The sequence below is a fragment of the Alishewanella longhuensis genome (assembly GCF_014653435.1).
In the GTDB taxonomy this organism is placed as follows: Bacteria; Pseudomonadota; Gammaproteobacteria; order Enterobacterales; family Alteromonadaceae; genus Alishewanella; species Alishewanella longhuensis.
In genome coordinates this window covers 57153-113837 of the sequence record NZ_BNAO01000010.1, presented here as the reverse complement: position 1 = coordinate 113837, position 56685 = coordinate 57153, and the positions used below count along the sequence as shown (strand labels likewise).

The following is a 56685-nucleotide window of genomic DNA, read 5'->3' as shown; positions in this document are numbered from 1 at the left end:
CTTTTACTATTCTGATGGCCACAATGCCAAGGCCGGTAGCAGCGAGCTGGTTAATGTGCGCTTAAATTATCAAGTACAGCACTGGGAGCTGGCGCTTTGGGTACGTAATGCTCTGGATAAAGACGTCGGAGTACGCGGTTTTTATTTTGGCAATGATCCCCGTGATGAATATGCGCCCCATGTGTATGAGCAATTTGCTGAACCGCGTCGTATTGGCATAACGGCCAGCTATAGCTTTTAAGGAGTCTTTGTATGCAATTATCGGTAGAAATTAGTAAATACCCGCTGGCAAATGATTATAAAGGTCCTATTCAGGCTTTTATTGAGCAGCTGGCGCAGCAACCTGGTTTACACATTATTACCAATACCATGAGTACGCAGATTTTTGGCGACTATGATGAGGTAATGCAGGCCCTGCAACACTGCATGCGGTGGTCGATGCAAACCTACGGTAAGTTGGTGTTTGTTTGTAAATTTATTCCAGGTGATTTGCGGCCATGAATGAGTTACTGAGTAAGCTGATTAATGACTGGCAGCTGATGCATAGCGTAGAGCTGGTGGCAACCTTGTTGGCATTGGCCTATGTAATACTGGCGCTTAAGCAAAGCATCTGGTGCTGGCCAGCAGCCTTACTCAGTACTTTGTTGTTTACTCATGTCATGTGGGATTCCGCCTTACTGTCAGATGCGTTGTTGCATTTATACTACGCAGGAATGGCGCTCTACGGCTGGAGGCGCTGGCAACAATTAAAGTTACAGGCTGCCGGCGGACGAGCTGTGTTTGAATGGGCCTGGCAACGGCATTTGTTGCTGATTAGTTTAACGGCAATGACAGGGCTGGGTTTGGGGTACCTGATGGCCAACTATACCCATGCTGATTTCGCCTGGTTAGATGCCCAAACCACTGCCTTTAGTATCGTTGCTACTTGGCTGGTTGCTAAAAAGTTAGTGTCAAACTGGTTGTATTGGGTGGTAATAGATGCCGTATGTATTTTTGTTTATGCCCAAAAACACCTTTATTTTCTGACAGCCTTGTTTATGCTGTATACCATTATTGCTTTAGTGGGATATTTTGCATGGCGCAGTCATTATCAACTGCAACAAAGCTCGATGCCGGAGCCAGTGCAGTTATAACACGGTTTTGCCAGCATCTGGAGTTTTTTGCCAGCCATCCACCATTGGAGGTTAAACCTCTGGCGTCTGGTGAAAGTAATTTAAATTATTATGTCCGTACTGAGCGGGGGGAGTATGTGCTGCGTCGCTATCCTCTGGATACATTGGGCGTATGTCGACAGCAAGAGTTGCGTTGTCAGCATGCCGCTGCTGCAGTGGGTTTAGCGCCGGCGCCGCTGTGCCTGAATAATCACCAGCAATTACTGATCAGTGAGTATGTAACTGGCGGCAAACCACTTACGTTAACACCAGAGCGGCTATTGCTATTAGCCAGTACTCTGGCAGAGTTGCATGCGCTTAAGGTACAAACGCCTATTATGCAGGTGAGTCAGTATTTACGGCAGCTAATGCATAATAGTCAAATGCCAGCCTTGGAGCCGGCGGCATCCTTATTTAATGCTCTGCAACAAAATGCTCATCAATTTGAAGCGCAGCCGTCCGATTTAGTGCTATGTCATATGGATTTACATCAAGGAAACTTACTGTGGGCGGCAGGAAGAATTTGGTTGCTTGATTTTGAATATACACAACTCACCGACAGTAGCTTTGACTTAGCGGCAATATCGTTACACTTCCAGTTAAGCGAGCAGCAAGAACAGCAAATGTTGACGCATTATCATGCTAAGCGACGTTTCGCTGATAACCAAAGTGCCTTGCGTTATCAACAAAGCTTACACTCACGGTTGAAATTGGCAAAAGTTTTATACAGTGGATTTTGTTGGCTGTGGTACCAAGCCGCTCCTGATTATCAAGATGCGGCACAGCAATGGCGTCATAAGCTGGCGGAGTTATTGCTTTTATAAACCGCCAAGTCGTTCAGCTAAAGTTTTATAACGTGTCACGTCATCAACTGCAAACAACGGCTTGCCTTCGCTGTCTTTATCACTGGCAACCAATAGATGCTCTCTGGCTAAGCGCTCTACCCGGCTTTCTGGTACGCCTAAAAACTCGGCCACTTCAGCTACAGTCATTAAATTCATAATATTTCCTTTGCAATATCGAGGGTATATCAACACACCCTTTAGTATTAGTCAGTTTTTTAAAAACTGGAAGAATATAACGCTATTAATCTTCAGTGTGAAGCTAAAGCTGCTTGCTCTTAGCTAGCAGGCTGCTTTACTCTTACAAGGCGATAACATTGTGTTTTAACTCAATGCAATAAAATACCCTAACAGCAAGCAAAATTAATTAAACAAGAGGTTGTTAAATGTTAAAGACACCCTATCGAATGCTCGTGCTAGCCAGCATGTTACTTCCGGCCATGACTGTAGTAGCTGAGGAAAAGATCTTGCTTACACCAAAAGCGGAAAAAATTGAATTTAAAGTGACCTCACCCAATGGTGACAGAATAGATCCTTACTATTGGCTGCGTGATGACAAGCGGCAAGATCCGAAAGTATTGGGTTATTTAAACGCTGAAAATGCCTACTATCAGCAGTACAGTGCACACTACACTGCGCTGACTGAGCAACTCACTGAGGAGTTAATTGGGCGTATTAAGCAAGATGATAGTTCAGTACCTTATGTTAAGGGCGATTACCGTTATTTCAGCCGTTTTGAAACTGGCAAGGAATACCCTATTTATTTGCGTCAACCGGTAGCTGGTGGTGCTGAACAGGTATTATTGGATGTTAATGAACTGGCAGCAGGTAAAGACTTTTATCAGGCAGCTAATTTACAGGTTAGCCCAAACCAGCGTTTATTAGCTTACATGGAAGATACCACTGGGCGGCGGCAGTACACCCTGAAAATCCGTGATTTACAGACCGGCAAAGATTTACCGGATCAGCTAACCGGATTATCTGCTGCTATTGCCTGGTCAGCGGACAGTAAGCAACTTTTTCTGGTGCAAAACGATCCTGTTACTTTGTTAAGTAATACCGTATTACGGCATAAGCTAGGCCAGGAGCCGGCTAAAGCTAAGGTGGTCTATCAGGAACAAGACAACAGCTTTTACATGTGGGTTAACAATAGCCAGGATGGCCGTTTTGTGATGATAAACCTGAGCAGTACTGTCTCTGATGAGCTGCGGGTGTTGGATGCGGCTAAACCAGAGAGTGATTTTAAGGTCTTTGCGCCACGGCAACGCGAGTTTAAATATGACGCTGAGCATATTGCCGGTCGTTGGATTATTCGTACCGATTGGCAAGCGCCTAACTATCGTTTGATGTCTGTTCCGGATGACAAAATTGGTGATAGAGCGAACTGGCAGCCACTACTGGCGCATGATGACGCTGTATTTATTCAGGATTTTGCCCTATTTAATGATTATCTGGCGATTAGTGAGCGTAGCGATGGCTTAAGAAAAATTCGGGTTATGCCATGGCAGGATCCTGCTAAAGCCTTCTATATCAGCTCTGATGAAGCCGCTTATGTCACAGGCTTTGAAATTAATGCTGAGCAAAATACTCCTTGGTTACGTTATACCTACACCTCTTTGACTACGCCAGCCAGTGTCTATCAGCTTAATATGCAAACGGGCGAAAAGCAGTTGTTAAAGCAGCAAGAGGTATTAGGTGGCTTTGATAAAGATAATTATGTGACAGAGCGGGTTTGGGTGCCGGTAGCCGAGAACGTCAAGGTGCCAGTGTCGCTATTGTACCGTAAAGGCTTTAAACGCGATGGCACAGCCCCTTTATACCAGTATGCCTATGGTTCCTATGGTGCATCAATGGATCCCTCTTTCCGTTCTACGGCCTTATCCTTAGTTGATCGTGGTTTTGTGTATGCTATTGCGCATATTCGTGGCGGCCAGGAAATGGGCCGACAATGGTATGAGGATGGTAAGTTGCTGAATAAAATTAATACCTTTACTGACTATATTGCCGTAACAGACTATTTAGTGGCTGAAAAATATGCTTCTAAGGACAAAGTTATCGGTATGGGCGGTAGTGCCGGTGGCTTACTGATGGGGGCTGTTGCTAATATGGCACCGGAAAAATATCTGGGGTTAGTGGCGCATGTGCCCTTTGTTGATGTGGTCACGACCATGTTAGACGAGAGTATTCCATTGACCACTAACGAGTTTGATGAGTGGGGCAATCCGAAAGAAAAGGTGTATTACGACTACATGTTGTCATATTCACCTTATGATCAGGTAAAGGCTCAGGCTTATCCTGCTCTGCTGGTAACAACAGGCTTGCATGATTCGCAGGTCCAATATTTTGAGCCAGCGAAATGGGTAGCCAGATTGCGCGAGCTGAAAACCGATAATAAGCCGTTACTGTTCCGAACCAACATGGAAGCTGGGCATGGCGGTAAATCAGGTCGATTTGCTCGTCTTGGAGAAACAGCACAAGAGTATGCCTTTATTTTAGACTTATTACAGAAAATGCAATAACGCCTAAGGGATACTCCAAGGTCATGCCGGTTTTTACTGGGGTGACCTTGCTCCTGCTAACTGCTCAGCGCTGTTATTAATAGACTTTTTTAGTAGCAACGAGTATAAATATCGTCAAAACCATAGAAATTGTTACCCGCCTTGTTTTAAATACACTATGTTCAGTTAGCAGCTTTAATATTAAAGGAAGCGACCACCCTATGAATGTGTTGTGGATAGCACTATTACCAATGCTGGGTACTTTGCTGCCGTTATTGATGGCAAAGCGATCCCGCACAGCTTGCGCGTTAGTGACAGCACTGGCTCCCATGCTGGCATTGGCGATTTTATTAAGTCATACCCAAAGCGTATTCGCAGGGCAAATTTGGCAGTTTCAAGCTGACTGGATACCGTTACTAGGGTTAAATGTCCATTTTCGTCTGGATGGGTTAGCTTATTTATTTGCCTTACTGATACTTGCTATTGGCCTTTTGGTCATTCTATATGCGCGTTATTATCTTTCTGAGCAAGATTCAATGCCGCGTTTTTATGCTTACCTGATGCTCTTTATGACAGCAATGCTGGGTATAGTATTATCTGGCAATATTTTGCAAATCTGGTTGTTTTGGGAGCTGACGAGTATCAGTTCTTTTTTGCTTATCAGTTTTTGGTGGCATAAATCTGAAGCTCGCCGCGGTGCCAGAATGGCACTAACCATTACTGGTGCGGGTGGCTTATGTTTGCTTGCTGCCTTTATTTTACTGGGTAATATCGTTGGTAGCTATGAATTGTCGGTGGTTCTAGAACAGACTGATCTTATCCAAAATCACGCCTATTATCCTGTTTTACTGGTGCTGTTTTTGCTGGGTTGTTTTACGAAATCTGCTCAGTTCCCATTCCACTTCTGGCTGCCTAACGCCATGGCGGCACCTACACCAGTAAGTGCCTACTTACACTCTGCTACCATGGTAAAGGCCGGTATTTTCTTATTAGCCCGTTTTTATCCAGCGCTTTCTGGTACTGATATGTGGTTTTTGTTAGTGAGTCTGACGGGGTTAGCAACCCTGTTAGTCGGTGCTTATCTGGCGCTATTTAAACATGATTTAAAAGGTTTACTTGCTTACTCAACCATCAGCCATTTAGGCTTAATTACGCTACTCTTTGGTTTAAATTCGCCGCTTGCTGCCGTAGCGGGGGTTTTTCATATTATCAATCATGCCACCTTTAAAGCGTCATTATTTATGGCCGCCGGTATTATTGACCATGAATCAGGCTGTCGGGATATGCGCCGTTTAAACGGGCTTTGGCAATTTATGCCTATTACTGCGACTTTAATGATGGTAGCCGCTGCGGCCATGGCAGGTGTGCCTTTATTAAATGGTTTCTTATCCAAAGAAATGTTTTTTGCCGAAACCTTAGAGCAGCATTTATTGGGGGCGCTATCCTGGATTATTCCACTTTTGGCTACCGTAGCGGCTATTTTCTCGGTGGCTTATTCTTTAAGGCTGATTCACGATGTGTTCTTTAATGGCCAGCCGAAAGGGTTAACCAAAACACCGCATGAGCCACCGCGTTATATGCGTTTGCCGGTAGAAATTCTGGTGGCGCTTTGTCTGGTTGTGGGTATTGCCCCAGCCTGGGTGGTGGGTGGGTTACTGCAAGCCGCTGCTACTGCTGTTTTGGCGGGCCCGACACCAGAATACAGCTTAGCTATTTGGCATGGTTTTAATCTACCGCTGTTAATGAGCGCGGTAGCGCTGACCGCCGGTGTTTTCATGTATGTTAAACGTAAGCAGTTATTCGATTTTCAGAATGCCTTACCCGGTGTCGATACGCTAAATATTTTTGAACGAAGCATCAAACAGCTTTGCCATCAGGCTGCGCAATGCTATGACTGGTTAGATAACGGCTCTTTACAGCGTTATATGGCGCTGTTGTTAACTGCTTTTGTTGTTTTAGCCGGATTGCCGCTGATCCAGATGGAAACACTAAGTGGCGGCCGTGCAGAGATTCCGGTGGACGCGGTTAATGCGACCGGGGCGGCAATGCTGTTAATCAGCGCCTTTGCGACCGTGGTTTGGCATAGGAAGCGGGTAGTGGCCTTACTGATGATTTCAGTAGTGGGCTTGATGGTCTCTATTGCTTTTACCCGTTTTTCTGCGCCTGATTTAGCGTTAACTCAGCTCAGTGTGGAAGTGGTAACCGTCATTTTATTGATGCTGGCCTTATTCTTTTTACCACATAAAACGCCGAAACAGTCCGAACCATCCAAAGTCGTACGAGATCTCGGTTTAGCCTCTTTAGTGGGCATTATTGTTGGCAGTTTAAGCTATGCCATTATGACGCGGCCTTTTAGTACTATTTCTGACTTCTTTATTGCCAATGCCAAAACTGGTGGTGGTGGTACCAACGTGGTGAACGTAATTTTGGTTGATTTCCGTGGTTTTGATACCTTAGGTGAAATTGCGGTGTTAGGGATTGCAGCCTTGGGTATTTTTAAATTACTGACTCGTATTCCGGTGTTTAAACCCAGTAGTGATGGTGAGGGACGTCCCTGGGCACGTGAGCGCCATCCATTATTGCTGGCTACCGTTGCTCAGAGTATTTTGCCGTTAGCGTTAATGGTGTCGGTGTTTATTTTCTTCCGTGGACATAATTTGCCGGGTGGTGGTTTTATTGCAGGTTTAATTACCGCAGTTGCCATTATCTTACTTTATATTTCCCAGGGGGTAGATTGGGTTAAAGCAAGAATGAATATTGAATATCAACGTGTTGTTGCTGTGGGCTTAATGATTGCACTTCTTACTGGCCTTGCCAGTTGGGCCTTCGAGCGCCCTTTCTTAACGTCTTGGTTTGATTATTTTGAGTTACCGCTATTTGGACAAATTGAGTTGGCCAGTGCTATCGCTTTTGATTTGGGGGTATATATCACTGTGGTGGGAGCAACCTTATTGATCTTATCGAGTTTAGGCAAAATGACCACCTCGCATCGGCCAATCCATAGGGAGCAAATTTAATGGAAACGTTATTTGCCTTATGTATTGGTTTTTTAACCAGTTGCGGAGTTTTTTTAATGCTGCGAGGCCGCACTTTTCCGGTAGTGATGGGTTTAACCATGTTGTCTTATGCGGTTAATCTTTTCATTTTCTCCTCAGGCCGCCTTAATTTAAAAGGGGCCGTAGTGTTAGGCACTTCTGACAGTTACGCCGATCCGTTACCGCAGGCGCTGGTATTAACTGCAATCGTCATCGGTTTTGCCATGACGGCATTTTTGGTGATATTAGCCATACGGGCGCGGGCAGATTTGGGTAATGATCACGTAGATGGCAGCATGCCGGAACCTCGGCACGCTAAGAAGGAGCGTCAGAAATGAATCATCTGATTGTAGTACCTATTCTGCTGCCTTTTCTAACAGCTTTACTGATTATGCTGCCGCCGGTGCATTATTCGCCATGGCGTCGTCGCATCGTTAGCATGCTTTCTACAAGTATCTTGCTAATAGTCTGTGTTTTGTTACTACTGCAAGTACTTGCGGATGGTGTGACGTTTTATGCACTAGGTAATTGGTTGCCGCCTTTTGGCATTATCATGGTTGCCGATTTAGTCAGTGTCATCATGTTATGCCTTACCGCCTTTTTAGCGTTGGGGGCCATTTGTTATGGTAGTGCTGGTGAGGATGAAAAGGGGTCTTTCTTTCATCCGTTATTTCAATTTCAGGTCATGGGCATAAATGGTGCCTTTTTAACTGGCGATCTTTTTAACCTTTTTGTGTTTTTCGAGGTGTTGCTGATTGCCTCTTACGCATTGCTTATTCACGCCGGTGGCAAAAACAAGACAAAGGCGGCAGTGCATTACGTGGTACTAAACCTAACTGGTTCTGCCATTTTCTTATTGGCGCTGGCGGTGTTATATGGCACCTTGGGGACACTAAATATTGCTGATATGGCGTTGAAAGTCGCCGATTTACCACAAGAAAATATCATGTTGGTAAAAGTGGGTGGCTTGATGCTGCTGATCGTGTTTGCCTTAAAAGCAGCGATTTTACCCTTACAGTTTTGGTTGCCTGCGACCTATGCTTCTGCTTCAGCACCGGTTGCTGCCCTATTTGCGGTGATGACCAAAATTGGTGTCTACGCTTTGTTACGTGTTTTTACCACGATATTCGGCGAGCATGCCGGGCCGCTTTCGGGTCTTGCGACAAACTGGTTATGGGTATTTGGATTAGCTACTCTGTTTTTAGGTGCCTTGGGTGTGTTGGCCAGCAAAGATTTCCGTAAGCTGGTAGCTAATTTAGTGCTGGTATCGGTCGGGAGTTTAGTGGCGATGGTGGCTTTTCAAAATACCGCTGCCAATGCCTCGGTGCTGTTTTACACTGTACACTCTACGCTAATTTGTGGAGCTCTGTTTTTATTGGCTGATATGATCGCTGTGCAGCGTGGTAAAGCGGCTGATCGACTGGTCGCGGCTAGACGGGTCAATCAACCCATACTACTAGGTTCTTTGTTTGTACTCGGCGCGATTTCAGTAGCGGGTTTACCGCCATTCTCAGGTTTTATTGGTAAATTAATGTTGTTGCAGGCAGCGTTGGATACAGAGAAACAGTTTTGGCTTTGGGGGGTGTTATTACTCTCTAGCCTAATGGTGTTGGTGGGCTTGTCCAGAGCTGGCAGTACGTTGTTCTGGCGGGTAAGTGGCATGCAAAAAGCGGATGAACGTGCCTTACCGTTACAGGTTTTCGCAGTACTATGGTTACTCAGTGCCAGTCTGTTAATGATGGTGTTTGCCGGCCCTCTTACGGCGTTAAGTTTCGCTGGTGCCAGTCAGCTGGGGGATGTCATCAATACTATCAGAACCATACTGCCTGCTTCCGGAGTTTTACCATGAATATGATACCGCGCTTTCAGTGGCTGCCGACCCCGTATCGTAGCTTATTATTATTTCTTGTCTGGTTGTTACTTAATCAAAGTGCCGCACCTATTCATTTGTTTTTTGGCCTTGTGCTGGCGTTGACAATTCCGTGGTTATGTTATCGCTTGCGGGATCCGCAGCCATTAATTCAACGACCATTTTTAGCCTTACGCTATACGTTACGGGTTTTTGCTGACATTGTTACCGCTAATGCTGAAGTGGCATTTTTAATTTTGGGGCCAGTCAAGAAACTAAGGCCGGCCTTTGTGCGGGTGCCACTTGATTTACAGCATAATTTACCCCTAACGATTTTAGCGGGTACTGTCTCTATGACACCCGGTACCGTGAGTGCTGATATTTATCCCAGTGTTGAAAATCTGGCACCGGATGAGCCCTTACCGCAGCGCTGGTTGCTGATTCATGTGTTAGATTTGGATGATGAGGCGGCACTTATTGCGACGATTAAGAGCCGTTATGAAGCGCCGTTAAAGGAGATTTTTCAATGTTAAATTATGTGATTTTCTCCGTGTTCGGCATGATCAGTTTGGCGCTGTTACTGAACTTATGGCGCTTAATGCGCGGCCCAAGCTTGCCAGACCGTATCCTGGCGTTGGATACGATGTACATTAATAGCATCGCATTAATTATATTGTACGGCCTGCTAATGGGTTCCCCATTATACTTCGAAGCTGCACTATTGATTGCCATGATTGGTTTTATTAGTACCGTGGCGGTGTGTAAATTTTTGTTGCGTGGCGACATAATTGAATAGGTTTTAATATGCAAAACTGGATGGAATGGGCGGTTGCATTTTTTCTGTTGCTAGGCGGCTGCTTTGTGTTGATTGGTTCTATTGGCTTGGTAAGAATGCCCGACTTCTTTATGCGCTTACACGGGCCTACGAAGGCAACCACCTTGGGGATGGGGGGCATTTTACTGGGATCAATTTTTTACTTCAGTATGTCTCCGGAAACCCTTAGTGTGCATGAGATGCTAATCACTATCTTTTTGCTAATTACCGCACCGGTGAGCGCCCATATGCTGATTAAAACAGCCTTACATCATCGCTTAAAGGCTATCGATAAGACCCAGGGCGAGCAGGAGCTAAAACGCGGTCAGGCTTTTGCCAGTAAAGAAGGGAATCGCAGCGAAACGCCAGATGATTAATTGACTCCGGCATTCCGCTGCTAGGCGGACAGATAATTCTAACTGTTTTGATCTTTTTTTTGCTCTTCGCTGCTTCTTAACAGATGGTTTTGCTCATCATAGCGGCCTTTAAGCTCATCTTTTACGGTTTTATGCCACAGAGGAACCCCAATAAAATAGCCCGCTCTACCGATAGTATGGGCGGCGATAGGCGAAGTGAGTGTAGTAAAGGCCATTACGGCAAGTGCTTTTAACGTTACGCTGCTTTCACCGAAGAAAAGCATTACGGCACACATGATTAAACCCGCACCTAGTACCCCGGATTTGGTAGTAGCATGCATCCGTGTTAATAAGTCGGGCATCCGAAATACCCCTAGAGCAGCAACCAGCATAAAAAAACAGCCAGCTAATAGAAAAATAGCCGCGAGTATCTCAGTGATCATCACGATGACCTCCTTTTTCCAAATAACGGGCAAAACCGATTGCCGCTAAAAAAGCCGTTAGGGCCAATACCATAGTGACATCAATATAGGCGTCTTTGCCACTACGGATCGCGTACAAGCCAATAACCCCCACCGTAATAGAGGCGATTAACTCTAATGCAACAACCCGATCGGGTAGGCTTGGCCCTTTTAAAAGCCTTACCATTGCCAATAAGAGTGCGATGCTTAAAATACCGAAGCCGCCGAGCACGGCATAATCTAAAATGCTACTCATCTCATCACCCGTAAAATTTTGGCTTCCATGCGTTTAAGATCGGTCATCACCTGTTGCTCATCATATAAATACATGACATGCACATAGAGTACTTTACGATCACTGGAGACATCTAAGCTCAGTGAGCCAGGAGTCAGCGAGATCGCATTAGCAACCATGGTAATTTCCATATCTGTCTCTGCGCGCAAGGGCATAGAGATCACGCCTGGCTTCATCAAATTGGTTGGAGTTAAGACGTCCCAGGCCACTTTCAAATTCGCCATAATCAATTCTTTGGTGAAAAACACCATAAAATTGAGTAACCGCGGTACTTGTAACCGGTATTTGCGCACTTCTGGCTGGTTCTTAAACACAAAAACGATAACCAAATAGGAGATGATGTATCCCACCAGCAAACCGATACCATTCATGCTGTCGGTAAGCGCGGCCCAAATCATTGCCATCACCAGATTGGCTAATAATGGATTCATGGTTGTCCTCCACCGAGTACCGCTTCAATATAAAGTTGTGGATTAAGTAATTGGTTTGCCGCCATCTCTGCCAAGACATAAATAGGTTGGGCAAACAGACCAATAGCAATCGTCATACTGGCGAGAATGCCGGTGGTCCAATATAGCGCTTTATTGCGTACCGGGGCAGGGATCTCAATAGCAGGCTCAGGTGCTTTTTTCCAGAAAGCCTCGTTCCAAATCTTAATCATAGAGAACAAGGTAAATAAGCCGACAAAGAGTGCGACTGCGACGGCCCACCAAGCACCTGCTTCAACACCGGCTTTAATGAGAATAAATTTAGCAAAAAAGCCAGAGAGCGGTGGTACACCTGCTAGCGAAAAAGCCGGGATCAGGAAGAGTACCGCCAACCCAGGGTGTTTCTTATACAAGCCACCTAGCTCTTTCAGTTCGAAACTGCCACCAAGACGGTACATCATGCCAGCCACAAAGAACAAATTCGCTTTTACAATAATATGATGCATGATGTAAAAGACCCCGCCAATTAACGCCAGTGGTGTGAATAGGGCGAGTGCTAACATCATATAGCCAATTTGGCTAACGATATGGAAGCTTAAGATCCTTCTTACTTCATATTGCGAGGCCGCACCTAACACACCGGTTAACATGGTGAAGACCGCCATCCAAAGTAATATTTGATGGGTAAATTCCACTTCGCCGGTAAACATTAGGCTAAAAACACGATAAAGCGCATACACGCCCACTTTGGTTAATAAACCGGCGAAAATGGCAGAGACGGCGACCTGTGGCGTATGGTAAGAGGCTGGCAGCCAGAAAAACAGCGGGAAGGCAGCAGCCTTAATTGAAAAGGCAATTAAAAACAGCATGGCAACGAGGGTGACCATCTTAGGATCTTCTACCGCCGTCAGCCTTACTGCAATATCGGCCATATTGAGTGAGCCAACCATGCCATACAATAAACCTATAGCGGTCAGAAAAATTGCTGAAGACAGCAAGTTTAGGGTTACATACTTGATGGCACCTTCCATTTGTGCCCGCTCTCCGCCTTGAATTAGTAAAGCAAAAGAGGCGACCAGTAATACCTCAAACCAAACATAGAGATTAAAAATATCACCCGTTAAAAAAGCACCGTTAACACCGGCGAGCAGCAGATGTAACAGCGGATAGTAACCGAAGCGTTCAAAGCGCTTTCTTACTGTTTTTAAGCTATAAATTGCGGTAGCAAACCCGGTGATTGCTGCTAAGAGCACCATAATAGCGCCCAGTAGATCAGATACCAGTACAATACCAAAGGGTGCCGGCCAGGAACCTACTTCTAATACTTTGATCCCATGGATCTGGGTTTGCCAGAGTAATAAAATAGCGGCCGCTAACACAGCAGTAGTACCCAGCATACCGAGTAATCGCTGAGCACCATGGTTATTTAAGACCACCAAAGATAAGGCGCCGAAAATTAACGGTATTATTACGGGGAGCGCAATTAGAACCGACATATCCATCAATCAGTACCTTTCATTTCGTTCATATCATCGGTTTTGATGACTTCATAGGCGCGATGTAGCAGTACCACCGCAAAAGCCAGCACACCAAAGGCGATGACGATAGCCGTTAAAATAAGTGCTTGTGCCAGAGGATCGGCGGTGGGACCTGTTATGGTTTCTGCTCCCTGTGCGATTAACGGGGGCACCCCTCTCTCTAAGCCCGCAACGGTGAAAATCAATAAGTTGGCGGCGTTAGAGAGCAAAATAAGGCCTATTAATAGCTTCACCATAGAGCGTCTTAGCATCATATAAATAGAGGCGGCATATAAGCAGCCTATTAGAATTGCCATTAAGGTGGTCATTAGTGTTCAACCTCCACTAAGGTGAAAATGGCGGTCAATACCGTGCCGATAACACCGAGAAAAACGCCAATATCAAAGAACAATGGTGTGCTAAGTTTTAAAGTGCCAAAAATGGGGATATCGAGGCTCCACCACTGTGCGGTAAAAAAGTTATCGCCAACAAAAAGTGATGGTAAAGAGGAGAGAGCCGCTATGGCTAGACCTACACCAACAATTTGTAATGGATGAACGCGCAACAGACTTTTCGCAGATGGATAATCATCAGCGAAAAGTTTAAGTGCTATGGCTGCTGCGGCAACCAAACCGCCAATAAAGCCTCCGCCAGGTTCGTCATGTCCACGCAATAGTAGGAACAGGGAGAACAGTAATAGCAGTGGCAGAATAATGGTGGTGCCGGTGCTGAGAATTAACGAACGCATATTAAACTGACGACTCATTTTTTGTCTCCTTGCGTTGTATTCATTCTTTTCAGCTCGCTCGCCAGGCGTTTATCGGCATTAGTGACTGGTTTTGAGCCGGTTCTTAAGTGCACCATGGCATAAATACCAATGGCAACTAGGGCCAGGACAAAAATCTCGCCTAAGGTATCCAGTGCTCTGAAATCGACCAAAATAACATTGACGATATTTCTGCCGTAGCCTTCGGGCACACTATTGGCAATAAAGAAGCTAGAAATACCTTCCATGTCGCGTGCATTGGTGACTAACAGCACCAGCAAGGTAATCAGAATGCCGCTACTAATAGCAATGACGGCATCGCGAGCGCGATTCATATTCGATGATAATTTTCTAAACTCGGGCAGACGGTATAACACCAATACCAGCAATAATACGGTAATGGTTTCTACCAGTACCTGCGTGATACCCACATCAATAGCACTGAAAAACACATAAATTAACGCTACTGCGAAGCCCAAGGCTCCTAAAAGCGCTACGGCAGCCAAGAACGACTTCACTAGCACCGCACTTAAGATAGTAACCAGTAGGATCAGAAAAACCGTCGCTTCCTGAATTTTTACATCATGCAGGTCAAATGTGATATTGAAATGCTCTAAACGCAGCATCGCCCAGCCAACCAACAGCAGCATGGTGGCGATAGTTGTTAGTAAGTAATTACGCAAATAACCATTTTGCAGTACTTTGGTTTGCCAGCCTGCAAAGATAACTAAGCCGGCCATCATTTTAGTATAAAGTGCTTCTGGACCAAAGGCACTTAGGCGATCAACGCCTGAGGTGAACTGACGCCAGCGCGGCCATTGGCTATATAAAAGTAACCCAAAGCAAAGGCTGGTTAGACTGAGTAACAGCGGTAGGTTAACACCATGCCACAGCGCAAGATAATCGGTAATCTGGTTACCATAAACGGCACTGGCAGCCGCTTGCAGTAGCCACTTATCGGCAATAAACGGGAATAAACCCAGTACTAAACTCAATGATGCTAAAACCATGGGACCAGACAGCATAGCGATGCCAGGATCATGAGCTTTTTTCGGGGTAGCGATTTCTTCACCAAACCAGGGTTTAATGGCGAGTAAGGCGGCTACTAAAACGACAAAGATATTGGCTAGCACGGTGGCAATAATAAGTGCTATTTGCCAGTGAGAGCCACTGAGGACTGCCTCGAGCAATAGCTCTTTGGCTACAAAGCCGAATAAAGGAATAACACCGGCGAGTGATAGCGCTGCTATTACTGCTACAGCACAGGTTTTGGGCATCTTATGTCGCAGCCCTGAAGCATGCTGGAAGTCTTTAATACCCGCTTCATGGTCCAAAATCCCGGCAATCATAAAAAGTGCACCTTTATACAGCGCATGAGCTAACAAAAAGGTGACGGCTGCCAGCGCGGCTTTTTCAGTACCTAAGCCAAGCAGCATAGTGAGTGTGCCCAAAGCCATAACGGTGGAATAAGCTAAGACTTTCTTAATACCTGTGGCTCTGCTGGCTAAGAAGATACCAGTAAGCATGGTTATGGCGCCTATAGCACTTAGCGTGAGCATCCAGGCGGCACTATCACCCAATGTAGGCTGCAGCCGTGCAAGTAAATAAATACCGGCTTTTACCATAGTGGCTGAATGTAAGTAAGCGCTTACCGGTGTTGGAGCTGCCATGGCGTTCGGTAACCAAAAATGAAACGGGGTTTGCGCAGACTTGGTAAAGGCGCCTAGTAAGATCAGCACTAGCATGGGTAAATACAGTGCGTGCCCGGTTAAGTCTTGCTGCAAGATGTCTGATAGCTCGTAACTGCCGGCGGCAAAGCCTAACATAATAAAGCCGGTCATTAATGCCAGACCACCAATGACAGTAACCATCAGTCCTTGGTGGGCCTTTTGTCGGGATTCGGCATTCTCGTGATTAAAGCCAATCAGCATAAAGGAGCTAACCGTGGTTAATTCCCAAAATACGAAAAGTGTGATCAGGTTGTCGGCTAGCACTAAACCGAGCATTGCCCCCATAAAGGTGAGTAAAAATAAGAAAAAACGTCCTAAAGCAGGATGTCCTTCCAGATAGCGGTTGGCATATAACAAGATAAAGGTGCCAATACCGGTGATCAGTAAGGCAAATAATAACGAGAGGCCATCCAATAAAAAGCTCAGGTGTATATCCATGCCCGGAAACCACAACCAACGCTGACTGAGCACTTCACCTTGGCTTACCAGGGCCAATTGGGCGGCGAAGAAACTAAATAATGTTGCAGGAACCAGGGCTAACAGGCTGCCACTATGACGACCGGTATAGCGATGTAGTAAGGGTGCGAGGCACGCTAGAACAAACAGACTTAATACCACATATAACATGCGCTACTCCTATTTAAATAGCCTGAAATTGCGGAATGTCACTGCATTTTGAGCTTAGTTGGGTATAACAGCAGTTACTCAATTCGAATTAGTTCAAGCTACTAATTTTGAACTAAAAATACCAATATTTGCGCTAACAGTAGCAGATTTGAAGGGGGAAATAAACGAAAACCGGTCTAAAGCGCCGCGAAACCGGGCCTATAGCTCGTCAAAACCGGCGTTAATCAGCTGGGTTACGGCGTCAAGTGCGGTTGCGGCATCAGAGCCTTCTGTGCGAATAGTCAGCGTTTTACCTTTGCTACTGGCAAGCATCAACAAGGCTAATACACTGCCTGCGTCAGCAGTTTTACCATCATCTTGTATTAGCTCTACTTTAGATTGAAATGTGTGGCAAAGCTGCGCCAATTTGGTAGCGGCTCGGGCGTGCAAGCCAAGCTGATTAACGATGGTCACCTTAGCGCTAAAACTATCGGCCATGATGTCTCACCAATTCACGATGACGTATCTGAACATCTTCACGTTGACTGCGATAGCTTTCTGCCAAACTTTCTGCAATATAAACCGAGCGATGCTGGCCGCCGGTACAACCGATAGCAATAGTGAGATAGCTGCGATTATTACGTTCTAAATGCGGTAACCAGCTACTGACAAAGCTATTAATTTGCCAAATATACTTTGCAACAATGGCCTGAGAGGCCAAATAGTCTTTAACGGGCTGGTCTAAACCGGTGAGCGGTTTTAAATCAGGCTCCCAATGCGGGTTAGGGAGAAAACGCGCATCAAAAACATAATCGGCATCTTTAGGAATACCATATTTAAAACCGAAAGATTCGAATAGCATGACTAAACGGCCAGTTTTTTGCCCGAGGATCCGCTCCCGTAACTGTTCTGCCAATTGATGGACATTCATCTCGGTCGTATCAATATAGAGATCGGCAGCGCTGGAAATAGGATCTAGCAGCTGCTGTTCTCGGGAGATGGCTTCATCTAATGACATCGCCTGATGTGATAGTGGGTGTAAGCGCCGTGTTTCACTAAAGCGTTTAATTAGCGTTGAATGATCGGCATCCAGGTAGAGGATCGTCAATTCCAACTTGCGCGGTAGGTAAGCCAGGATCTCTGAAAGTTCGTCGGGATCAGTGGGTAAGTTTCTTACATCAATACTCACTGCAACACGCTCGTACTGACCCATTACCGCATTAGCCAATGTGGGTAATAAGTTTACTGGGATATTATCGACACAATAATATCCTAAGTCCTCCATGACCCTGAGGGCCACTGATTTGCCAGAGCCGGAACGACCGCTGACGACCAGTAATTTCATGCTTCACCCGCTAGCTGACTGTATTCGATCAATAATTGATATAAATGCTCATTAGATTCGGCATGCCGGATCTTCTTTGTTAATTCTTTTTGACTCAACAATTTGGCAATACCCGCCAAAGTTGCAAGGTGAGTCTGGCATTGCTCTTTTGGAATGAGGATGCCGCAAAAAATATCGACGGATTGGTTGTCTATGGCATCAAAAGGGATAGCATCTTTGCTAACAACAAAAATTAAGATTGGTTGTTGCACGCAGTCTAATTTGCCATGTGGAATAGCAATACCGCCGCCGATGCCGGTAGACCCCAGTTTCTCGCGCGTCATTAACGCCTCAAGAATACTGTATTCAGAGATTTCAGGAAGTTGCTGATGGGCCAACTCAGCGATATATTCCAGAATACGTTTTTTACTGTTAAAAAGAACTGCACTCTTGGTGCAGTTCTCCGCTAACATAGCACTTAAATTAATCATGGTTAGTTAGTGTCGCGACAACTTTTCTTTGTGTTTAATTACCTGCCGATCGAGCTTATCAATAAGTTGATCGATCGCAGCATACATATTTTCGTCTTCTGAAATCGCAAAAACTTCGCCACCATTCAGGTGTACTTTCGCCTCGGCAATTTGTTTCAATTTTTCCACGTTTAGGATGACATGTACATTATTAATATTTTCAAAATGGCGTTCCAGCTTCGAGAATTTGCTGTCGACATAATCTTTTAAGGCTTCGGTAATTTCGACATGGCGACCAGTTAAGTTGATTTGCATAGACTCTTCCTTCTTGTTAAGACACTTATAGCAAGGTCTTTCGTTGATTTGAGGGCGGAATAAATAAGGCTTCGCGGTACTTAGCGATAGTACGCCTTGCTACGTTAATACCTTGTTCTGACAAAATCTCAGCCATCTTACTGTCACTTAGTGGTTTTGCCGGATTTTCTGCCGCCACTAATTTTTTTATAAAAGCTCGAATGGCCGTTGAGGAACATTCGCCGCCACTCTCTGTACTAACATGACTGGAAAAGAAGAACTTAAGTTCAAAAATCCCACGTGGTGTATGCATATATTTTTGGGTGGTAACCCGGGAAATGGTTGATTCATGCATTCCTACCATTTCGGCAACATCATTTAATACCATCGGTTTCATGGCTTCTTCACCATGTTCAAAGAACGCTTGTTGTTGCTGTACTATACAGTTTGCTACCTTAAGCAGTGTATCATTGCGGCTTTCCAGGCTTTTCAGAAACCATTTTGCTTCTTGTAAATGTGAGCGAATAAACTGAGTGTCTGCTGTGTTCTTTGCTGTTCTGGACATGGCAGCATATTGCTGATTAATCCGAACTTTTGGCATTGCTTCCGGGTTTAGTTCCACGTGCCAGCGCCCTTTGACTTTAGTCACTGTAACATCGGGTATTACATACTGCTGTTCTTGTTTAATCACGTCGGCACCGGGCCGCGGATTGAGACTATGAATCAGCCGCATGACTTCTTTTAATTCGTCTTCTTTGAGTTTAGTCACACGTAACAGAGAACGGAAGTCTCGATTCGCTAAAAAGTCGGTATAGTTGCTAATTATTTGCTTTGCATCAGCTAAATAGGGTGTATCTGGCGAAAATTGCCGCAATTGTACTAATAGGCATTCTTGAACTGAGCGTGCACCTACGCCAACCGGATCAAAGAGTTGAATACGTTTTATCACGGCTTCAACCTCATCGGCTTCTACATCTGGGATATCCAACGAATCCAGAATATCCTGACAGCTAATCGTCAATAAACCGGACTCATCAATAGCCTCTATAATAATCTCAGCTATGGCGCGGTCGGTGTCGGAAAAGGGGGTGAGTTGCATTTGCCAGCGTAAATAATCTTGTAGCGTTTCAGTTGTTTCGCCTTGATATACCATGTCTTCATCTGGCATGTTGCCGCTACCAACCGGCGCCGCGCTGATTAAATCGTCCCAGTTATTGTCGAGCGGCAAATCTTCCTGAATATTCTGTTCTGTCATTTGCTCGCTGCTATCACGTTCTACCGGCTCGCTATCGTCGTCGCTCTGTTTGCTGGTATCGTCAAGTGATTCGCGTGTAAGATTGGCTAAACTTAGATCTTGCTCTATAGGTGAGCTTTCGAAGTCGTCATCACCTTCCAACAGCGGGTTGGCATCCAGCGCTTCCTGGATCTCCTGCTGTAGCTCAATGGTCGATAACTGCAGTAAGCGGATGGCTTGTTGCAGTTGCGGCGTCATGGTGAGCTGCTGTCCTAAGCGGAGTTGTAAAGAGGGCTTCATGTAAGTGTTATTCTCTCCCGAATACGCTTTTGTGCGGTCTTTGCTTAACTATAGCCTGAATTGCTCACCCAGGTATACATCGCGCACCTGTTGATTAGCAAGTACTTCTTGTGGCGAGCCCGTTGCGATTAACTCGCCATGGCTAACAATATAAGCAATTTCACATACATCAAGCGTTTCCCGCACATTATGGTCGGTAATAAGCACACCGATACCGCGTTGACACAGGTGCTGAATAATTTTTTTGATGTCTAACACAGAGATAGGATCCACACCGGCAAAGGGTTCGTCTAACAGGATAAAAGCAGGATCGGCAGCTAACGCCCGTGCTATTTCTACCCGACGGCGCTCACCACCTGATAACGCCATGCCCAGACTGTTTTTAATATGGCCAATATGGAACTCTTCGAGTAGATCATCGGCAATTTCCAGACGGCGCTGTGCAGTCAAATCTTTGCGGGTTTGTAAAATCGCTAATAAGTTTTCATGCACGGTAAGCTTACGAAAGATAGAGCTTTCTTGCGGTAGATAGCCTATACCCGCACGTGCCCGCTGATGCATTGGGGCAAAGGTGATATCTTGTTCATCTAAGGTAATCTGCCCTTTATCCGACGGCACCAAACCGACAATCATATAAAAAGTCGTGGTTTTACCTGCACCGTTGGGGCCTAACAGACCAACGATTTGCCCGGCATTAACCTCTAGGCTAACATCTTTGACGACTTGGCGTCCTTTGTAGCTTTTGGCCAGATGCGACACCACTAACTTCATGGATTTTCCTTGATTTCTGGGGTGAAAATCGTGGTTACGCGCCGATTTTGTTCACTTTCAGCACTCAGTTGCTGTGTCGCTATATTGTAGCGAATCACCGCGCCTTGCACCAAACTACCGCTTTGGCTCATTTCGGCATTACCGGTAAGTGTTAGGGTGCGACTGGCTAAATCGTAGCGGATCTCATTTGCTTGCGCTGTCACTTTTTTGCCATCTTCCAAGGTTTGGCTATATGTTGCTGGAGAGCCTGAAGCAATTAATACTTCGTTGCCTCGGCCGGCACTGGCATTAGCTTCTAATCGTACCGCTTTAATTAGCATGCTGCCTTGACGTACCTCAACATTTTCACGATAGATAGAAATATTATCTTGAATTGAGGCTTCCCAAAAATCAGAGCGTACGTCAACCGGTTGGGTGTAATCTGCAGGTGCAGCATGCAGTGTGCTGATACTAAGAAGCATACAGCAACACAAAGTTTTAATGTTCATTATGATAAATTGTCTCCAAATGCCGGTTCAGCAATAAGTGTTTGTCAGAGAGACGTGCTTCTAAGCCTATACCTTTGACGTTAAACCCCAGACCTTTTATGACTACTGCTTCGTGGGTTTGAATTTTCTTTTCTGGTAACAGTAATTGCAAAGAGGTGGTATCGATTCGCTCTACCAATTCCCCGGGCAGTAAATTTTGCAACACGACTTGTTGCTCCAGAATAATTTTATCTTCCGGAAACCATACCGCATGTAGGCTACTTATTTCCCACGCTGGCTGATGCTCCGCATTAAATAGAGTGTAACGGGGCAGATTAAACTGGGTAAAGCCAAGTTGTTCAAAGTGCTCCAACGTGCTAGCCCGGACATGGTCGGCAATATAGCCGTCTTTGTCGTAGATACGCAAGGTGACATTCTCAGCGATATAGTCTGGTTGAAACTCGCGGTCAGCTTGTAGTTCTAAATTAGCATCTTGTGGCCTGAACCACAGGTATGCGGCTAATAAAACTAACATAATAACCATTAGCACAAAGCTTTTTCTCATGAGCTGCTACCATCAAACTGCATAAAACGCCCCTGAGCGATCAATAGTAAATCACAAAGCTCTCTTACCGCACCATAGCCACCCGGCAAACTGGTTTTGAGATGGGCGTAATGCTGCAAATAAGGATGGGCATCGTTAACTGCAACGGCTAAACCACAATGTTGCATCACTTCCCAATCCGCTAAATCATCGCCAATATAGGCAATATTTTCTGGGGTAAGTTGCAACTGTTGCTGCAATTGCTGAAATGCTGCCATTTTATTTTCTTGGCCTTGATAGATGTAAGGCACCGTCAGTGACGTCATGCGCTGTTCCACAATGGCTGACTTGCGCCCGGTAATGACCGCGACTTCAATACCGGCTTGTCGCAGCGCTTTAATGCCGTAGCCGTCGCGGGTATGGAAGGCTTTTAGTTCCTCGCCGTGATTACCAAGATAGATACGGCCATCTGAAAATACACCATCGACGTCACAAATAAGCAGTTTTACTGTTGCAGCGCGCGCTGCGACTTCAGGGCCAACTGTTTGATAGAGTTTATGATAAAGCTCCATTTTAAAGCACTCCGGCACGTAACAAATCATGCATATTCATCGCGCCTACCGGTTCTTGCTGCTCGTTCAGAATAATTAAGCCGTTAATTTTCTTTTGTTGCATAATATTCAGTGCCTCAGCGGCCAACATTTCGGCTTTAGCCGTAATGCACTTTACGGTCATCACTTGCTCGATGGCTGTGGTGTGAATATCCAGTCTTTGATCTAAGATCCGGCGTAAATCACCATCGGTGAAAATCCCGGCAAGTTTGCCATCGTCATTGACTACTGTAGTCATACCCAGACCTTTACGAGAGATCTCAAGTAGCGCGTCTTTGATACTGGCACGCCGATGCACTATGGGGACTAAGGTTTCTTTATGCATAATATCGGCAAGCCGCAACAGCAGTTTTCTGCCAAGGCTACCACCGGGATGTGATAATGCAAAATCATCGGCAGAAAAACCTCTTGCGTCTAACACGGCGACAGCGAGTGCATCACCCATAGCCAGGGTTGCAGTAGTGCTGGCGGTAGGGGCTAATCCCAGGGGGCAAGCTTCTTGCGGCACACTGACGCATATGTGCACGTCTGCTAAGCGAGCGAGCGTAGAATCTGCTTTACCGGTCATCGCAATAAGGGTGAGTCCCATACGTTTAATCACTGGCACTATAGTGAGTAATTCTGCTGTTTCACCCGAGTTAGAGATAGCAAGCACAATATCATTTGCAGACAGCATCCCTAAGTCGCCATGACTGGCTTCGCCTGGATGTACAAAAAAAGCGGGCGTCCCTGTTGAGGCGAAGGTAGCGGCAATTTTATTGGCAATATGACCCGACTTGCCAATACCACTGACAATAAGCTTACCGGGATTTTGTAATATCATTTGGCACGCTTGATCAAAATCGTCGTTTAAAAATTGTTCTAACTGTTGTACCGCCTCTGCTTCAATCCTTAGTACTGCCAAAGCTTGTGCGCGAAATGTTCTCATGGTGCGGGCCTATTATTACGAAAGCTGAGTAAATAATATGTATTGATAAGCAATAAAGCCGCAGAGCAGTAAAGCGCCCTCAAGCCGATTAATGCGTTGCTGGCGGCCAATTCTAATCGACATAAGCAGCATGGCAAGCGTTGCCGCGATCATTACGTAGCTGTCTCGGGTACCAGCATTCAGATCCAGAGAACCTGGGCCAATTACCGCGCCCAGGCCTAATACGGCCAAGATATTAAAAATATTAGAGCCAATGATGTTACCAAGCGCAAGATCATCCTCTCCTTTTAATATACCAATAATGCTAGCAGCAAGTTCTGGCAGGCTGGTGCCAATGGCAATAATCGTCAAGCCAATCACCAGATCGCTCAAGCCAGCATAGCGAGCAATAGTGACTGCACCATGAACCAGTAGCTGGGAGCTTGCCAGCAATAATATTAGACCGGCAATAATCCAGAAGGCGGCTTGCAAATTGGACGTTGCTTCGGGGATCTCCGCTTCTAACTCGGCAATCAGCGGATCGTCAGGTGCTGCTGTTTTACCCCAAAACACCAATAAACTGATAAAGCCGACGAAGCCAATCAGTAGCATCACGCCTTCAGCGCGCGTTAAGTTATGATCTGATAATAAATAAAAACCGAATACAGTAAATAAGACTAGCATCGGAAATTCACGCTTGAGCGTGAGTGAAGCCACTGATATTGGTTTAAGTAGGGCGACCAGGCCGATAACCAGCAAGATATTGGTGATATTTGAGCCTAGTGCGTTACCGACGGAGGTATCAAGACGGCCCTGGGCCGCGGCTGTTGCGGAGACCAGCATCTCGGGTGCTGAAGAGCCCATCGCCACAATGGTCAATCCAATGATCATCGGCGACAAGCCACTGTTGCGGGCAACAGAAGAAGCACCATAGATAAAGCGGTCTGCGCTCCAAATGAGTAAGACCAGGCCGACGATAACAAAAATGATGGCTAAGAGCAGAGGTGATATCATAATGTCCGGTAACAGGCTAATTAGTAAAAAGGGTATTTTCCCGCTTCTTGCCGGTAATTGCAAAAAAACCTCTGTTACCCAGATTAATACTGGCGCTGTTCGATTTTACGCATACTTTGTTACGAATTTTTGTAACGACTTACCAGCCTTTTCCGTTTACAATAATACAACGTTAATGCCGACGGCTAATTGCAAACATACATGAATGTATATTATGATGCACGCCCTAACAAGGAACCATTTTATTTGTGGTGTTTTTGGGCGAATAAACTAGGTGGAGCGATAATTTGTCTGACGTGTTAGTTGATATTCAGCACCTGAATTTCTCGCGGGGCGACCGGTCCATATATCGGGATATGAACATGCAGGTTATCCGTGGCAAGGTAACTGCGATTATGGGACCAAGCGGTATTGGTAAAACAACCTTACTGCGGTTGATCGGTGGCCAACTAAAACCTGATAGCGGCAAGATTATTTTCGATGGTCTTAATATTCCAACGCTATCACGTTCTGAATTGTATCAGGCGCGAAAAAAGATGAGTATGTTGTTTCAAAGCGGCGCCTTGTTTACCGAGATGTCGGTGTTTGACAACGTGGCTTTTCCGTTGCGTGAGCACACCCGCTTGCCCGAATCTTTAATCCGGCTTATTGTCCTGATGAAATTAGAATCGGTTGGTTTGCGTGGTGCCAGAGACTTGATGCCAGCAGAATTATCCGGTGGTATGGCAAGGCGTGCTGCGTTAGCCAGAGCAATAGCTTTGGATCCTGAGCTTATCATGTATGACGAGCCTTTTGCCGGGCAAGACCCTATTTCGATGGGCGTGATTGTTCGTCTAATTCGTGAGTTAAATAATGCCCTGGGATTAACCTCCGTTGTAGTGTCGCATGATGTTACAGAGGTAATGAGCATCGCTGATTATGTCTATGTGGTGGCCGATAAGACTGTGATAGGTCAAGGCACACCAGAGCAGTTACGCGCTGATCCCTCGCCGCTGGTGCAGCAATTTTTGCAAGGTGAAGCAGATGGCGCCGTGCCTTTTCATTATAAAGCTGCTGCCTTTGAAGATGAATTAATGGAGCTGGCAAAGTGATCGCAAACAGATTACAAAAAATTGGCCATCAAACACTCAATTCGGTAAGTGGTTTTGGCCGTGCCGGCTTAATGTTGTTCGGTGCTTTGTTGGGTAAGCCCGACTTTCGCAGGGGAATTCCTCTGCTGATTAAACAACTTTATGTCATTGGTGTACTGTCATTGATGATCATTTTGGTATCAGGCTTATTTATTGGCATGGTGCTGGCATTACAAGGTTATACCGTACTGGTTAAATTCGGTGCTGAGGGGATGTTAGGGCCTTTAGTATCGTTAAGCTTACTACGAGAGTTAGGTCCAGTAGTTACAGCGCTGTTATTTGCCGGCCGAGCCGGTAGTGCCCTGACGGCAGAAATTGGTTTGATGAAAGCCACAGAGCAACTCTCTGGTATGGAAATGATGGCGGTCGATCCACTGCGCCGCATAATAGCTCCCCGTTTTTGGGCTGGTGTTATTGCCATGCCGTTACTCGCGCTTATTTTTAACGCCGTGGGTATTTTGGGTGGGCATTTAGTCGGCGTGGAGTGGCTGGGAGTTGATGCAGGTAGCTATTGGTCTGCGATGCAAGCTAACGTTGATTTATACCAAGATGTGTTGAACGGGGTAATTAAAAGTATTGTTTTTGCCTTAATTGTTATTTGGATTGCGTTACACAAAGGCTTTGACGCAGTGCCAACCTCTGAAGGTATTAGCCGGGCTACTACTCAAACTGTAGTAACCGCTTCATTGGCCGTTTTAGGCTTTGATTTCGTATTAACAGCATTAATGTTTGGTGGATAAGAGATGACCGCACGTAAAATTGAAATTTTGGTAGGTGCCTTTATTGTGCTCGCTTGTGCGGCATTTTTAATGTTGGCATTAAAGGTGGCAAATACGGGCTTTGGTGGTTCTTCACAAACCTATACCTTGTATGCACAGTTCGACAATATAGGTGGCTTGAAAGTGCGCTCACCGGTGAAGGTGGGTGGCGTGACTGTCGGTCGTGTCAGCAACATTGAACTGGATCGGGTCTCTTACAGTCCAGTTGTGTCATTAGAAATTAATGCCGACTATAGCAATTTTCCAGAAACCAGTTCCGTTGCCATTTTAACATCAGGCTTACTGGGTGAGCAGTATATAGGCTTATTACCAGGCTTTGTCGATGACACTGTACTGATGCTCGGCAACGGCGACACCATTGAAGACACTCGCTCTGCCATAGTGCTGGAAGAGTTGATTGGTCAGTTTTTATTTAACCGGGGGAATTAATGAAGAATTTTTTGCGTAGTATCAGTGCCGCTTTGGCCTTATCCGTTGCGATAGCTTTACCTGTTTCCGCAACGGAGACTTTTACCGATCCTTATAAAATGATTGAAACCGTTGCTGATAAAACCTTCAATCGGATTAAAACGGATCAGCCTATCATTCAACAAGATTTAGAGCATCTGCGTACTATCGTGATTGAGGAGTTATTGCCTTATGTTGATAGCCGCTACGCCGCTGCTATCGTTGTGGGGCGTACTGTCGATATTCGGGAGAATCAACAAGCCTTTGACGAGTTTGTGACGGCTTTTGAACAGTACATGATTGGCTCCTATGCTGGAGCCCTGACCTATTACAAAGAGCAAAAAGTGATGATTGAACCTGCCAGAGCGGTAGGTACACAAAGCATTATTACCATTCGTACCCGGGTAATGGATCCAGGCAAGCCTGATATCGTTATTGACTTTAAATTACGTCGGCCGCGTAATGCTGAGACTTGGTTAGTAATTGATATGATGGCAGAAGGTATTTCTTTACTTGATAGTAAAAGAGCTGAGCTAAATAACATGATTCGCCAGCAAGGTTTACCAGCGGTAACCGCTTTGTTGAAAGAGCGGGCAAAAGATCCGGTTAAGATACCAGAAAATGACGCTGCTAAAGCATCGGAGTAAAGTGTGTCCTTAACTATCAAACAACAAAACCAGGCATTGCTATTTAGTGGTAAATTGGATCGCGATACATTAATGGTGTATTCACCTTTTACCCTGTTAAATACGCTCTCTGGAAAGGTAATCTTTGATTTTTCTGCCCTAACCAATGTAGACTCAGCCGGGTTAGCCTGGCTGATTCAACAATTAGCGCGAGCCAGAACAATGAATTTGCAAATTGAAATTAAAAACGTTCCGGCGCAGCTCTTGTCATTGGCAAAGGTCAGTGCCGTAACTACGATATTACCCATAATAGATTAAGGTGTAGTTATGGAGATACAACAGATAGAGCAGCTGTTAAAAGAACAGCTGCAGCTGTCAGAGGTTTATGTTAAAGCTGAAGGTTCGCATTACGCTGTCACTGCCGTAGGTGACTGCTTTGACGGCTTAAGCCGGGTCAAGCAGCAGCAGCTGGTGTATAGCCCACTAACTAACGCTATAGCTGATGGCAGTATTCATGCCCTTAGTATTAAGGCCTTTACGCCACAGCAGTGGCGCAGAGAAAAACTTTTAAACCCTCCGCTCTGAGACACGCTATGCAACAGTTTCTAGTTACTGCCAACGGCCCCTTGCAAGGTGAAGTGATTATATCCGGTGCTAAAAATGCCGCACTGCCAATCTTGTTTGCTAGTTTACTGGCTGAACAACCAACAATAATAAGTAATGTTCCTAAGCTCAAAGATATTGAAACAACCTTTAAACTCTTACAGTTATTTGGTGCTGAGGTTGAATGTACTGGCAATACCGTGCGTGTTGATGCCAGTAAGATCAATAATCAATTTGCACCTTATGAACTGGTGAAAACCATGCGGGCTTCCATTTTAGCGCTCGGTCCTTTGCTTAGCCGTTTTGGTCAGGCAGAAGTGTCCTTGCCAGGAGGCTGCGCTATTGGCGCCAGGCCAGTCAATTTGCATATCGATGGTTTACGTAAAATGGGTGCGGAGATCACCGTAGAAAACGGTTATATCAAGGCCAGTGCCAAACGCCTGAAAGGAGCGCATCTGGTAATGGATATGGTGAGTGTAACTGGCACTGAAAACCTAATGATGGCGGCGACCTTAGCAGAAGGTAAAACCGTAATTGAAAATGCAGCTCGCGAACCTGAGATCGTCGATTTGGCCGTCTATCTTAATACGCTAGGCGCGAAAATTAGCGGTGCCGGCACTGATACCTTAGTAATCGAGGGCGTTACAGCTTTACACGGTGGAGAGCATCGGGTGTTGCCGGATCGCATTGAAACCGGTACCTTCTTAGTCGCCGCAGCAGTAACGGGCGGTGATATTACCTGTAAGTTTGCAGCACCCACTGATCTAGAAGCGGTGCTGGAAAAACTGCGGGAAGCTGGCGCTGAGATAAGCACTGGTGAGGATTGGATCCGTCTGAATATGACCGGACGGCAACTAAAATCTGTAGATGTTAAAACCGTACCTCATCCTGGCTTTCCAACTGATATGCAAGCACAGTTTACGGTGCTGAATGTGGTCGCGGAAGGCGTGGGTGTTGTTACCGAAACCATCTTTGAAAACCGTTTTATGCATGTGCCAGAACTACAGCGGATGGGCGCTAAAATCCGTCTGGAAGGTAATACAGCAGTGTGTCAGTATAGTCCTTCGTTAAACGCTGCTCAGGTTATGGCCACTGATTTGCGGGCGTCAGCCAGTTTAGTGATTGCTGGTTTGGTGGCAAAGGGTACCACTGTAGTAGACCGTATCTATCATATAGATCGGGGCTATGAGCACATTGAGCATAAGTTACAAGCTTTGGGCGCTCACATACAACGTATTGATGGCTAGAAAGTTAAGCCGTTAAAAAAACCGCCAGCTGGCGGTTTTTTTTAGCGTCGAGGTTGCTCTCTGACCACTGTTGGTATCGTTAAGCGCTGGCCGTTGCGATCAATAGTAATAACAACTTCCGAATCTGGCGCTGTTTCGGCAATAAAATTCAGCGCTTGTTGCATGCTCTGAAACTGTATGCCCGCAATCTCCAAGATAATATCACCAGGCTGCAATCCTGCTACGGCAGCTGGCCCACCGCTAGTAACATCTGTTAGCAGTAAGCCATAGAGTGCTTGCCCAGACGAGACCAAAAGATCGCCCGCAGCATTCACCACCGCTTGGCCTGCCACCCCCAGATAACTTCGGGTAACGCGCCCATGCTGAATCAGCTTATTCATAATATTGCGTGCCAACTGATAAGGCACCGCAAAGAAAATACCCTGAATATCCTGATTTTGTACCTGAAAGGCGGCAGCGTTAATGCCTACCAGAGTGCCGTTACTGTTAACCAGGGCACCACCCGAATTGCCTTTATTGATAGCCGCGTCCATGCGCATAAAGTCAGGGTAGCCTCTGGAGCTTAACCCGTTGTTGCCATTGGCACTGATGATGCCCTGAGTAATAGTTTGGCCAAGATTAAGCGGGTTGCCGATGGCTAGGACCAAATCGCCGACTTGTGGTTCTATCTCTGGATCTTGCGGGATCACAGGTAAATTATCGGCTTTAACATAAAGTACTGCCAGGTCTGAAATTTCATCCTGACCTATTAAAACCGCCTCTAGCCAGCGACCGTCTTGTAGGGCGACCTCTATATGATCAGCACCATAAACCACATGATAATTCGTTAGAATATAACCTTGCGCTGACATAATTACGCCAGAACCTAGCTCTTGTCGCTCGATAGTGCGGGGGCGAAGAGATCGGGGGTCGACCATGCGGCTGCGTGTATAGACATTAACCACAGCTGGTGCAGCGCGACGTACAGCGCGATTATAAGAGACAGGAGCTTGTACTTGCTCTTCTGCTTTTGTTTGCCAAAGTGGCAGGCTACCGCCCGTTAGCGTTGGAAATAGCATAAGTAACAAAAAGGCCAGAGCCAGTCCGTAGGCGATGCTTTTAATAAAAAATAACAACAGTTTGCGCACAGTGCGGTTTCTGGCCAGAAGAGAATATCACTAGCATAGCATTATTTAGATAGCGGCAGAAGTTATCACTTACTGCCGCAATGCAATAAAGTGGTTAGCGAATTAAAATATACAGCTGTTCGTTACCTCTTTGAATATAAAGTGCCGCTACGCTGCCATCGCGCTTTTCCAGTAAGCGGCGAAGTTCAGCCAAGTTACTGACACGCTGCCGGTTGACACCCGTGATGATGTCACCCTGGCGCAGGCCAACCTGTGCCGCTGCAGAGTTAGACTCTAGTGCTGCAACTTCTACCCCATTTTCGCTATTGTTAAGTGTCGCGCCCTGCAACATAGGGTGGAGCTGGGTAGCGGCGATTTGCCCAGTACTGGCCTCTTGCAGTTTCACTTTAATATTTTGCTCTTTACCGTCACGTACAATCCCAAGGGTAGCCTCGCGTCCTGCACCTAAGGTAGCAATCTTCGCCCTTAGCTTGTCAAAGCTCTCAATGGGATTACCATTCATACTAACAATCACATCGCCAGATTTTATGCCGGCTTTAGCGGCAGCACTATCAGGGATCACTTCGCCGACAAAAGCACCACGGTTAACTTTTAAGCTCAGAGCCTGGGTAAGTTCAGCATTAATATTGCTACCTCTTACCCCTAAACTGCCACGACGAATTTCACCAAACTCGATGATCTGATCAACTAAATTCTTCATCATATTGGCAGGAATGGCAAAGCCAATACCAACATTGCCGCCATTTGGGCCCAGGATCGCTGTGTTAATACCGATAAGTTCACCGCGTAAATTTACTAAAGCGCCACCTGAATTACCGGAGTTAATAGCCGCGTCGGTTTGAATATAATCTTCCAGGCCTTCATTTAAGCCGGTGCGACCGAGTGAACTAATAATACCGGAGGTGACTGTTTGCTCCAGACCAAAGGGATTACCAATGGCAATAGCATAATCGCCAACCCGTAATTGATCTGAGTCTGCAAGTGGTAATTGCGTTAAGTCTTTGGCTTCAATTTGCAGCAGTGCAATATCGCTTTCCGGATCGGCACCTAACTTTTTCGCGCTAAAAGTACGACCGTCTTTTAAGCGGATTTGAATCTCTGAGGCATCTTGTACTACATGGTTATTGGTAACAATGTAACCTTTTTTAGCGTCAATGATCACACCCGAGCCCAAGCCTCGGAATGGTTGCTCCCGGCGCAGTTCACCCTGTCCCCGACCAAAGAATTGCTGAAAGGCGTCGGGTACACGCTGGCGCACTTCTCGACTACCCGCCACAGACACATAAACCACGGCTGGTGTAGCTTGTTCCAGCATGGGAGCCAGGGTTGGCATCTCCTGATTATTCTTACCAAAAAAAGGTAAGCTGGCTTGCACAGGTGCAGCAGGAGCCAACAACATGGCTGCCATTACGGCAGCACTTAGCAAAGAAAGTTTTTTATTCATCGCGTAATAGTCTCCTTATACAAATGTCCGACTAAGAGCCCTAGTTAATAAAAAAAGTTCTGATTTAGCGTTCTTAAAAGTGTAAAACTTTGTTAATCGTCTTTAGTTGAGCGTTCTTTAATCAAGCCACTGGCTTCACCAGAGTAATCTTTCGGCTGCTGCTCAACCTGAGAGTGCTGACGACGACGCTCATTTAACTGATGCAAGGATTGTTTAATATGCTGTGTGGTATCAGCTGCAAAGAAATTGACTTCATCGCGTGCGCTGACTGGCTGTTCAACCAATTGCATTTTGGATTGCTGTACATGCCGGGCAATACGCGAATAGTTGTCTTGTAACTGGCTCATCAATTGGTTGGTGGTTTCCAAATGCTCTGACACATCTAAGCGATACTGCGATAATTGCTTGCGGCTCTCGTCAAGTTCTTGTTGTAGTTTATGTTGTCCAAATTGTTTAAGGCTGAATAAACGGGCGGCTACAGCCCCAACAACCAAACCTATGCCTGAACCAATTAGCAACCATGTGTAGTCCATACTAACTCCTTACGATGAAATTCTTCGCGTAGTGTACCCTAACTTCTTATACAAGGTGGTAAGGCATGTTACTATTATGACTCATATTTAGGGGTTTACTCTGCGAGTTTCAAGTTAAAGCCAATGACACCACTGAAAAAATATCAGCAAGATCTGACCAGACCAGACTTTCATCATGATGCTGCACAAGAATATGCAGTAAAACAACTACAGCGGCTCTTTGACGACTTTGTCAGTCGCCCTCCTGCAACCAAACCAGGGTTTTGGCAAAAAATTACCGGCAAGCTGCCGCAGCACCCGCCTTTATTAGGTTTGTATTTTTGGGGCGGTGTCGGTCGGGGCAAAACCTATTTGGTCGATACCTTTTACGAGTGTTTGCCTACTACGCGGAAAATGCGGGTGCATTTTCACCGCTTTATGCACCGGGTGCATGAAGAGTTAAAGCTGCTAAAGGGGGTAAGTGATCCCTTAGAAAAAATAGCTGACAAATTTAAAGCTGAAACGGACATTATTTGTTTTGATGAGTTTTTTGTGTCAGACATTACCGATGCGATGATTCTGGGTACCTTGATGCAGGCTTTATTTGCCCGAGGCATTACGCTGGTTGCCACCTCTAACATCGAGCCGGATGGCCTTTACCGCAACGGTTTACAGCGGGCGCGTTTTTTACCGGCCATTGAGCTGATTAAACGTAATACCGCAATAGTCAATGTCGACAGTGGTATTGATTATCGCCTGCGTACTTTAGAGCAAGCAGAGATTTATCACTATCCGCTAGATCCGCAAGCCGATGAAAATTTACAGCAGTATTTTTTGGCACTGTCTGTTGAACCACGGCAAGGTGGCACAAGCGTAGAAGTGGCGAATAGACAGCTACAAGCACGAGCAGAGGCTGATGGTATTGTTTGGTTTGCCTTTAGTGAGCTTTGTGAAACGGCGCGTAGCCAATACGATTATATGGAGCTAAGTCGTTGCTATCACACTGTTTTATTGTCTGGCGTTATGCCGATGGGACAGCAAAACGATGATGTCGCCAGACGGTTTTTAGCATTAGTTGACGAATTTTATGAGCGCCATGTGAAGCTCATTATCTCGGCAGCCGTGCCGCTAGAGCAGTTATATCAAGGTGGTTTACTTAGCTTTGAATTTAAGCGTTGCTTAAGTCGTTTACAGGAAATGCAATCACATGATTATTTAGCCAGCGAGCATTTACCTTAAAAGTCGCTATTCCAGTATTTTTTCGTAAAAGACTGCTGATCTTTCAGATTGTTTAATATATAATCCGCGCCCGGCCGACGTTACAGCCTTGCACTGCCGTTAGCCCGGCAGTTTTTGCATTCGAAGGGGTGCGATAACGACATTGCTGCAAAAGCCCTGCACAATGTCAGGTGTAACTTAAGTTATTTTGGAATAGGTTTAGATGAAAACTTTTACTGCAAAACCAGAAAGCGTAACCCGCGACTGGTACGTTGTTGATGCAAACGGCAAAACTTTAGGTCGTATTGCAACTGAAATCGCATCACGTTTACGTGGCAAGCACAAGCCGGAATACACGCCGCACGTTGATACTGGTGATTACATCATCGTTATCAATGCTGAAAAAGTGGCTGTTACTGGTAACAAAGCTCAGGCTAAAATGTATTACTCGCATACAGGTTTCCCAGGTGGTATCAAGGAAATCAACTTCGAGAAATTGATTGCTAAAAAACCTGAAATGGTTCTGGAATCAGCTATCAAAGGTATGTTGCCAAAAGGCCCTCTGGGTCGCGCTATGTTCCGTAAGTTAAAAGTTTACGCCGGCGCAGAGCATCAGCATGCTGCTCAGCAACCGCAAGTTTTAGATATTTAATCGGAGCATAACATGGCACAGAATCAATACTACGGAACTGGTCGTCGTAAAAGCTCAACGGCCCGCGTCTTCTTAAAAGCTGGTTCAGGTAACATTGTTATCAACCAGCGTGGCCTGTCAGAGTACTTCGGTCGTGAAACTGCCTGTATGGTAGTAAAGCAGCCGTTAGAACTGGTTGATATGGTTGAAAAGTTTGACCTGTACATCACTGTTAAAGGCGGTGGTATTTCTGGTCAGGCAGGCGCTATCCGTCACGGTATCACCCGTGCACTGATGGAGTTTGACGAATCATTACGTCCAGCATTACGTAAAGCGGGTTTCGTTACTCGTGACGCGCGTAAAGTTGAGCGTAAGAAAGTGGGTCTGCGTAAAGCACGTAAGCGTCCACAGTACTCGAAGCGTTAATTCGCTGTTGGTACTCAAAACCCGGCCTTGTCGCCGGGTTTTTTATTGGTGTGGTGTACTGCTTTGATAAGTCGCCAATAGTTTTTATACCAATAATTGCTAATTTACCTGGTAAACACATAGCTCTGTATGACAAACAATACTGCTTTAGTGTAAATAAGACCAAGATATTAGCCATTCACGTTGCCTTAATCCTTGTGCAAAGCAAGGCTTTTCATTATGATCGGCTATATTTTTTTACTTATAATAATTGCTGAATTTCAGCCGCTTAAATTTTAAACGTTTAAGTGTTTCAATGTGGAGATGAGTGGATGAGCAATGCGCCTGTAGATCATGGTCGCCGCCGCTTCCTGACCATCGCAACCTCTGTTGTGGGGGGCGTTGGTGCTGTAGGAGTTGCGGTGCCCTTTATTGCGTCCTGGAATCCGAGTGAAAGGGCCAAGCAAGCTGGTGCTGCGGTGAGCGCAGATATTAGCAAGCTAGAAGATGGTCAGCTAATTCGGGTTGAATGGCGTGGCCGACCGGTTTGGATTGTAAAACGTACCGAAGAAATGCTATCGCAACTAGCGGATACTGAAAACCGGTTACGTGATCCGGGTTCAGCTGAGCCACAACAGCCAACTTATGCGCAAAACCGTCATCGCTCAATTAAGCCAGAAATTTTTGTTGCGGTAGGTATTTGTACTCACTTAGGTTGCTCGCCAACTTACTTACCAACAGATTTCGCTGCACAAATTGAAGGTATTCGTTCTGGCTTCTTCTGTCCATGTCACGGTTCACGTTTTGATATGGCTGGTCGGGTATTCCAAAACGTGCCGGCGCCAACCAACCTGGTGATTCCTCCGTATATGTTTATCGACGATAACACCATCTTGATTGGTGAAGACGAGGGGGCCGCATAATGTTTAAAAACTTAATGAGCTGGATTGAATATCGCTTACCCTTTATGGATAAGATGAACCTGCATGTGATGCAGTATCCGGCGCCAAAAAACTTTAACTTCTGGTATTTTTTTGGTTCTTTAGCCATTTTAGTACTCGTTAACCAGATCTTGACTGGTATTTGGCTAACCATGAACTACGAGCCTTCAGCAGAAGGTGCCTTTGCCTCAGTAGAATACATTATGCGTGACGTAGACTACGGTTGGTTACTACGTTATATGCACTCTACCGGCGCTTCAGCCTTTTTCGTAGTGGTATATTTACATATGCTGCGCGGCATGATGTACGGCTCTTACCAAAAGCCACGTGAACTACTATGGATTTTTGGTATGTTGATTTTCTTAGTGCTGATGGCGGAAGCCTTTATGGGCTATATGCTACCTTGGGGACAGATGTCTTACTGGGGGGCTCAGGTTATTATCTCTATTTTCGGTGTAATACCCTTTATCGGTGATGATTTAACCTTGTGGATCCGTGGTGACTACGTTATCTCAGGTGCTACCTTAAACCGTTTCTTTGCCTTGCATGTTATCGCACTGCCGCTGGTCTTGGTTATTTTAGTGTTCCTGCACATTATGGCATTGCACGAAGTTGGTTCTAACAACCCTGATGGTATCGACATCAAACGCGATAACGATGGCACTGTTGAACTGACTGAAGCAGACAAGAAGTTTACTTTCCATCAGTACTTTACCCGTGGCGGTAAGAAAGTCATTGTTGATGCAATTCCGTTCCACCCTTACTACACCGTAAAAGATTTAGTGGGTGTTGCCGGTTTCTTGTTTATATTTGCTTTTGTGATTTTCTTTATGCCTGAAGGCGGCGGTTTCTTCCTGGAACCACCAAACTTTGAAACAGCCAACCCAATGAAAACGCCTGACCATATAGCGCCAGTTTGGTATTTCACACCATTCTATGCCATTTTACGCGCTATCCCAGATCCATTATTTGGTGCTGCTGCGATGTTCCTGGCTATTGTTGCTCTGGCATTATTACCTTGGATTGACCGTGGTACTGTTCGCTCTGTGCGCTACCGTAGCGAATTACATCGCTGGAACTTGGTATTTTTCTGTATCAGTTTCGTTGCTCTGGGTATTTTAGGCGTGTTGCCAGCAACACCAACTTATGCCTTGTTATCGCAAATTTTCTCTTTTACTTATTTTGGCTTCTTTGCCCTGTTGTGGTTATACAGCAAAAATGAGAAAACCAAGCCACTGCCAGTGAGGTTAACCTGATGATGAAAAAGTTACTTTCAGCTGTCGCATTGTTAGCATCATCGCTGGCAATGGCCGCTGGTCCAACGATTCCGCTGGACAAGGCGCCAATAGATTTGCGCGATAAGGCCTCTTTACAGAATGGTGCTAAACTGTACCAAAACTACTGTTTAGGTTGTCACCAAATGCAGTATCAGCGGTATTCCCGGACCTTCAAAGATTTAGGTATTCCTGAAGATTTGGGGATGGAACACCTGATGTTTACTGGCGAGAAGGTGGGTGATCATATTACTAACTCAATGCCAGCTGACTATGCTGAAAATGCCTTTGGTGTATTGCCGCCGGATTTAACTAACGTGGCCCGTGTTCGTGGCGCCAACTGGCTATACACTTATTTACGTACTTTTTATGTAGATGAGAGCCGTCCTTTTGGTGTTAACAACAAGGTGTTTCCAACTGTTGGTATGCCGCATGTGCTGCAAGAGTTGCAAGGTGTGCCTTATCGGGCACATGAAACCCGGTTAGTTGATGGTCAGCCAACAGAAGTATACGTAGGTATACGTACCGATGGCTCAGGTGAGCTAAGTGCCGAAGAATATGACCGAGCGGTTGCAGATCTGGTAAACTATCTGGTATATACCGGCGAGCCAACCAAATTAGAATCGCATGCTTTAGGCACCAAGGTGTTAATCTTTATCTTTATCTTCTTTGTGTTGGCATACTTCCTGAAGAAAGAATACTGGAAAGATGTTCATTAAGTATTTGTTTTTATAATACTTGTAGTTAGGGGCCTTAGTGCCCCTTTGCTGTTTTTTATTTAACCGGAGGAATACATGGCGATCATTGCCAATAAACGCCCTGTGATGACATTGTTCTCAGCTGTTGACGATATGTTTAGCCATCAGGTCCGTATCGTGCTGGCGGAGAAAGGAGTAACTGTCGATATTCTTCAGGTCACACCAGATAACGTGCCAGAGGATTTATATGAAGTGAATCCATATGGCAGTTTACCGACCTTGTTAGATCGCGAGTTAGCGTTATATCAAGCTGATATTATTATGGAATATCTTGACGAGCGCTTCCCACATCCACCATTGATGCCGGTTTATCCCGTCGCACGCGGTCAGGCTCGCTTAATGATGTACCGCATAAAGAACGATTGGTACAGTCTGGCAGACAAAATTTTGCAAAACCATGAAGATGCAGCCCTTGCCCGTCAGGAGTTAAAGGAAGGTTTGTTATCTATTGCTCCGTTATTCGGTGAAGCGCCATTTTTTATGAGCGAAGAGTTCGGCTTGGTCGATTGTTATATGGCCGCTTTACTATGGCGTTTACCGTTACTAGGTATTGAATTTACTGGTGCCGGTAGCAAGCAATTAAAAACCTATATGAATCGCATTTTTGAGCGTGATGCGTTTCAAGCATCACTGACTGATATTGAGCGGGAGATCCGCAAGGGGATCAGGCTGTAATGCAGAACATGTCGCCAAACCGCCCTTATTTGCTACGGGCCTTTTACGATTGGATTATTGATAATAAATGCACTCCCTACTTAGTGGTAGATGCTACTTATCCAGCAGTGAAAGTACCACAGCAGTTTGTTCAAAATGGCCAGATAGTATTAAATGTGCTGCCCTCAGCCGTGGGTAATCTGCAGCTAGGCAATGATTTTGTTACTTTTAATGCACGTTTCGGCGGTCAGCCGTTTGCCTTGTCTATTCCTATTAAAGCCGTACTGGCAATTTATGCCCGTGAAAATGGTGCAGGCACCGTCTTTACTTTGGAGGAAGACGATGAGGATGAACAGGACTTTTTAGAAGAGGCGCTGGACGATGAGTTACCACCTGAGCCTCCTAAACCGCCTCGTGGTAGCCATTTAAAAGTGATTAAGTAACGCACATCAGGCTGGGGCTTTAACTGCCCCAGTGCTTTTTTGGGTCTGTAAAAATTCAATTCTTTAGCACGAGCTGCCAAAATGCTTGCAATAGAGGCTCTTGTCGCCGTTTATGTAGCATACACACACCCAGTTCAAAGGGCTTATACTGATACTCCGATTCCAAAATCCGCACTCGCTCCCGTACCGGGCTATGTTGAAGTACAGGCTCCGGCACTATAGTAATACCACTACCAAGCGCCACCATGGACACCATGGCCTCATGGCCATCGACTTTAGCGACCACCGCAGGTGTTATCGCTTTATCTGTCAACCACTTATCAAAGCGACTGCGAGCAGGACCATGCTCCGGTAAGATCATTGGTACTTCGTTCCAGTTTATCGGTTGCTGCGCTAATAAATCGTTAACCCGACAGGGAATAACCGGCGCAATTAATCGCACTGGCACAGTAGAAATGTTTTGAAAGAACATATTGGCAGGTAACTGTTCGGGATAAGCGGCAATAGCCACATCGGCTTCATCGGCTCTAATCCGCTCTATCGCAGCCGAGGCGTCACCGGTGGTAAGCTGTATTTCGGCTTTAGGACACTGCAAACGAAATTTATCCAACAATGCCGGCAAATGGCTATAGCTGGCGGTCACAGTACAAAAAATCCGTAAGGTACCACTAAGCTCGGCGCTGGTAAGTTGCAGATCGAGTTGTAATTGATGCCATTCGTCCAGCCATAACCTGACAAAACGCTGTACCCGCACGCCAGCCGCAGTTAGGCGCACCGATCTTTTGTCCCGTTCAAACAGCGTGGTATTAAGCTCTTGTTCTAGCCTTTGAATTACCCGGGTAAGGGTAGATGGGCTAACAAACATTTGATCGCTGGTTTTAGCAAAATTTAAGCTAGACGCCAAATGCAGAAAAAGTTGTGCGCTACGGACGTCCATACTACCTCTATTGCAAAAAATGAAATACAGAATTGAAAATATATCACTTCACGCAATAAAAGTCGCGCGCTACACTAAATTCATTAAAGCAGTACCTGGGCAATAATGCCGTAATACGCTGCTACTGGTGAGCTTAGCTTACACAGATCAAGAATTTTGAGAGTCGTTATGAGTAATTACTTTAATACATTGAATTTACGGCAGCAATTACGCCAGTTAGGGCAGTGCCGGTTTATGGATAAAGCCGAATTTGCTAACGGCTGTGATTTTATCAAAGCGTGGAATATCGTAATCGTTGGCTGTGGTGCTCAGGGTTTAAACCAAGGTTTGAACATGCGCGATTCTGGTTTAAACATTAGCTACGCCTTACGGGCAGAAGCCATTGCCGAAAAGCGCGCTTCTTTTCAAAAAGCCAGCAGTAATGGTTTTAAGGTTGGTACCTACGAGGAATTAATTCCTGGCGCTGATCTGGTATTAAACTTAACACCGGATAAACAGCATAGCAGCGTAGTAGATGCAGTAATGCCGCTGATGAAGCAAGGTGCAACTCTAGCTTATTCACACGGTTTTAATATCGTGGAAGAAGGTAAAAAGATTCGCCCTGATATCACAGTTGTGATGGTGGCACCTAAGTGTCCGGGTACTGAAGTACGTGAAGAATACAAACGTGGTTTCGGGGTACCGACGTTAATCGCCGTGCATCCTGAGAATGATCCTAAAGGTCAGGGTTTAGAGATAGCCAAGGCTTATGCCTCGGCGACTGGTGGTGACAGAGCCGGCGTGTTGGAGTCGTCTTTTGTTGCTGAAGTAAAGTCAGACTTAATGGGTGAACAAACCATTCTGTGTGGCATGCTGCAAACCGGTGCGATTTTAGCCTTTGATAAGATGCTGGCTGATGGTGTAGAAGCCGGTTATGCCGCTAAGTTGATTCAGTATGGCTGGGAAACGGTAACCGAAGCGCTTAAACATGGCGGTATTACCAATATGATGGATCGCCTGAGCAACCCAGCCAAGGTGAAAGCCTACGATTTAGCTGAAGAGCTGAAGGTGACTTTACGCCCGCTGTTTGAAAAACACATGGACGATATTATCAGTGGTGAGTTTTCACGTACCATGATGGCCGACTGGGCTAATGATGATAAAAACCTACTGACCTGGCGTGAGCAAACCCGTGAGTCTGGTTTTGAGCAGGCACCGGTCTCGGCGGAAAGTATCAGCGAACAAGAATATTTTGATCGCGGTATCTTATTAATCGCTATGGTAAAAGCAGGGGTTGAATTAGCGTTTGAGACTATGGTTGACGCCGGTATTATTGCTGAGTCTGCTTACTATGAATCACTGCACGAAACGCCGCTGATTGCCAATACCATAGCGCGTAAGCGTTTGTATGAGATGAACGTGGTGATCTCGGATACTGCAGAATATGGCAACTATTTATTTGCTCATGCTGCAGTGCCATTATTACGCGACAAAGTAAACAGCTTAAGCAGCGAGTTTATCGGTAAGGGCATCAGTACTGCCAACAATGGCGTAGATAACTTAAAACTGATAGCGGTTAATGAAGCTATTCGCCAGCATCCGGTGGAAGTGGTAGGTAAAAAATTACGGGGCTATATGACAGCAATGAAACGCATTGTTGAGGCTAATTAAGCTGCCCAAAGCATGATGTGGTTAATGGTAGTTAGCCTTTGAGCAGTGCTCATACTAACACCAGACCAATAACGATGTTATACGTGGACCTTGGTTGTTTGCCCCGCTTGTCGGGGCTTTTTTTTGGCAATAAAGTCAGTTAAGTTAGCGTCTGGGCTAAACACATAAAATGCTTGGCATGGTATGTTCGTTAGATAAACTGAGGTTAGATAGCATGAAAACCATAGCACTGGTTGCACACGATGGTAAAAAAGCCGCTTTACTGGAGTGGATTGCTCAGCATAAAACCTTTTTCGCCGATAAACAGCTTATAGCCACAGGCACCACGGGTAGATTAATCAGTGAAACCTTACGCCAGCCTGTGCGCTGTATGGCCAGTGGACCATTGGGTGGCGATCAACAAATTGGCGCCTTGATAGCCGAGCAGCAAATTGATTGGCTGATTTTTTTCTGGGATCCCCTCTCATCGCAACCGCACGATCCCGATGTAAAAGCGTTGATTCGCTTGGCAGTAGTCTGGAATATCCCCGTGGCCTGTAATATTGCCACCGCAGACTTTATTATTCATTCCAGCTTGTACCGACAAGGCTACCAACGAGAAATCCCGGATTTTAATGCTCATAACAATCGTCTGACAGCTAAAGATAGCTAAAGACAGCTAAGTAAATACTGAGCTGTGCTTTTTAGTACAGTCGGGTTTTACCGTCTTAGCTAATCTTGCAGGTTTTAATACCAAATAAAGTGTAAATAGGACAAAAATTAAATAGGCCTGTTAATAAAGGTACTATACCAATCCAGCCCCAGACACCAATGACCCCCATTGCGGCCAACGCAATCAGTAGGGTGCCGACAATAACTCTAATGACCTTATCTATACCACCTACGTTTGTTTGCATTATTTTACTCCATATTTAGTGTTCTCTAAAGTAGAGTAGGTGGTTTCTAGTGAGAGTACCAGTTAAATATCGGATATTTTTCGCTTGGCATCGGGAATTTATTGAGAATTGTTCGTGTTTATGTTTATATGCTCAGCATCTTTATTATGAGGCAGGAGTTGTCATGAAATTAAGTAAATTAATGTTATTGGTAGCGGGTAGTTTGGCTTCTTGTTTGATACACACTTCTGCAGCATTTGCAGCTGAGGTAAATGTTTACTCCGCCCGGCAGGAAGAATTAATTAAGCCTTTATTGGACACCTTTACCGCTGAGACTGGTATTAAAGTTAATTTAATCACCGGTAATGCTGATGAATTGATCACCCGGATCAATAGTGAAGGTCGCAATAGCCCGGCCGATATTTTAATAACGACCGACGTTGGTCGACTAGCGCGAGCTAAGCAGCAAGGTGTGCTGCAAGCTATTGAGTCGGAAACGCTTTCAACTATTATTCCGGCTAACTTACGCGATCCTGCCGGTGTATGGTATGGCTTAACAGTGCGAGCCCGGCCTATTATGTATATAGAGGGTAAAGTCGATCCGGCACAGCTGTCGACTATGGAAGATTTAGCCGACCCGAAATGGAAAGGTAAAATCTGTGTTCGCTCCTCGAACAACATCTATAACCAATCACATTTGGCTTCTCTGATTGCCCATGATGGCGCTGTCGAGGCAGAGGCTTGGGCTAAAGGTCTGGTTGCTAACTTTGCCCGGCCACCGCGTGGTGGTGATCGTGATCAAATCAAAGCCGCAGCGGCTGGCGTTTGTGATATCGCTTTGGCAAATACTTATTATTTAGCCGGCATGCTGGCCGATCCTGCCGATCAGGCTGATGCAGCTAAAGTAAAAATATTTTGGCCAAACCAGCAAGGCAATGGCGTGCATATTAATGTGGCAGGAGCTGGTGTGGCTACTTTTGCACCAAATAAAGCCAATGCAGTGAAATTACTGGAATATATGGTTCAGCCAAACGCGCAACGCTGGTATGCTGAAGTGAATCATGAATATCCCATCCGCACAGATGTTGCAATTAGCACTATCCTAGAGGGCTTTGGTACCTTTAAAGCAGATAATCTGGAGTTGGAGCAGTTAGGTGAACTCAATGCCGAGGCAATCCGCATTCTGGACCGGGCAGGTTGGCGTTAAGCTAGCGACCGTAGTACAAGGGAGGCAACTCCCTTGCTAAAAGTGAAGTTGTTTGATCGCTGGCGCTGGGCGGTGTTGGTACCAGCGCTATTGCTTGCCCTGCCTGTCGCAATAGTCTTTGCTAGTCTTTTTTCACCGCAATTAGATGTTTGGCAGCATTTACGGCAAACCGTACTGGCCGATTACATTGTCAACTCCTTAGTATTAGCAGGTGGCACCGGCTTAGGTGCTTTGCTCATTGGTACCAGTACCGCTTGGTTGATTAGCCAGTATCAGTTTTTTGGCCGGCGTTATTTGGAATGGCTGTTGTTACTGCCACTGGCGGTTCCTGCCTATATTATTGCTTATACTTACACCGGTATGTTGGATTTTGCTGGCCCCCTTCAAAGCTGGCTGCGAGAAGTATTTGGCTGGTCTTTTGGTGACTACTGGTTCCCAGAAATACGCTCATTAGCTGGCGCAGTATTAATGCTCTCGCTGGTACTTTATCCTTATGTTTATATGCTGGCGCGTAATGCGTTTTCTGAGCAATCTGCCTCGTTGCTGGAAGCCAGTCGTACTTTGGGGTTAAGCCCGCGTCGCCATTTTTGGAAAGTAGCTTTACCTTTAGCGCGCCCAGCAATTTTAACCGGCATGGCGCTGGCCATGATGGAAGCCTTTGCTGACTATGGCACGGTGCAGTACTTTGGGGTACCCACCTTTACCACCGGCATTTTTCGAACTTGGTTTGGCATGGGCAACGCAGTGGCAGCAGCACAGTTAGCGGCGTTATTAACCAGCTTTGTGCTATTTTTACTGCTGTTAGAAAAATGGTCCAGGCGCAAAGTGCGTTACTATCATCAGGGACAAAAACACAGTGCACCAGCCCGCCGCCGGGTTAGTCCTGCCCGCCAGTTGCTCTTATTCGTATTGTGTCTATTGCCGGTAATATTAGGTTTTTTATTACCCGCTTGGCAATTATCCAGCTGGGCCTTCGCAAATTGGCAGCGTACATTAAACGCGGCCTTTTGGCAGTTAGTGTGGAATAGTTTTTCCCTGGCGGCTATTGCTGCCCTGCTGTCAGTGCTGCTAGCTCTGATCTTTGCTTATGCACGCCGTTTAAAGCAAGACCCTGTAGTGCGCTTGCCGGTGCAATTAGCGGCCTTAGGTTATGCCGTACCTGGAACGGTGATTGCCATAGGCGTGATGTTACCGCTAGCCTGGTTTGATCAGAGGATTGATTTGTTGGCGGAACAATGGTTTGGTATTCGTACCGGGCTTTTGCTCTCAGGTACTATAGTGGCGCTGTTATTAGCTTATAGTGTACGTTTTTTAGCGGTATCGCTGCATGGTATTGAAGCGGGATTAGAGCGGATTAAACCTAACATGGACAACGCCGCCCGCTCTTTAGGTTTTAGCCCTTGGCAAGTATTAAGGCGGGTGCACATTCCACTGCTCAGAGGCAGTGTTTTAACGGCGTTACTGCTAGTTTTTGTGGATGTCTTAAAAGAGTTGCCTGCTACTTTGATTTTACGCCCTTTTAATTTTAATACTTTGGCAGTAAGAGCACATGAATTGGCGTCTGACGAGCGTTTAGCTGATGCGGCTTTACCGGCTTTGGCAATTGTTTTAGTGGGTTTATTGCCGGTAATAATTTTGGCTCGCTCTACTGAGCGGCGGATGCGAGGAGTGGAATAATGTTGGCATTAGAGCAGCTAGCGGTCGCTTATGGCCCACATAAGGTGGTAAAAGACATCACCTTTGCGCTGGCGCAAGGGCAGATTGGCTGTTTGGTTGGGCCTTCTGGTTGCGGTAAAACCACGATTTTACGGGCGATCGCCGGTTTTGAAGCGCCGGCGGCTGGTGTGGTGCGATTACAGGGGCAGGAAGTCAGTAGTGCCAGTGAGCAGTTGGCGCCAGAGCAGCGTAAAGTGGGGATGGTATTTCAAGACTTTGCCTTATTTCCGCACCTGACGGTAGCCGACAATATTAGCTTTGGTTTAAAGCAACTGAGTAAAGCTGAAAAAACAGCTAAAGTAAAACAATTGCTGCAGTTGGTTGGTTTACCGGATTTAGGACAGCGTTATATTCATCAACTATCCGGCGGTCAGCAACAGCGCGTCGCGCTAGCCAGAGCCTTGGCACCCGAGCCTAAGGTGCTGTTATTAGACGAGCCTTTCTCTAGCTTAGATGCGGAGTTCCGCGAGGTCTTGGCGCGAGACATTCGCAAGATATTGAAACAGTTACAAATTACCGCCGTACTGGTGACCCATGATCAGTTTGAAGCCTTTGCCATGGCCGATATGATTGGTGTAATGCAGCATGGTCAGCTGCAGCAATGGGCTACCCCATATGAATTATATCATCGACCAGCCAGCCGTTTTGTCGCCGATTTTGTTGGACGGGGCGTGATGCTACCCGGCGTGATGTTAGATCAACAACAAGTGGAAACCTGTCTGGGTATTTTCCGGCAGCGTTATTTAGCTGAGGTGCAGGCTGGGGACAAAGTTGATGTGTTAATCCGGCCTGATGACATAGTGCATGATGATGATAGTGAGATTAAAGCCACCGTATTGGATAAGTCTTTTCGAGGTTCCCATATTTTGTATACGCTGGCACTCGCTTCCGGTGAGCAGGTATATTGTTTGGCATTAAGTCACCATAATCACGCTATAGGCGAGCAAATTGGTATTCGATTGGATTTAGATCATTTAGTGTTATTTCCCCGCCTGCTACCGGCATAACAGCGCAGGCTGCGACTTACTGCAGTGGGCTGGATGCAGGCTCTGGCAGTAACTCTAATAAAATCTGGTTTAACTCGCCGCTGGCGGTAAGCGCTTGTAACCCTAAATTAAACTCTTGTTGTAAAAGCAGACTCTCAGGTCGATTTTTGGGAAAAGCCAGATGCATAGGTTTATGTTCCAGTACCGGAGTTATCCAATCTAGTTGCACTTGCCGCTGCGCTGCTGGCAGTTTAGAGATCAGATATAAACCATTTTGTAAGTCTGCTGGCACTAAATCTACGCGCCTTAATGCCAGCATGCTAAATATCTGCTCATCGGTCGCCACGCTTACTTTGTTAAAACGGCTATTCGCCAGCAGTGTATTTTGCGCATAACCCGTCACTAGCCCCAGGGTACCTTCGCTATTAAGCAAATCTGCTAGATTGTTAAAATATTGAAATTCACCAGCTCTTTTGAATAAGACCATTTGAGTAGCATAAATAGGGTCAGAGTACAGAAAGTTTTCTGCGCGTTCTTCGGTATGCCAAATAGCGATAATACCGGCAAACTGCCCTTGTTGGGTATCATATAAGGCTCTGGCAAAGGGCATAAAAGCCACTTCAATCTGCAACTGACGTAAGGCAAAAGCCCGGCGGACTATTTCAACTACCGCCCCTTGCTTTGGCAAATCGGTGCCATAATGGGGCAGGTACTCGCTACTGGCAAAGATCAAACGATTGGCACTGACTTTAGTGGTGTGTGGTTCTGTGTTGGCGTTAGCGATTTTACTGCTTAGCAGGAAAAGAGTGCTAAGCAGTAATAAGGTAAGGAAACGGACTTGTCGCTTTACTGCTGATAACATCCAAAGTTCTCAAAGCAGATTAGGTTCCATTTCAGCTTAGCAGAAATTGGTAAATAAAAAAGGAGCGCTAAACCAGCCGCTCCCGCCAGGAAAATCGATGTAATCTTTATTGTAAAAAAGCGGCAATTTTATCGGCAACGGCGCTGATATTTACTACACCATCCAAATGCCCCCAATCACCGGGGATTTCGGCATAACTCACTTGGCTTTCCGGCATTGCGGCAGCACTTTGCTGTGACATAGCAGGCAGCAATAGTTGATCGCCGCTAGCGGGCAGAAATAAGGTTTTAGCTTTTACCCGGCTTAATGCCTCTTGCCAGTTATCGCCCATGCCGGCCCGAAATAGCTGTGAAGCACGTACCAAATAGAGAATATGATTGGCATCTTGCAAGCGGGCACGTTGTTCGGCTTGCGCCAACAATTGTTGCCAGGCAGTAAAGGGTGCCAGAATATCGTTATGTGGCGCTTTATCAGCTGTTGGGCTACCAAAACGGGCATTAAAGGCGGTTGGATAAAGTGCGTCCTGGGTGATATAGGCTACGGCTGTTTTTAAACCTTGCAGCGGCTGCCCATGATCATAATAGTCACCGTTACGCCAGGCTGGATCTTGTTTGATTGGGTAGGCCCAGCGCTCTAAGCGCACTGCCGCCCAGGCATCCAGATAAGCACTGCCAATCACCGGAATTAATCGCTGTACGCGGTCAGGGTAACGCACGGCCCATTCTATAGCCTGAAAAGAGCCCATGGAGGCACCGATCACCGCATGCAATTTATCAATGCCCAGGCTATCTAATAGTTGTCGCTGTACTTCAACAAAATCCGCAATAGTGACCACCGGAAAGCGTAAGCCCCAGGGTTTACCAGTAGCGGGATTAATCGTCGCCGGACCAGTGGTAATCACATTAGGATCATACACATTGGCATTAACCAGCGTATCGACGCTAATCACATAAAATTTATTGGTATCAATAGCTTTACCTGGGCCAATAATGGCATCCCAATAGCCGGCTATGGCATCGTCTGGCTGATATTTACCTGCCGCATGCGAGGTGCCAGAGAAAAAGTGAGTGATTAAAATTACATTAGATTTATCGGCATTAAGGGTGCCATAGGCTTCCCAGCCGACCCGCACCGGGCTGATCGCCTGGCCATTTTGCGTGCGGAACTCTGCAATTTCAAAAGCCTGTTTGGTGACGAGCAGGCTGTCGGTTGCGCTAAGTTGCCATGAAAAGAGCAGCAGTGTCAGGGTAACGAAAAACGTCTTTAGCATTAGCAATATCCTTTAAGCTTGGTCGGGTAAATTACAAAACTAGAACCACTGAAACAGCACAATAGCCAGTACCACGCCCACTAGTGGGGTAAGTACACTGACGACTGCTACCGGCCAGTAAGCGTTTTGATGCGTTTCACCACAGATAGCACGAATAGTGGTAACCACATAACCATTATGCGGCAGAGAGTCTAAGGCACCCGAGGAAATAGCCACTACCCGGTGTAGTTGTTCTGGATCTACTCCGCGCTCGAGGTAGGTTGGAGCAATCTCAGGTAATGCAATAACCTGACCACCTGAAGCCGAACCCGTTAAGCCGGCAATAGCGCTTACCGCTACCGCTGCACCAATTAACTCGGGGCCGGGCAGGTGCGTCATATAATCTACCACTTGATTAAAAGCCGGTGTAAGTTTAGCGACACCACCAAAGCCCACTACGGCGGCGGTATTACCAATAGCTAACAGGGCGCCAAGCACGCCTTCATTGGTGGCAGCGCCGGGATTATGCAAAAACCGAAAATTAAGTAAGTACAAACTGACTACGCCGCCAGCTAACGCAATAATTAAGGCCGCTTGCTGTAAGCTATCGTGCAGTATAAAAGAGGTAACCAACACTACCAGCAAGGGAATTAAACCTGTGCACCAATGCGGCAGCGCTTTGTCGCTTAAGGTTGGATCGCTTTGCCGGCTAACAAATTGCTCGCCGTTATTTACAGCGCTTTTGATCATCCACATTAAAGCCAAATAGCCACCGACCGCCATAAAAACTGCCACGATTAAGCTGACCTGCCAACCGGCGTAAGGGGTAGTGCCCAAATAGGGAATAGGGATCCAGTTTTGAATTTCTGGCGAGCCAGCCGAGGTCATGGTAAAGGTTACCGAACCCAGCGCCAGAGTAGCTGGAATAAAGCGCCGGGGTAGGTTTGCGCCTTTAAACAGGCTAACTGCCATGGGATAAGCCGAAAAGGCCACCACAAATAAACTTACCCCGCCATAAGTTAACACCGCGCACGCCAAGACAATAGCGAGCACTGCGCGGGTATGGCCGAGCTTTTTCACTATAGCTAAAGCCACCGCATCAGCCGCACCGGTATGTTCCATTAGCTTGCCAAAGAGCGAACCTAACAAAAACATCAGAAACCAGGCCGCAACAAACCCCGAGAAACCGGACATATAACCATGCACAAAATCCAGTTTATCGCTGAGTTGCCAAAAGGGGATGCCGTTTGTAACGGCTACTAACAAGGCGCAAAGTGGTGCGGTGATAAACAAATTAAAACCGCGCATGGTTAGCACTATTAGCAAGCCCAGGCCGAGCAATAGTCCAAACAAACTAAGTATTCCTATCGAACCTAACATCGGATAATCCTTGTTCTTGTTTTTTTCTAGTCTGATACAGTCTGTTCATCCTCACCATAGTACTAAGGTACAGATTAATAATTCCGCAATAGGGGCTACTCTATTACCAACAGCTAAATGAATAACAAAAATCACACCGACAAGATGCAGACTGCACAACACTCAACAGGAGAGCCATATGGCCAAGAATAATAACAATCCGCAGCGCTTAGCCGTTTACCCTGCCGTCCTAAAACCCAGCTTATTGGCGTTAGCGGTCAGCAGTTGTCTCGCTATGCCTGCTGTGGCACAAGAAAATAATGACGAAGTAAAATTAGAACGTATTGAGGTAACAGCCCGGCGCACAGTAGAAAACCTGCAAACAGTGCCAGTAGCGGTAACCTCCATTGGTGAGGAAGAGTTAGCCCAGCGCGGTATTGATAACATTACGTCGGTGCAGCAGTTTTCACCCAATACCACCTTACAGGTTTCGCGTGGTACCAACAGCACCTTAACGGCTTATATCCGTGGTATCGGCCAGCAAGATCCGCTATGGGGCTTTGAGCCGGGTGTGGGGATCTATATCGATGATGTGTATTTAGCCCGGCCACAAGGCGCGGCTTTGGATGTATATGATGTAGAGCGGATCGAAGTGCTAAGGGGCCCGCAAGGTACCCTTTATGGCCGCAATACCATAGGCGGCGCGGTAAAATATGTGACCAAGCAGCTTACTGGCGATAATCAATTTGCCATCCGCGGTACCTTAGGTAGTTATAACCAGCGCGACTTGCGCCTTTCTGGCCAAACCGGTTTAAGCGATACCGTATTTGTTAGTGGTGCCTTCGCTACCTTTAATCGCGATGGTTTTGGTAAGTTTTTAAATACCGGCGATGATAACTATAACAAAGATCTGATGTCCGGCCGGCTGAGCCTGCAGTGGAATGCCGCCGACAATTTCCGGGTGAATATTGCCGCCGATAAAACGGTGGATGATTCTAACCCACGCGGTGGTTTCCGGTTATTCCCCAGCGCGCTGGCGCCAACAGATACCCGGCCAACAAAGGTATATGACGCTAATACCAGTATGCCCGTAACGAATAAGGTAGAAACCGAGGGGCAATCGCTAACTTTAGCCTGGGATCTAAACGACAACTGGACAGTGAAGTCAATTACCGCCCGTCGTAAAGGCGTAACGGATACTAATATCGATTTTGATTCCACCTCATTCCCAACCTTAGATATCCCGGCTTTTTATGAAGACAAACAAACCTCGCAAGAGCTGCAGTTTCTGTACAGTGCTGAGCGGTTAAAAGTTGCCAGCGGTATTTATTATTATAATGGTGATGCCTGCGGTGCCTTTGGTCAGGTGGTATATGGCTTAACCACTACAGAAAATGGCGGCTGTGTAGAAACGGACAGCCTGGCGTTTTACTCGCAAGGTAGCTACCAGCTAGATGATAAGTGGTCTGTGACCTTAGGTGGTCGTTTTACCAAAGATGACAAAGACGCCTCGGTTTACCGTTATGTGTACAATGGTTATAAGTTCCCGCGGCAAACGGGCGGCACTATTATTGGCGTACAAACGGATTTTCAGGGCAGCGAGAGCTTTAGCCATTTCTCACCCCGCTTAGGGTTGGAGTATCAACATAGCCGTGATCTGATGCTATACGGTAGCTATACCAATGGCTTTAAGTCGGGTGGTTTTGATATGCGGGCAAATCAGGCGATTAACCCGGATGCCAATAAACCTTATCAGGAAGAAACGGTTAATACCTTTGAGCTGGGCATGAAGAGCGAGTGGTTTAATCAGCGTTTACGCTTAAATGCTGCCGTCTTTATGGCGAAGTATGATGATATGCAGGTGACTGTGCAGCGTTCAGTAGAGACCGCGCCGGGAACTGTAACGGTAGCGTCGCAAGTGCTAAACGCGGCTAATGCTGATATCAATGGCGTGGAATTAGAAGCAACCTTAGCGGTTACCCGTGATTTTAACCTTACGGCTATAGTGGGTTATGTTGATGCCAAGTTTAACGAGGTAGAATTCTTCGACCCGAATCTGCAACAGGTGATTGATGTATCAAACCTGTGGTCTTTTGCCAATACACCAGATTTAACCGCAACATTGGCAGGGACTTACAGCATGGCCACCAGTTTTGGTGAAGTGGTGCTTACGGCAAATATGGCACATCGTGGTGCCACGCAAATCTTTGAAATTCCATCCTTATTGGATTTTGGTGGTTATACGGTATTTAACGCTGGCGCCACCTGGTATTCGAACGATGGCCACTGGGATGTTTCGCTACAAGCCAAAAACATTGGTGATAAACAAGCGCGCATAGCAGGTTATAACTTTGCGGGCCCGGTACTAGATAATTCCGTATTAGGGTTTTATACCGATCCACGTACCTTTAGCCTAACGGTGGGTTACCGTTTCTAAACCAGAAAAACCTTGCCGGGGCGTTAGCCCCGGTTCATTATGGGCAAAACTGCTTAGAAGTCTTATTATGATAGCTATTATTGCCGATGATCATCCTTTATTTCGTATTGCCTTGTCGCAAGCTTGCGCGGCTATTTTAGGCAAAGACGCGTTATTGTTACAGGCGCAAACAATGGCACAAATTTGGCCACTGCTACGCCAACACCCCGATACCCACTTTATTTTCCTCGATCTCAAAATGCCCGGCTCCGACGGCTTTACCGGCCTAACAGCACTACGCACCGAATATCCTGATGTACCGGTGGTGATGGTCTCTGCTGAAGAGGATCCGGTGATTATTAAGCAAGCGCTGGCGCTTGGCGCGGCGGCTTATATTCCCAAATCTGCACCCTTAGAATTACTCTCTGAAGCCATTAATGCGGTAACGAATGGCGATACTTGGCTGCCGCCAGAAATGGCTGACGATGTAAAAAATGCCCGGGTACTCATTGATAACGATTTTGCCCAGCGGCTGGAACAGCTCACCCCACAGCAATTTCGGGTATTAAAAATGATTGCCGACGGCCTGCTAAATAAACAAATCGCCTATGAGATGAACGTACAGGAAACCACTATCAAGCAGCATGTTTCCGCCATTTTACGTAAGCTCAATGTCAATAACCGCACTTTGGCCGGTATTTTATTTGAAAAGCTGAAATTGCCAGAGCAGATGGAGTAGCGAATAAAATTAATAGCTTAATCTTACAATCAATGGGTGAATTAGTATCAACCAAGTCAGTTGCGCCAAACTGGGCATTCCCCGTTTGTTAGCTTGCGATGAATTGAACTCGCCATTTTATCAAGAGCAGTCGCCTCAAAAGAGCCGTTAAGGAGTTCTGATATGAGGCATAGATCAAATTGAGTGGGCAATCGTGCTCTATCTGCGTGAGCAGATTGATTAAAAATTGAATGCTTGCCATGAGTCAGATCTGCATCACGCAGGAAAAAAGCAGCATGTAATAGCTCTTCAATTAAACACTCGTTAAGGATATCGTTTTCAATTTCAGCAACCCCGCCAATAAAGATTTGCATTTGTGTTGGTTTTCTATTGCCGCCGTCATATTGTGTAGAAGGATCGGAAAAGAACTCTTGTGTAAAACAAGGGTGATCGGGCGCTTGTGGGTAAGCTGCAGCATCAAACATAACTGGCGCTTTATTTTGGAAAAGCTCAAGCCATTTTGAGCCAAGCACTTCGAGTAGGAATCGAGTTAAAAAATCCGGTAGTCTTTCTTGACCTGTCCGAGACGTTACTAGAAATATTTGCGCCTGCCGATAGTCATTGGTTTCTAAAAATAGCGGAACACCAACGTTATGCTCAATGGTGCGCATGGTATTTTCGATCTTGCTTCTGATATCAGCGCTGTGTAGATCAAGATAAATCGGTATTGGCAGCACCTCCCAGTTTAAAGCCCTGGATCTAATGCCATTGGCAAAAACCATTTGATGTATATATTCGCGCACATTTTCGTATTTTGGGCGAGGCTCGATCGCGCGTTCTGTAACAGCGTACTTGATGACGAAAATAACGACAATTGCAATCAACAAGCCGATAAAAAAATATTGCTTCATGTTATCCCTTACTTTATTTGAATGCTGTGCGAGAATTGCTGGCCCAACATTGCTAGCCCAACATAGCTTTTGCTCCCAGCGGCACAATTGCCTAAGTCGTTTTAACTATCAGTTGCTGTGTCTAAACCAAACTGTGCCTTATAGGCTGCGGTAATATCCTGCAACTGCCCTTGCTGCAGTTGCATAATGCGTTCGGCATTTAGAATCGTTTCTGGGCGATGGGCAATCACTATGCGGGTCATCTTAAGTTGCTTAATGGCCTGATTGACATAATGCTCCAGCTGCACATCCAAATGGCTGGTGGCTTCATCCATAAATAGGATTTTTGGTTTCCGATAGAGCGCTCTGGCTAAGAGTACCCGCTGCTTTTGGCCGCCCGAGAGTGAACTGCCCATATCACCCACTAAGCTGTTATAGCCCATCGGCATACTGCTAATATCCTGGTGAATACCCGCTAATGCAGCGGCGTCATAGACCTGTTGCATATCCAACTGCGGGTCAAAAAAGCTGATATTCTCGGCTAAGGTACCGGACATTAGCTGGTCATCCTGCATTACGGCGGCGATTTGGCTGCGGTAATTGCGCAGACCTAACTGTTTAATGTCGATACCATCGACTTCTATTTTACCGCTTTCAGGGGTAAGTAGCCCTAGCATCAATTTTAGGAGGGTCGTTTTACCGGTGCCGGAAGGGCCAATAATGGCGATATTCTCTCCGACCTCGATACTTAGAGTTAGATCATTAAATAGCAGGGGTTCATTGCTGGCATAGCGGAATCTTAAGGCTTTGATGGTAATATTACCGCTGATAGTTCTATTCGGATGGGTTAGCCCCTCTTGCTCCTGGTCTGTTAAAGCAATATCAGCAAGACGGTCTAAATGAAGTCGAGTCATTCTTACTTCGATTAGTTTGTCGATAAGGGCTGCAGTACGATTGGTAAACTGGGTTTTGTAAGCTAAAAAAGCAAATAACATTCCTACTGTCATTTCCGTATTAACTACCGTTATTGCTGCTAAATACACCACCAAAATATGTTCGATACCAAATAATAGCTGATTAGTACTGTGCCAGCCGAGCTGCCATTTTCCTAGCCGATACTCCTGATTAACTGCCTCGGTATACCTGTTTTGCCAAAGACTTAGCCGCTGCGTTTGCTGACCAAATAACTTAATACTTTGCATGCCGCGTACTGATTCCATGAAGTTAGTTTGTTCCTTGGCTTCTGCCATAATGCTGGTTTCGGTAAGCTGATGTAGCGGACGGTATAAAATAAAACGAATAAGTGCATAGAGTAGCACAACTACTACAACCACTAGCGCAAGTTCTGGGCTATAAAGATACATCATTATCAGCACCACCAGCGCCATCAACCCATCGATTAATCCCTCCACTAAACTATTGGTAAATAACTCGCGAATAGAATTTAAAGAGCCAAAGCGCGACACCACATCTCCAATGTGGCGTTTATCAAAGTAACTTAAAGGCAGGTGCAATAGATGGCGCATTAAGTTAGTCGCCATTTGCACGTTTATCATGGCACCCAAATATAGTACAACCCAGCCGCGTAAGGTTTGAGTAATCACCTGAATAATTACCAATAAACCAAAACCAAGTGCTAGAACAACTAACAGTGGTTTGTCATGGCTAATTAACACTTCATCAACAACTAGTTGGGTATAGTATGGCGAGGCTAGTAAGAATAATTGCAGTAGTAATGAAAGGATGAACATCTTAAATAAAGTGGGCCATAAGCCATGAACTTTGCTCCAAAAAGCAGTAAGTCTAAGTCTAACACGCTCGTCGACCTTGTTAAATTCAGCCGTAGGCGTTAACTCCAGCGCAATGCCGGTAAACGCTTTATCTACATCCTTTAAAGCGATCTTTCGCTCTCCTATGGCAGGGTCTAAAATAGTAACAGCATGCGTGTGGACTTTTTTCAGTACCACAAAATGGTTCATTTCCCAGTGTAGTATGCAAGGCGTTTTTAATTTACCTAAGTCATCTAATTCCAGTTTTAATGCCCTGCTAGCCAAACCTAACTCATTCCCAAGCAGCATTAATTGCTGTAAGTTGGCACCTTTAAACGACACACTATACCGATTTCGCAGTGTGGTCAGATCAAGCTGATGGCCATAATGATTAGCGATCATCGCTATACAGGCCAGCCCACATTCAGCGGCTTCGGATTGGTAGATCATCTGAATTCTTATTGATAATCAATGTTCCATCGTGAGCGCATCGCTCCCCGAACATTTTGCGCTCGTTTTCGTATTCAAAATGTGTTTCTGAAACTGAAATGCAGCTTAGAGCGATACTCGGATTTAACTTATTAAAGCTTTCGCAGTAGTCGGCTTCAGCGTAATTCTTTGGTGCATATATGTTGGTAACACCAAATTGTTGCATATATTTCACGGGCATCGTGAAATCACCATAGTTTTTAGGTTCCTGACCAACTCGCGCTATATAATCATTGACACCAATTAACTGATAAAAATCATGCTCACGTTTTTGCCTAGTTCTCCATTCATGCTGTCCTTCCGGTGAACTTAATTCGGCGATTTCTTCATCATCGATCGGTAAACCATCAAGTGATGATACCGTTCTGCCGCATAGATCAAATTCACGAAAATCTTTCTGTTGAGTGTTGCCGTGCCAAATAACAGCTGCACCGTCTCGAATTGTCTTGTTAATTGCTGCCGTGAAAAGATAGTTTGCACAACTTGAAATACAATAATCAATAATCTCAATATCTAGTTTGTGTTTGTATATCAAATATCCAATACTGATTCCTGCATCAATATCACCACCAGGAGAGGTAATAATAATGCGTTTAATATCGTTATTGATGACATGATTTAAAATATCTTTATACATTGATTGTGTGATGTCGCCCACAACTATTAAAGAGTTCTCCTCAGGTTTTATTGAGTAATTTTGAGTGTGGTTTCGCTCTGCTTGTCGTATTAAATTAAAGCCTTCTTCACCAAATTTTTCAATAAACTCTTTATAGGAAACATATTCTGTTACATTGGGTGAAAAAATAAAGATGCTAAATGCTGTCAGATTAATTATATTAACCATAAAAGCTCCATAGTCTAAATAAGCCCTCTGATTACACTGAGGGCTTATATACACATACATTTATTAAGGTTTTGTCACCGTATTGCAGACTTTTACCTCAACCTTTGTGCATCTCCTCGCAGTACAGCGTCCTATGGTCCTCTCTGTACTTGTGCAAGTAGTCACGGTGGTTTGAGCACCACTCACATTTCTGGC

General features: G+C 45.7%; 63 protein-coding genes (1 of these 63 cut by a window edge). 33 read left to right on the top strand and 30 right to left on the bottom strand.

Annotation, left to right across the window (positions count from 1 at the left end):
- The 4 genes in view from IE163_RS16220 to IE163_RS16205 are tightly spaced (at most 11 nt apart) and all read left to right on the top strand, a layout consistent with a single transcriptional unit that may run on beyond the window.
- Positions 1–241, top strand: partial view of a TonB-dependent receptor gene (locus tag IE163_RS16220; protein WP_189434041.1) — the 3' end only. The gene continues 1838 nt to the left of window position 1, outside the view; the window shows 241 of its 2079 coding nt (coding positions 1839–2079); its start codon lies off the left edge, out of view; the stop codon is at positions 239–241.
- Positions 242–252: 11 nt separating this feature from the next.
- On the top strand, positions 253–501 hold the full coding sequence (locus IE163_RS16215) for a YkoF family thiamine/hydroxymethylpyrimidine-binding protein (RefSeq protein WP_189434040.1): 249 nt from the start codon (positions 253–255) through the stop codon (positions 499–501).
- A complete protein-coding gene (gene pnuC / locus IE163_RS16210; RefSeq protein WP_189434039.1) occupies positions 498–1133 on the top strand; it encodes a nicotinamide riboside transporter PnuC in 636 nt (211 codons plus the stop codon). The genes IE163_RS16215 and pnuC overlap by 4 nt, the downstream gene beginning before the upstream one ends.
- Positions 1076–1975 (top strand): phosphotransferase, encoded by a 900-nt coding sequence (locus tag IE163_RS16205; protein WP_189434038.1) that lies wholly within the window; start codon positions 1076–1078, stop codon positions 1973–1975. The genes pnuC and IE163_RS16205 overlap by 58 nt, the downstream gene beginning before the upstream one ends.
- Here IE163_RS16205 and IE163_RS16200 read toward each other — a convergent pair.
- Positions 1970–2152, bottom strand: coding sequence for a helix-turn-helix domain-containing protein (locus IE163_RS16200; protein ID WP_189434037.1), 183 nt, complete (start codon positions 2150–2152; stop codon positions 1970–1972). The two genes, IE163_RS16205 and IE163_RS16200, sit on opposite strands and share 6 nt — an antisense overlap.
- Positions 2153–2379: 227 nt before the next feature.
- On the opposite strand from IE163_RS16200, the gene IE163_RS16195 reads away from it, so the two are divergent.
- From IE163_RS16195 to IE163_RS16165, 7 genes are all read left to right on the top strand, one after another.
- Entirely contained in the window at positions 2380–4512 is a 2133-nt protein-coding gene (locus IE163_RS16195; RefSeq protein WP_229833611.1) for a S9 family peptidase, read from the top strand.
- Between the two features lie 200 nt (positions 4513–4712).
- A complete protein-coding gene (locus IE163_RS16190) occupies positions 4713–7508 on the top strand; it encodes a monovalent cation/H+ antiporter subunit A (protein ID WP_189434036.1) in 2796 nt (931 codons plus the stop codon).
- A complete protein-coding gene (locus IE163_RS16185; protein WP_189434035.1) occupies positions 7508–7864 on the top strand; it encodes a Na+/H+ antiporter subunit C in 357 nt (118 codons plus the stop codon). Before IE163_RS16190 ends, IE163_RS16185 begins: the two co-directional genes overlap by 1 nt.
- On the top strand, positions 7861–9375 hold the full coding sequence (locus IE163_RS16180; protein WP_189434034.1) for a monovalent cation/H+ antiporter subunit D: 1515 nt from the start codon (positions 7861–7863) through the stop codon (positions 9373–9375). The genes IE163_RS16185 and IE163_RS16180 overlap by 4 nt, the downstream gene beginning before the upstream one ends.
- Positions 9372–9908, top strand: coding sequence for a Na+/H+ antiporter subunit E (locus IE163_RS16175; RefSeq protein ID WP_189434033.1), 537 nt, complete (start codon positions 9372–9374; stop codon positions 9906–9908). Before IE163_RS16180 ends, IE163_RS16175 begins: the two co-directional genes overlap by 4 nt.
- Complete coding sequence (locus IE163_RS16170) at positions 9902–10171, top strand: K+/H+ antiporter subunit F (protein WP_189434032.1); 270 nt, start codon at positions 9902–9904, stop codon at positions 10169–10171. The genes IE163_RS16175 and IE163_RS16170 overlap by 7 nt, the downstream gene beginning before the upstream one ends.
- A gap of 8 nt (positions 10172–10179) precedes the next feature.
- Positions 10180–10566: a Na+/H+ antiporter subunit G gene (locus IE163_RS16165; protein ID WP_189434031.1), complete on the top strand. Its 387-nt coding sequence runs from the start codon at positions 10180–10182 to the stop codon at positions 10564–10566.
- A gap of 38 nt (positions 10567–10604) precedes the next feature.
- On the opposite strand, the gene mnhG is transcribed toward IE163_RS16165, so the two are convergent.
- The 18 genes from mnhG to IE163_RS16075 all read right to left on the bottom strand — a co-directional run bounded on the left by mnhG (position 10605) and on the right by IE163_RS16075 (position 24272).
- A complete protein-coding gene (mnhG, locus tag IE163_RS16160; protein ID WP_229833610.1) occupies positions 10605–10988 on the bottom strand; it encodes a monovalent cation/H(+) antiporter subunit G in 384 nt (127 codons plus the stop codon).
- A complete protein-coding gene (locus tag IE163_RS16155; RefSeq protein ID WP_189434030.1) occupies positions 10978–11262 on the bottom strand; it encodes an MrpF/PhaF family protein in 285 nt (94 codons plus the stop codon). Before IE163_RS16155 ends, mnhG begins: the two co-directional genes overlap by 11 nt.
- Positions 11259–11732 carry a Na+/H+ antiporter subunit E gene (locus IE163_RS16150; RefSeq protein ID WP_189434029.1) on the bottom strand — a complete coding sequence of 158 codons (474 nt, stop codon included), beginning with the start codon at positions 11730–11732 and terminating at the stop codon, positions 11259–11261. The genes IE163_RS16155 and IE163_RS16150 overlap by 4 nt, the downstream gene beginning before the upstream one ends.
- The gene (locus IE163_RS16145; RefSeq protein ID WP_229833609.1) at positions 11729–13231 is read right to left on the bottom strand and encodes a Na+/H+ antiporter subunit D; all 1503 of its coding nucleotides are present in this window, start codon (positions 13229–13231) and stop codon (positions 11729–11731) included. The genes IE163_RS16150 and IE163_RS16145 overlap by 4 nt, the downstream gene beginning before the upstream one ends.
- Positions 13231–13575, bottom strand: a complete 345-nt coding sequence (locus IE163_RS16140) for a Na+/H+ antiporter subunit C (RefSeq protein ID WP_189434028.1) — start codon at positions 13573–13575, stop codon at positions 13231–13233. The genes IE163_RS16145 and IE163_RS16140 overlap by 1 nt, the downstream gene beginning before the upstream one ends.
- On the bottom strand, positions 13575–14012 hold the full coding sequence (locus tag IE163_RS16135) for a Na+/H+ antiporter subunit B (protein ID WP_189434027.1): 438 nt from the start codon (positions 14010–14012) through the stop codon (positions 13575–13577). Before IE163_RS16135 ends, IE163_RS16140 begins: the two co-directional genes overlap by 1 nt.
- Entirely contained in the window at positions 14009–16369 is a 2361-nt protein-coding gene (locus IE163_RS16130; RefSeq protein ID WP_189434026.1) for a putative monovalent cation/H+ antiporter subunit A, read from the bottom strand. The genes IE163_RS16135 and IE163_RS16130 overlap by 4 nt, the downstream gene beginning before the upstream one ends.
- A 198-nt stretch (positions 16370–16567) precedes the next feature.
- Positions 16568–16846 (bottom strand): HPr family phosphocarrier protein, encoded by a 279-nt coding sequence (locus IE163_RS16125; RefSeq protein ID WP_189434025.1) that lies wholly within the window; start codon positions 16844–16846, stop codon positions 16568–16570.
- Positions 16836–17693 carry an RNase adapter RapZ gene (rapZ, locus tag IE163_RS16120; protein ID WP_189434024.1) on the bottom strand — a complete coding sequence of 286 codons (858 nt, stop codon included), beginning with the start codon at positions 17691–17693 and terminating at the stop codon, positions 16836–16838. Before rapZ ends, IE163_RS16125 begins: the two co-directional genes overlap by 11 nt.
- Positions 17690–18163 carry a PTS IIA-like nitrogen regulatory protein PtsN gene (ptsN, locus tag IE163_RS16115; RefSeq protein ID WP_189434023.1) on the bottom strand — a complete coding sequence of 158 codons (474 nt, stop codon included), beginning with the start codon at positions 18161–18163 and terminating at the stop codon, positions 17690–17692. The genes rapZ and ptsN overlap by 4 nt, the downstream gene beginning before the upstream one ends.
- Before the next feature lie 6 nt (positions 18164–18169).
- The gene (hpf, locus tag IE163_RS16110) at positions 18170–18457 is read right to left on the bottom strand and encodes a ribosome hibernation promoting factor (RefSeq protein ID WP_189434022.1); all 288 of its coding nucleotides are present in this window, start codon (positions 18455–18457) and stop codon (positions 18170–18172) included.
- Positions 18458–18482: 25 nt separating this feature from the next.
- On the bottom strand, positions 18483–19970 hold the full coding sequence (locus tag IE163_RS16105) for an RNA polymerase factor sigma-54 (RefSeq protein WP_189434021.1): 1488 nt from the start codon (positions 19968–19970) through the stop codon (positions 18483–18485).
- A 48-nt stretch (positions 19971–20018) separates the two neighbouring features.
- The gene (gene lptB, locus IE163_RS16100; RefSeq protein WP_189434020.1) at positions 20019–20741 is read right to left on the bottom strand and encodes an LPS export ABC transporter ATP-binding protein; all 723 of its coding nucleotides are present in this window, start codon (positions 20739–20741) and stop codon (positions 20019–20021) included.
- Positions 20738–21229, bottom strand: coding sequence for a lipopolysaccharide transport periplasmic protein LptA (lptA, locus tag IE163_RS16095; protein ID WP_189434019.1), 492 nt, complete (start codon positions 21227–21229; stop codon positions 20738–20740). The genes lptB and lptA overlap by 4 nt, the downstream gene beginning before the upstream one ends.
- Positions 21219–21773 (bottom strand): LPS export ABC transporter periplasmic protein LptC, encoded by a 555-nt coding sequence (gene lptC, locus IE163_RS16090; RefSeq protein WP_189434018.1) that lies wholly within the window; start codon positions 21771–21773, stop codon positions 21219–21221. Before lptC ends, lptA begins: the two co-directional genes overlap by 11 nt.
- A complete protein-coding gene (gene kdsC / locus IE163_RS16085) occupies positions 21770–22324 on the bottom strand; it encodes a 3-deoxy-manno-octulosonate-8-phosphatase KdsC (RefSeq protein WP_189434017.1) in 555 nt (184 codons plus the stop codon). The genes lptC and kdsC overlap by 4 nt, the downstream gene beginning before the upstream one ends.
- Before the next feature lies 1 nt (position 22325).
- Positions 22326–23291, bottom strand: a complete 966-nt coding sequence (locus tag IE163_RS16080; RefSeq protein WP_189434016.1) for a KpsF/GutQ family sugar-phosphate isomerase — start codon at positions 23289–23291, stop codon at positions 22326–22328.
- A 15-nt stretch (positions 23292–23306) separates the two neighbouring features.
- Positions 23307–24272 (bottom strand): calcium/sodium antiporter, encoded by a 966-nt coding sequence (locus tag IE163_RS16075; RefSeq protein ID WP_229833620.1) that lies wholly within the window; start codon positions 24270–24272, stop codon positions 23307–23309.
- Between the two features lie 299 nt (positions 24273–24571).
- On the opposite strand from IE163_RS16075, the gene mlaF reads away from it, so the two are divergent.
- From mlaF to murA, 7 genes are read left to right on the top strand one after another with little or no spacing between them, the layout of a single operon-like run.
- Complete coding sequence (mlaF, locus tag IE163_RS16070) at positions 24572–25375, top strand: phospholipid ABC transporter ATP-binding protein MlaF (protein WP_189434014.1); 804 nt, start codon at positions 24572–24574, stop codon at positions 25373–25375.
- On the top strand, positions 25372–26154 hold the full coding sequence (gene mlaE / locus IE163_RS16065; protein WP_189434013.1) for a lipid asymmetry maintenance ABC transporter permease subunit MlaE: 783 nt from the start codon (positions 25372–25374) through the stop codon (positions 26152–26154). Before mlaF ends, mlaE begins: the two co-directional genes overlap by 4 nt.
- Positions 26155–26157: 3 nt before the next feature.
- Positions 26158–26622: an outer membrane lipid asymmetry maintenance protein MlaD gene (gene mlaD / locus IE163_RS16060; protein ID WP_189434012.1), complete on the top strand. Its 465-nt coding sequence runs from the start codon at positions 26158–26160 to the stop codon at positions 26620–26622.
- On the top strand, positions 26622–27287 hold the full coding sequence (locus IE163_RS16055) for an MlaC/ttg2D family ABC transporter substrate-binding protein (RefSeq protein ID WP_189434011.1): 666 nt from the start codon (positions 26622–26624) through the stop codon (positions 27285–27287). Before mlaD ends, IE163_RS16055 begins: the two co-directional genes overlap by 1 nt.
- Positions 27288–27290: 3 nt before the next feature.
- Positions 27291–27584, top strand: coding sequence for an STAS domain-containing protein (locus tag IE163_RS16050; protein ID WP_189434010.1), 294 nt, complete (start codon positions 27291–27293; stop codon positions 27582–27584).
- Between the two features lie 9 nt (positions 27585–27593).
- Entirely contained in the window at positions 27594–27851 is a 258-nt protein-coding gene (locus IE163_RS16045) for a BolA family protein (protein ID WP_189434009.1), read from the top strand.
- A gap of 8 nt (positions 27852–27859) precedes the next feature.
- Complete coding sequence (murA, locus tag IE163_RS16040) at positions 27860–29116, top strand: UDP-N-acetylglucosamine 1-carboxyvinyltransferase (RefSeq protein ID WP_189434008.1); 1257 nt, start codon at positions 27860–27862, stop codon at positions 29114–29116.
- A gap of 41 nt (positions 29117–29157) precedes the next feature.
- On the opposite strand, the gene IE163_RS16035 is transcribed toward murA, so the two are convergent.
- The 3 genes from IE163_RS16035 to IE163_RS16025 all read right to left on the bottom strand — a co-directional run bounded on the left by IE163_RS16035 (position 29158) and on the right by IE163_RS16025 (position 32220).
- On the bottom strand, positions 29158–30243 hold the full coding sequence (locus tag IE163_RS16035; RefSeq protein ID WP_189434007.1) for a trypsin-like peptidase domain-containing protein: 1086 nt from the start codon (positions 30241–30243) through the stop codon (positions 29158–29160).
- Positions 30244–30337: 94 nt separating this feature from the next.
- Positions 30338–31687 (bottom strand): DegQ family serine endoprotease, encoded by a 1350-nt coding sequence (locus IE163_RS16030; protein ID WP_189434006.1) that lies wholly within the window; start codon positions 31685–31687, stop codon positions 30338–30340.
- Positions 31688–31779: 92 nt separating this feature from the next.
- Complete coding sequence (locus tag IE163_RS16025) at positions 31780–32220, bottom strand: Z-ring associated ZapG family protein (RefSeq protein ID WP_189434005.1); 441 nt, start codon at positions 32218–32220, stop codon at positions 31780–31782.
- A 123-nt stretch (positions 32221–32343) separates the two neighbouring features.
- Between IE163_RS16025 and zapE the strand changes: the two genes are divergently transcribed.
- The 8 genes from zapE (at position 32344) to IE163_RS15985 (ending at position 38523) form a co-directional block, all read left to right on the top strand.
- Complete coding sequence (gene zapE / locus IE163_RS16020; RefSeq protein WP_189434004.1) at positions 32344–33438, top strand: cell division protein ZapE; 1095 nt, start codon at positions 32344–32346, stop codon at positions 33436–33438.
- 202 nt (positions 33439–33640) lie between these two features.
- Positions 33641–34069 (top strand): 50S ribosomal protein L13, encoded by a 429-nt coding sequence (gene rplM, locus IE163_RS16015; protein WP_189434003.1) that lies wholly within the window; start codon positions 33641–33643, stop codon positions 34067–34069.
- 12 nt (positions 34070–34081) lie between these two features.
- Complete coding sequence (gene rpsI, locus IE163_RS16010) at positions 34082–34474, top strand: 30S ribosomal protein S9 (protein ID WP_189434002.1); 393 nt, start codon at positions 34082–34084, stop codon at positions 34472–34474.
- A gap of 311 nt (positions 34475–34785) precedes the next feature.
- Positions 34786–35376 carry a ubiquinol-cytochrome c reductase iron-sulfur subunit gene (gene petA / locus IE163_RS16005; protein ID WP_189434001.1) on the top strand — a complete coding sequence of 197 codons (591 nt, stop codon included), beginning with the start codon at positions 34786–34788 and terminating at the stop codon, positions 35374–35376.
- A gap of 14 nt (positions 35377–35390) precedes the next feature.
- Positions 35391–36650: a cytochrome b gene (locus tag IE163_RS16000; protein WP_373297899.1), complete on the top strand. Its 1260-nt coding sequence runs from the start codon at positions 35391–35393 to the stop codon at positions 36648–36650.
- A 2-nt stretch (positions 36651–36652) separates the two neighbouring features.
- A complete protein-coding gene (locus IE163_RS15995) occupies positions 36653–37387 on the top strand; it encodes a cytochrome c1 (protein WP_189434091.1) in 735 nt (244 codons plus the stop codon).
- A gap of 75 nt (positions 37388–37462) precedes the next feature.
- Complete coding sequence (gene sspA / locus IE163_RS15990) at positions 37463–38101, top strand: stringent starvation protein SspA (RefSeq protein ID WP_189433999.1); 639 nt, start codon at positions 37463–37465, stop codon at positions 38099–38101.
- Positions 38102–38109: 8 nt separating this feature from the next.
- On the top strand, positions 38110–38523 hold the full coding sequence (locus IE163_RS15985) for a ClpXP protease specificity-enhancing factor (protein ID WP_189434090.1): 414 nt from the start codon (positions 38110–38112) through the stop codon (positions 38521–38523).
- A gap of 55 nt (positions 38524–38578) precedes the next feature.
- On the opposite strand, the gene ilvY is transcribed toward IE163_RS15985, so the two are convergent.
- Positions 38579–39460 carry an HTH-type transcriptional activator IlvY gene (gene ilvY, locus IE163_RS15980; RefSeq protein ID WP_189433998.1) on the bottom strand — a complete coding sequence of 294 codons (882 nt, stop codon included), beginning with the start codon at positions 39458–39460 and terminating at the stop codon, positions 38579–38581.
- 168 nt (positions 39461–39628) lie between these two features.
- Between ilvY and ilvC the strand changes: the two genes are divergently transcribed.
- Both ilvC and IE163_RS15970 read left to right on the top strand, forming a co-directional pair.
- Positions 39629–41110: a ketol-acid reductoisomerase gene (ilvC, locus tag IE163_RS15975; RefSeq protein ID WP_189433997.1), complete on the top strand. Its 1482-nt coding sequence runs from the start codon at positions 39629–39631 to the stop codon at positions 41108–41110.
- A 214-nt stretch (positions 41111–41324) separates the two neighbouring features.
- Positions 41325–41762 carry a methylglyoxal synthase gene (locus IE163_RS15970; RefSeq protein ID WP_189433996.1) on the top strand — a complete coding sequence of 146 codons (438 nt, stop codon included), beginning with the start codon at positions 41325–41327 and terminating at the stop codon, positions 41760–41762.
- 55 nt (positions 41763–41817) lie between these two features.
- On the opposite strand, the gene IE163_RS15965 is transcribed toward IE163_RS15970, so the two are convergent.
- Positions 41818–42006 carry a YgaP family membrane protein gene (locus IE163_RS15965; RefSeq protein WP_189433995.1) on the bottom strand — a complete coding sequence of 63 codons (189 nt, stop codon included), beginning with the start codon at positions 42004–42006 and terminating at the stop codon, positions 41818–41820.
- Positions 42007–42169: 163 nt separating this feature from the next.
- On the opposite strand from IE163_RS15965, the gene IE163_RS15960 reads away from it, so the two are divergent.
- Genes IE163_RS15960 through IE163_RS15950 form a run of 3 tightly spaced genes read left to right on the top strand, consistent with a single transcriptional unit; the run spans position 42170 to position 45915 of the window.
- On the top strand, positions 42170–43192 hold the full coding sequence (locus IE163_RS15960) for a Fe(3+) ABC transporter substrate-binding protein (protein WP_189433994.1): 1023 nt from the start codon (positions 42170–42172) through the stop codon (positions 43190–43192).
- Between the two features lie 33 nt (positions 43193–43225).
- Positions 43226–44869 (top strand): ABC transporter permease, encoded by a 1644-nt coding sequence (locus tag IE163_RS15955; RefSeq protein ID WP_189433993.1) that lies wholly within the window; start codon positions 43226–43228, stop codon positions 44867–44869.
- Positions 44869–45915, top strand: a complete 1047-nt coding sequence (locus IE163_RS15950) for an ABC transporter ATP-binding protein (RefSeq protein ID WP_189433992.1) — start codon at positions 44869–44871, stop codon at positions 45913–45915. The genes IE163_RS15955 and IE163_RS15950 overlap by 1 nt, the downstream gene beginning before the upstream one ends.
- A gap of 16 nt (positions 45916–45931) precedes the next feature.
- Here the strand turns inward: IE163_RS15950 and IE163_RS15945 are convergent, their stop codons facing one another.
- The 3 genes from IE163_RS15945 to IE163_RS15935 all read right to left on the bottom strand — a co-directional run bounded on the left by IE163_RS15945 (position 45932) and on the right by IE163_RS15935 (position 49367).
- Positions 45932–46756: a substrate-binding periplasmic protein gene (locus IE163_RS15945; RefSeq protein WP_189433991.1), complete on the bottom strand. Its 825-nt coding sequence runs from the start codon at positions 46754–46756 to the stop codon at positions 45932–45934.
- A 106-nt stretch (positions 46757–46862) separates the two neighbouring features.
- Positions 46863–48026, bottom strand: coding sequence for an E22 family MetX-like putative esterase (locus IE163_RS15940; protein WP_189433990.1), 1164 nt, complete (start codon positions 48024–48026; stop codon positions 46863–46865).
- A 39-nt stretch (positions 48027–48065) separates the two neighbouring features.
- Positions 48066–49367 carry a GntP family permease gene (locus IE163_RS15935; protein WP_189434089.1) on the bottom strand — a complete coding sequence of 434 codons (1302 nt, stop codon included), beginning with the start codon at positions 49365–49367 and terminating at the stop codon, positions 48066–48068.
- A gap of 196 nt (positions 49368–49563) precedes the next feature.
- On the opposite strand from IE163_RS15935, the gene IE163_RS15930 reads away from it, so the two are divergent.
- Positions 49564–51801, top strand: a complete 2238-nt coding sequence (locus tag IE163_RS15930; RefSeq protein WP_189433989.1) for a TonB-dependent receptor — start codon at positions 49564–49566, stop codon at positions 51799–51801.
- Between the two features lie 67 nt (positions 51802–51868).
- Complete coding sequence (locus tag IE163_RS15925; protein WP_189433988.1) at positions 51869–52519, top strand: response regulator transcription factor; 651 nt, start codon at positions 51869–51871, stop codon at positions 52517–52519.
- A 56-nt stretch (positions 52520–52575) separates the two neighbouring features.
- On the opposite strand, the gene IE163_RS15920 is transcribed toward IE163_RS15925, so the two are convergent.
- From IE163_RS15920 to IE163_RS15910, 3 genes are all read right to left on the bottom strand, one after another.
- Entirely contained in the window at positions 52576–53409 is an 834-nt protein-coding gene (locus IE163_RS15920; protein ID WP_189433987.1) for a hypothetical protein, read from the bottom strand.
- A 101-nt stretch (positions 53410–53510) separates the two neighbouring features.
- On the bottom strand, positions 53511–55607 hold the full coding sequence (locus tag IE163_RS15915) for a peptidase domain-containing ABC transporter (protein WP_189433986.1): 2097 nt from the start codon (positions 55605–55607) through the stop codon (positions 53511–53513).
- Positions 55582–56490 carry a hypothetical protein gene (locus IE163_RS15910; RefSeq protein WP_189433985.1) on the bottom strand — a complete coding sequence of 303 codons (909 nt, stop codon included), beginning with the start codon at positions 56488–56490 and terminating at the stop codon, positions 55582–55584. Before IE163_RS15910 ends, IE163_RS15915 begins: the two co-directional genes overlap by 26 nt.
- Between the last annotated feature and the right edge of the window lie 195 nt (positions 56491–56685).

Bases quoted from the DNA above. Each gene is read 5' to 3' on its own strand.
- IE163_RS16175 (WP_189434033.1), top strand. From the start codon at position 9,372: ATGAATATGATACCGCGCTTTCAGTGGCTGCCGACCCCGTATCGTAGC.
- IE163_RS16125 (WP_189434025.1), bottom strand. From the start codon at position 16,846: ATGGCCGATAGTTTTAGCGCTAAGGTGACCATCGTTAATCAGCTTGGC.
- IE163_RS16200 (WP_189434037.1), bottom strand. From the start codon at position 2,152: ATGAATTTAATGACTGTAGCTGAAGTGGCCGAGTTTTTAGGCGTACCA.
- hpf (WP_189434022.1), bottom strand. From the start codon at position 18,457: ATGCAAATCAACTTAACTGGTCGCCATGTCGAAATTACCGAAGCCTTA.
- zapE (WP_189434004.1), top strand. From the start codon at position 32,344: ATGACACCACTGAAAAAATATCAGCAAGATCTGACCAGACCAGACTTT.
- IE163_RS15925 (WP_189433988.1), top strand. From the start codon at position 51,869: ATGATAGCTATTATTGCCGATGATCATCCTTTATTTCGTATTGCCTTG.
- IE163_RS16185 (WP_189434035.1), top strand. From the start codon at position 7,508: ATGGAAACGTTATTTGCCTTATGTATTGGTTTTTTAACCAGTTGCGGA.
- IE163_RS16045 (WP_189434009.1), top strand. From the start codon at position 27,594: ATGGAGATACAACAGATAGAGCAGCTGTTAAAAGAACAGCTGCAGCTG.
- IE163_RS15970 (WP_189433996.1), top strand. From the start codon at position 41,325: ATGAAAACCATAGCACTGGTTGCACACGATGGTAAAAAAGCCGCTTTA.
- IE163_RS15965 (WP_189433995.1), bottom strand. From the start codon at position 42,006: ATGCAAACAAACGTAGGTGGTATAGATAAGGTCATTAGAGTTATTGTC.
- IE163_RS16000 (WP_373297899.1), top strand. From the start codon at position 35,391: ATGAGCTGGATTGAATATCGCTTACCCTTTATGGATAAGATGAACCTG.
- IE163_RS16025 (WP_189434005.1), bottom strand. From the start codon at position 32,220: ATGGACTACACATGGTTGCTAATTGGTTCAGGCATAGGTTTGGTTGTT.
- IE163_RS16105 (WP_189434021.1), bottom strand. From the start codon at position 19,970: ATGAAGCCCTCTTTACAACTCCGCTTAGGACAGCAGCTCACCATGACG.
- rpsI (WP_189434002.1), top strand. From the start codon at position 34,082: ATGGCACAGAATCAATACTACGGAACTGGTCGTCGTAAAAGCTCAACG.
- IE163_RS16140 (WP_189434028.1), bottom strand. From the start codon at position 13,575: ATGACCACCTTAATGGCAATTCTAATAGGCTGCTTATATGCCGCCTCT.
- IE163_RS16135 (WP_189434027.1), bottom strand. From the start codon at position 14,012: ATGAGTCGTCAGTTTAATATGCGTTCGTTAATTCTCAGCACCGGCACC.
- mlaD (WP_189434012.1), top strand. From the start codon at position 26,158: ATGACCGCACGTAAAATTGAAATTTTGGTAGGTGCCTTTATTGTGCTC.
- lptC (WP_189434018.1), bottom strand. From the start codon at position 21,773: ATGAGAAAAAGCTTTGTGCTAATGGTTATTATGTTAGTTTTATTAGCC.
- lptA (WP_189434019.1), bottom strand. From the start codon at position 21,229: ATGAACATTAAAACTTTGTGTTGCTGTATGCTTCTTAGTATCAGCACA.
- IE163_RS15920 (WP_189433987.1), bottom strand. From the start codon at position 53,409: ATGAAGCAATATTTTTTTATCGGCTTGTTGATTGCAATTGTCGTTATT.
- ilvY (WP_189433998.1), bottom strand. From the start codon at position 39,460: ATGGACGTCCGTAGCGCACAACTTTTTCTGCATTTGGCGTCTAGCTTA.
- IE163_RS16030 (WP_189434006.1), bottom strand. From the start codon at position 31,687: ATGAATAAAAAACTTTCTTTGCTAAGTGCTGCCGTAATGGCAGCCATG.
- IE163_RS15960 (WP_189433994.1), top strand. From the start codon at position 42,170: ATGAAATTAAGTAAATTAATGTTATTGGTAGCGGGTAGTTTGGCTTCT.
- IE163_RS16055 (WP_189434011.1), top strand. From the start codon at position 26,622: ATGAAGAATTTTTTGCGTAGTATCAGTGCCGCTTTGGCCTTATCCGTT.
- IE163_RS16170 (WP_189434032.1), top strand. From the start codon at position 9,902: ATGTTAAATTATGTGATTTTCTCCGTGTTCGGCATGATCAGTTTGGCG.
- ilvC (WP_189433997.1), top strand. From the start codon at position 39,629: ATGAGTAATTACTTTAATACATTGAATTTACGGCAGCAATTACGCCAG.
- IE163_RS16150 (WP_189434029.1), bottom strand. From the start codon at position 11,732: ATGAATCCATTATTAGCCAATCTGGTGATGGCAATGATTTGGGCCGCG.
- IE163_RS15995 (WP_189434091.1), top strand. From the start codon at position 36,653: ATGAAAAAGTTACTTTCAGCTGTCGCATTGTTAGCATCATCGCTGGCA.
- pnuC (WP_189434039.1), top strand. From the start codon at position 498: ATGAATGAGTTACTGAGTAAGCTGATTAATGACTGGCAGCTGATGCAT.
- kdsC (WP_189434017.1), bottom strand. From the start codon at position 22,324: ATGGAGCTTTATCATAAACTCTATCAAACAGTTGGCCCTGAAGTCGCA.
- petA (WP_189434001.1), top strand. From the start codon at position 34,786: ATGAGCAATGCGCCTGTAGATCATGGTCGCCGCCGCTTCCTGACCATC.
- IE163_RS15940 (WP_189433990.1), bottom strand. From the start codon at position 48,026: ATGCTAAAGACGTTTTTCGTTACCCTGACACTGCTGCTCTTTTCATGG.
- IE163_RS16155 (WP_189434030.1), bottom strand. From the start codon at position 11,262: ATGAGTAGCATTTTAGATTATGCCGTGCTCGGCGGCTTCGGTATTTTA.
- murA (WP_189434008.1), top strand. From the start codon at position 27,860: ATGCAACAGTTTCTAGTTACTGCCAACGGCCCCTTGCAAGGTGAAGTG.
- IE163_RS16080 (WP_189434016.1), bottom strand. From the start codon at position 23,291: ATGAGAACATTTCGCGCACAAGCTTTGGCAGTACTAAGGATTGAAGCA.
- IE163_RS15930 (WP_189433989.1), top strand. From the start codon at position 49,564: ATGGCCAAGAATAATAACAATCCGCAGCGCTTAGCCGTTTACCCTGCC.
- ptsN (WP_189434023.1), bottom strand. From the start codon at position 18,163: ATGATTAATTTAAGTGCTATGTTAGCGGAGAACTGCACCAAGAGTGCA.
- IE163_RS15915 (WP_189433986.1), bottom strand. From the start codon at position 55,607: ATGATCTACCAATCCGAAGCCGCTGAATGTGGGCTGGCCTGTATAGCG.
- IE163_RS15985 (WP_189434090.1), top strand. From the start codon at position 38,110: ATGTCGCCAAACCGCCCTTATTTGCTACGGGCCTTTTACGATTGGATT.
- IE163_RS15950 (WP_189433992.1), top strand. From the start codon at position 44,869: ATGTTGGCATTAGAGCAGCTAGCGGTCGCTTATGGCCCACATAAGGTG.
- IE163_RS16130 (WP_189434026.1), bottom strand. From the start codon at position 16,369: ATGTTATATGTGGTATTAAGTCTGTTTGTTCTAGCGTGCCTCGCACCC.
- IE163_RS16205 (WP_189434038.1), top strand. From the start codon at position 1,076: ATGGCGCAGTCATTATCAACTGCAACAAAGCTCGATGCCGGAGCCAGT.
- IE163_RS15910 (WP_189433985.1), bottom strand. From the start codon at position 56,490: ATGGTTAATATAATTAATCTGACAGCATTTAGCATCTTTATTTTTTCA.
- rplM (WP_189434003.1), top strand. From the start codon at position 33,641: ATGAAAACTTTTACTGCAAAACCAGAAAGCGTAACCCGCGACTGGTAC.
- sspA (WP_189433999.1), top strand. From the start codon at position 37,463: ATGGCGATCATTGCCAATAAACGCCCTGTGATGACATTGTTCTCAGCT.
- IE163_RS16165 (WP_189434031.1), top strand. From the start codon at position 10,180: ATGCAAAACTGGATGGAATGGGCGGTTGCATTTTTTCTGTTGCTAGGC.
- IE163_RS16180 (WP_189434034.1), top strand. From the start codon at position 7,861: ATGAATCATCTGATTGTAGTACCTATTCTGCTGCCTTTTCTAACAGCT.
- lptB (WP_189434020.1), bottom strand. From the start codon at position 20,741: ATGAAGTTAGTGGTGTCGCATCTGGCCAAAAGCTACAAAGGACGCCAA.
- IE163_RS16195 (WP_229833611.1), top strand. From the start codon at position 2,380: ATGTTAAAGACACCCTATCGAATGCTCGTGCTAGCCAGCATGTTACTT.
- IE163_RS16190 (WP_189434036.1), top strand. From the start codon at position 4,713: ATGAATGTGTTGTGGATAGCACTATTACCAATGCTGGGTACTTTGCTG.
- rapZ (WP_189434024.1), bottom strand. From the start codon at position 17,693: ATGAAATTACTGGTCGTCAGCGGTCGTTCCGGCTCTGGCAAATCAGTG.
- IE163_RS16145 (WP_229833609.1), bottom strand. From the start codon at position 13,231: ATGGATATGTCGGTTCTAATTGCGCTCCCCGTAATAATACCGTTAATT.
- IE163_RS15945 (WP_189433991.1), bottom strand. From the start codon at position 46,756: ATGTTATCAGCAGTAAAGCGACAAGTCCGTTTCCTTACCTTATTACTG.
- IE163_RS16215 (WP_189434040.1), top strand. From the start codon at position 253: ATGCAATTATCGGTAGAAATTAGTAAATACCCGCTGGCAAATGATTAT.
- mnhG (WP_229833610.1), bottom strand. From the start codon at position 10,988: ATGATCACTGAGATACTCGCGGCTATTTTTCTATTAGCTGGCTGTTTT.